This is a genomic window from Aromatoleum anaerobium, assembly GCF_012910705.2.
Taxonomy (GTDB): Bacteria; Pseudomonadota; Gammaproteobacteria; order Burkholderiales; family Rhodocyclaceae; genus Aromatoleum; species Aromatoleum anaerobium.
The window spans coordinates 803,947-860,775 of sequence record NZ_WTVG02000040.1; the positions used below are offsets into that span (position 1 = coordinate 803,947).

Sequence of the window (56,829 nt, forward strand, 5' to 3'; positions counted from 1 at the left end):
GTGAAGTAGAACAGGCGGTCGCCTTCGCGCACGTCAGTGTGCAGCTTGTGTTCCTTCAGGTGCTGCAGCAAGGTCCCGCCGGTGCCGTGCACGATGCATTTGGGCACGCCGGTCGTGCCCGACGAATACATCACGTACAGCGGATGGTTGAACGGCAGGCGGACGTATTCGGGTTCGGTCGCCGCGAGGTGCGGGGCGACGAAGTCGTCATACGACACCGCGCCGGGCACGCCCGAAAGATCGAGCGCGACGCCGGCCGCAAGGTAGGGCACGACGACGAGCCGCGCGACGCTCGGCAGCTGCGGGGCCAGCTCGGCGAGCTTCGGGCGCACGTCGATCGCCTTGCTGCCGTACCAGTAGCCGTCGCACGCAAGCAGCAGCTTCGGCTCGGTCTGGCCGAAGCGGTCGAGCACGCCCTGCACGCCGAAGTCGGGCGACGCGCTCGTGAACACCGCGCCGATCGACGAGGCCGCGAGCATCGCGACGAGCGTCTCGGGCATGTTCGGCATGAACGCGGCAACGCGGTCGCCCTCCTTGATGCCGAGCGCGCGCAACGCGGCCGCGAAGCGCGCGACCTCGATGCGCAGTTCGGCGCGCGTCATGCGCCGCTCGAGCCGGTCCTCGCCGCGGAACACGAGCGCCTGCGGATTCGTGCTGTCGCGCAGCAGGTTCTCGGCGAAGTTCAGTCGCGCATCGGGGAACCAGGTCGCGCCGGGCATCCGTTCCGCGTCGATCAGGCCGCGCTCGCCCTGCTCGCCGATGACGCCGCCGAAATCCCACACTTCGCGCCAGAACGCGGCCGGCGAATGGACCGACCACGCATGCAGCGCCGCGTAGTCGGCGAGCGGCAGGCCGGTCGCGGCGCGGGCGCATTCCGTGAAGGCGGCGATGCCGGTCGCCGCGATCTGTTCGGGCCGCGGCGTCCACAGCGGCCGAGCGCCGGATTCGTTGTTTGTCATCTCTTTTCTGTCTCCTCGTTCAGAACGGGCCGCTCGACTGGGCGACCGGTTGCGGCGCCACGCCCTGCTCGAGCGCCGCGCGCTGCTGCGCCGCGAGCGCCCGTCGGAATCCGTCGCGCGCCTGCAGGCGCTGCCAATACGCGAGCGTCGCCGGCTTGAAGCGGTCCCGAAGCCCGATGTCGTCGGCGAGCAGCAGCGCGTAGCCGACCGACACGTCGGCCGCAGTGAAGCGGCCGGCGCACAGATATTCCTGATGCTCGAGCAGCGGCTCGAGCGTGCGCAGCCGCGACAGGAACCACCGCGTATAGTCTTCGGCCGCCTGCGGCAGCCGGCGTTCCGGCGGCTCGAAGCGGCTGTAGCGCAGGATCAGCGCCAGCGGGAACGTCAGCGTTGCCTCGCCGAAATGCAGGAAGTTCAGATACGCGCCGAACGCCGGCTCGTCGGTCCCGACGTCGACTTGCCGCGGCGAATGGCGCGCCGCGAGGTACTGGCAGATCGCCACCGATTCGGTCAGGCGCGTGTCGCCGTCGAAGAACGCCGGGATCGTACCGAGGGGATTGACTTCGAGATACGGCTCGGCCTCTTGTCGTGGCGGAAACGGCAGCACCTTCAGCTCGTACGGCAGCCCGAGCTCTTCGAGCATCCACAGCGGGCGGAACGAACGTGCGCTGAGGCAATGGTAGAGGGTCATCGTCATCGGTATTCGGCTCCTGAAGTCGTGTAGGGGCGGCAGGACTGCGGCGGGCGCGTCGCCCGGCCACCGCACTGTTCTGTTACCCCGCCGCCGCGCAGCCTGCGCGCAATGCGCGTGACACGCGCGAGGCCGGCTCGCGCCCGAGCACGCCGCTGATCCATGCGCCGGTGTCGACGAGCCGGTCGAGATTAACACCGCTCTCGATGCCGAGTCCGTTCAGCAGCCAGACGACGTCCTCGGTCGCGACGTTGCCGGAGGCGCCTTTCGCGTACGGGCAGCCACCCAGGCCCGCGACCGACGCGTCGAACACCGCCAGCCCGAGTTCGAGCGACGCGTAGATGTTCGCGATCGCCATGCCGTAGGTGTCGTGGTAGTGGCCGGCGAGCCGCGCGACCGGCACGCGGCGCATCACCGCTTCGAGCATGCGCTGCGTCTTGACCGGCGTGCCGGTGCCGATCGTGTCGCCGAGGCTCACTTCATGGCAGCCCATCTCGAACAGCGTGCCGGCGACGAGCGCGACCGCTTCCGGCCGGATTTCCCCTTCGTACGGGCAGCCGAGCACGCACGACACGTAGCCGCGCACCTTCACGCCGGCCGCCTTCGCTGCGTCCATGACCGGCTCGAAGCGCGCGAGCGATTCGGCGATCGAGCAGTTGATGTTCTTCTGGCTGAAGGACTCGGAGGCCGCGCCGAACACCGCGACCTCGTCGGCGCCGGCGGCGAGCGCCGCTTCGAAGCCTTTGAGATTCGGCGTCAGCACCGGGTAGGCAACGCCCGGCCGGCGCGCGATCCGCGCCATGACTGCCGCGTTGTCCGCCATCTGCGGCACCCATTTCGGCGACACGAACGACGTCGCCTCGATCGCCTTCAGGCCGGCGTCGGCGAGCCGCGCGATCAGTTCGACTTTGGTGTCCGTCGCGACGACCTGCTTCTCGTTCTGCAGGCCGTCACGCGGACCGACTTCGACGATCTTCACCGCTTTCGGCAGCTTCATGACTTGTCCCTCGTCGTGGTCGTCACGCGGTGCGCGCCTCGTCGAGCCCGAGCTCGCGCTTCATCTGCTCGCGGATCTGGAACTTCTGGATCTTGCCGGTCACCGTCATCGGGAAGGCGTCGACGAACTTGATGTAGCGCGGCACCTTGTAGTGCGCGATCTGGCCCTGGCAGAACGCTCTGACCTCGTCGGCGCTGAGCTCTTCGCCGTCGCGCACGATGATCCACGCGCACAGCTCCTCGCCGTACTTCGCGTCCGGCACGCCGACGACCTGCACGTCGAGGATCTTCGGGTGGCGATAGAGGAACTCCTCGATCTCGCGCGGATACAGGTTCTCGCCGCCGCGGATCACCATGTCCTTGATGCGGCCGACGATGTTGCAGTAGCCCTCGTCGTCGATCGTCGCGAGGTCTCCGGTGTGCATCCAGCCGGCGGCGTCGATCGCGTCGCGCGTCCGGTCGACGTCGTTCCAGTAGCCGAGCATCACCGAGTAGCCGCGCGTGCACAGCTCGCCGGCGACGCCGCGCGGCACGATGCGTCCGTCGTTGTCGACGATCTTGACTTCGAGATGCGGCTGGACGCGGCCGACCGTCGACACGCGCCGCTCGACGGGATCGCCGGTGCCGCTCTGGAAGCTCACCGGCGACGTCTCGGTCATGCCGTACGCGATCGTCACTTCGCGCATGTTCATTCGGTCGATGACACGCTTCATGACTTCAATCGGGCACGGGCTGCCGGCCATGATGCCGGTCCTGAGGCGCGTGAGGTCGAAGTCGCCGAACCGGGGGTGATCGAGCATCGCGATGAACATCGTCGGCACGCCGTACGCGGCGGTGCAGCGCTCCTCGGCGAGCGTCTCGAGCACCGCAAGCGGTTCGAACGCTTCGCACGGATAGACCATCGTCGCGCCGTGCGTCACGCAGCCGAGGTTGCCCATGACCATGCCGAAGCAGTGGTACAGCGGCACGGGGATGCACAGCCGGTCGCCTTCGACGAGGCGGATCGCTTCGGCGACGAAGAAGCCGTTGTTGAGGATGTTGTGATGCGACAGCGTCGCGCCTTTCGGCTGGCCGGTGGTGCCGGACGTGAACTGGATGTTGATCGGGTCGTCGAACTGCAGCGTTTCACCGCGCACCGCGAGCTCGACGAGCTCGTCGCGCGACGGCGGCGCGAGCAGGTCGTCGAAGTTCAGCATCCCGGCGCTCTTCTCCGCGCCCATGCGGATGACCCAGTTCAGCGACGGCAGCCGCGCGGCTTCGAGGGCGCCCGGCTCGCAGTCGGCAAGCTCCGGCGCGAGGTCGGCGAGCATCGCGAGGTAGTCGCTGCCCTTGAATGACGGCGACAGCACCAGCGCGCGGCAGCCGACCTTGTTCACCGCGTATTCGAGTTCGCTGCGGCGATACGCAGGGTTGATGTTGACGAGCACGAGGCCCGCTTTCGCGGTCGCGAACTGCGTCAGCGCCCATTCGAGATTGTTCTGCGACCAGATGCCGACGCGATCCCCGGCGGCGAGCCCGAGGCGCATCAGTGCGCACGCGAGCGCATCGGCTTTCAGCTTTAGCTCGGCATAGGTCAGCCGCACGTTCTGGTGGCGCACGACGAGCGCCTCGCGCTGCGCGTGGCGCTCGCACGCCTCGTCGAAAAAGCGGCCGATCGTCTGGCCGATCAGCGTTTTTGCGGATGCGCCGTGGACGTAGCTCAACTGCGTCATGTGTCTCTCTCCTCCAAATTACCGGTTTTCTTGCCGCGGCGACCCGAGCCGCTGGGCTCACAGGTAGGGCGGATGAGCCGAAGGCGTTATCCGCCACGCTTGTGCCGTTACCCGCCGCCATCTGGCGGAAGGCGCTGCGCTTTTCCGCCCTACGCGACGTTGCTCCGGCCGCGCCGCGTCAGCCCTTCTCGGGCTCGAACTCGACGAGCTCCTCGCCGTCGCCGACCTGGTCACCGACGGCGTAACGGTAAGCCTTGACGGTGCCCGCCGCCGGCGCGTTGATCGTGTGCTCCATCTTCATCGCTTCGAGGATCAGGAGCGGCGCACCTTTCGCGACCTTCGCGCCGGCTTCCGCGAGCAGCGCGATGACCTTGCCCGGCATCGGCGCGAGCAGCCCGCCTTCGGCGCCACCGCCTTCACCGGCGTAATGCAGCGGATCGACGTTCGCGAGCTGCCAGCTGCGCCCATGCAGGAACACGTGGCGCATCCGCCCCGCGGTGATGACTGTCGCGTCCATGCGCGTGCCGTCGAGCTCGACGCGCAGCCGGCCGCGTTCATTGACCCGCCCGCGCGCCTCGGCCGACCTGCCGTCGACCGTCAGCGTGTAGCGGTCGCCGCGATACGCGACCTGGACCGTCTTCTGCACGTCGCCGAGGCGGAAGATCAGTCCGCGATTCGCCGTCGCGTTGAGCCGCCAGCCGTCGCGGGCGTGCCATGGCGAAACGGGATCGCAGCCGCGGCGCGCAGCGTCTTCGGCCCACGTCGCCTCGCGCAGCAGTTCGCCGAGCGCGGCGACGAGCCAGACCGCGTCCGGCGTCGTCTCGCTCTCGGGGAACAGGTAGGCCTTCTCGCGCTCGATGAGCCCGGTATCGAGATCGGCGCCGGCGAACGCCGGGCACGCGGTCAGCCGCGACAGGAATTCGATGTTGTTCGCGACGCCGACGACGCGATAGTCGGCGAGCGCCTGCAGCATGCGCGCCAACGCCTGCTCGCGGCTCTCGTCCCAGACGATCAGCTTCGCGATCATCGGATCGTAGAACGGGCTGATCTCGTCGCCTTCCTCGACGCCGGTGTCGACGCGCACGTGCAGGCCTTCGGCCGGCGGCGCGAGATGCAGCAGCTTGCCGGTCGAGGGCAGGAAGCCTTTCGCCGGATCCTCGGCGTAGATGCGCGCCTCCAAGGCGTGCCCGCGGATTTCGAGTTGCTCCTGCGCGAGCGGCAGCGGCTCGCCCGAAGCGACCCTGAGCTGCCATTCGACGAGATCGAGGCCGGTGATCATCTCGGTGACCGGGTGCTCGACCTGCAGCCGCGTGTTCATCTCCATGAAATAGAACGTGCCGTCCTGGTTCGCGATGAATTCGACCGTGCCGGCGCCCACATACCCGACCGCTTTCGCCGCCTCGACCGCGGCCTGCCCCATCGCCGCGCGGCGCTCGGGCGTCATGCCGGGGGCGGGCGCTTCCTCGAGCACTTTCTGATGGCGGCGCTGCACCGAGCAGTCGCGCTCGAAGAGGTAGACGCAGTTGCCGTGCGTGTCGCCGAACACCTGGATCTCGATGTGACGCGGGCGCGTCACGTATTTCTCGACGAGCACGTGCTCGTCGCCGAAGCTGGATGCCGCCTCGCGCTTGCACGACGCCAGCGCCGCTTCGAAGTCGTCGGAGCGCTCGACGAGCCGCATGCCTTTGCCGCCGCCGCCGGCCGCGGCCTTGATCAGCACCGGGTAGCCGATGCGGTCGGCCTGCTCGTGCAGGAAGGCGGGCTCCTGGTTGTCGCCGTGGTAGCCGGGGGTCAGCGGCACACCCGCCTGCTCCATCAGCTTCTTCGCTTCGGACTTCGAGCCCATCGCGCGGATTGCCGTCACCGGCGGGCCGATGAAGACGATGCCTTCCCGGTCGCACGCGTCGCAGAACTCCTCGTTCTCGGACAGGAAACCGTAGCCGGGATGGATCGCCTGCGCGCCGGTCTGCTTCGCCGCGGCGATGATGCGCTCGATGACGAGGTAGCTCTCCTTCGCCGCCGCCGGGCCGATCAGCACCGCCTCGTCGGCGAGGCGCACGTGGCGCGCGTTCGCGTCGGCTTCGGAGTAGACCGCGACGGTGCGGATGCCCATGCGGCGCGCAGTCTTGATGACTCTGCAGGCTATCTCGCCGCGATTGGCGATGAGGATCTTTTCGAACATTGTTGTCTCCCCTTACATCCGGAACAGGCCGAACTTCGTCTGCGGGATCGGCGCGTTCAGCGTTGCCGACAGCGAAAGTCCGAGCACGCGGCGGCTCTGCGCCGGGTCGATGACGCCGTCGTCCCACAGGCGCGCGGTCGCGTAGTAGGGGTGGCCCTGCACTTCGTACTGCTCGCGGATCGGCGCGCGGAAAGCTTCTTCGTCTTCCTTGCTCCACGTGCCGCCTTTCGCCTCGATGCCGTCGCGGCGCACCGTCGCCAGCACGCTCGCCGCCTGCTCGCCGCCCATCACGGATATTCGCGAGTTCGGCCACATCCACAGAAAGCGCGGCGAGTATGCGCGGCCGCACATGCCGTAGTTGCCGGCGCCGAAGCTGCCGCCGATGATCATCGTCAGCTTGGGCACCTGCGCGGTCGCGACCGCGGTGACCATTTTCGCGCCGTCCTTCGCGATGCCGGCGTTCTCGTACTTGCGCCCGACCATGAAGCCGGTGATGTTCTGCAGGAAGATCAGCGGGATGCGGCGCTGCGCGCACAGCTCGACGAAATGCGCGCCTTTTTGCGCCGATTCGCCGAACAGGATGCCGTTGTTCGCGACGATGCCGACCGGGTAACCGTAGAGCTGCGCGAAGCCGGTCACGAGCGTCGTGCCGTAGCGCGGCTTGAATTCGTCGAAGCGCGAGCCGTCGACGACGCGCGCGATGACTTCGCGCACGTCGTAGGGTTTGCGCGTGTCGCTCGGGATGATGCCGTAGATCTCTTCCGGGTCGTACAGCGGCTCGTCGCCGCCGCCGAGCTTCATGCCGACCTCTTTGACGCGGTTCAGGTTCGCGACGATGCGTCGCGCGATGTACAGCGCGTGCGCGTCGTTCTCGGCGAGGTGGTCGGCGACGCCGGAGATGCGCGTATGCACGTCGCCGCCGCCAAGATCCTCAGCGGTGACGACTTCGCCGGTCGCCGCCTTCACCAGCGGCGGGCCGCCGAGGAAGATCGTGCCCTGGTTCTTGACGATCACCGTCTCGTCGCTCATCGCCGGCATGTACGCGCCGCCGGCGGTGCACGAGCCCATCACCACCGCGATCTGCGGGATGCCGAGCGCCGACATGTTCGCCTGATTGTAGAAGATGCGGCCGAAATGCTCGCGGTCCGGGAACACTTCGTCCTGCGTCGGCAGGTTCGCACCGCCCGAGTCGACGAGGTAGATGCACGGCAGGTTGTTCATCTGCGCGATCTCCTGCGCGCGCAGGTGCTTCTTCACCGTCATCGGGAAGTAGCTGCCGCCTTTCACCGTCGCGTCGTTCGCGACGATCATGCATTCGAGCCCTTTGACGCGCCCGATGCCGGCGATCACGCCGGCCGACGGGGCGTCGCCGTCGTACATGCCCCAGGCCGCGAGCTGGCCGATCTCGAGGAACGGCGTACCCGGGTCGAGCAGATGGTTGACGCGGTCGCGCGGCAGGAGCTTGCCGCGCGCGGTGTGCTTGTCACACGCTGCCGGGCCGCCGCCGCGGCTCACTTCGGCGGCCTTGTCGCGCAGGTCCGCGACGAGGCCGCGCAGAGCCGCGGCGTTCGCCCGGAACTCGTCGCTGCGGGGGTTGATGCTGGACTTGAGCACCGACATCACGCGGTCTCCGCGAACAGCTCGCGCCCGATCAGCATGCGGCGGATCTCGCTCGTGCCGGCGCCAATCTCGTACAGCTTCGCGTCGCGCCACAGCCGGCCCACCGGGTATTCGTTCGTGTAGCCGACGCCGCCGAGCGCCTGGATCGCCTCGCCGGCCATCCACGTCGCCTTCTCGGCCGAATACAGGATCGCACCGGCGGCGTCCTTCCTCAGAGTGCGCGAGTGGTCCGTGCGGTCGCAGGCCTGGCCGACCGCATAGACGTAGGCGCGCGTCGCCATCCACGTCGAATACATGTCGGCGAGCTTGCCCTGCATCAGCTGGAATTCGCCGATCGGTTGATTGAACTGCTTGCGCTCGTGGATGAAGGGAACGACGGCGTCCATGCACGCGGCCATGATGCCGAGCGGCCCGCCGCACAGCACGGCGCGCTCGTAGTCGAGGCCGCTCATCAGCACTTTGACGCCGCCGCCGACTTGTCCGAGCACGTTTTCTTCCGGCACCTCGACGTCGTCGAAGAACAGCGGGAAAGTGTTCGAGCCGCGCATGCCGAGCTTGTCGAGGTGCGTGCCATGCGTGAAGCCTTTCATGCCTTTCTCGACGATGAACGCGGTGACCCCCTTCGGCCCCGCGTCGAGGTCGGTCTTCGCATAGACGACCAGTGTATCGGCGTCGCCGCCGTTGGTGATCCACATCTTCGCGCCGTTCAACACGTAGCGATCGCCGCGCTTGTCCGCGCGCAGCTTCATCGACACGACATCCGACCCGGCGTTGGGCTCGCTCATCGCCAGGGCGCCGACGTGCTCGCCGGAAATGAGCTTCGGCAGGTATTTCCTCTTCTGCGCGGCGTTGCCGTTGCGGCGGATCTGGTTCACGCACAGGTTCGAGTGTGCGCCATACGACAGGCCGACCGACGCCGACGCGCGTGAAACTTCCTCGAGCGCGATGATGTGCGCGAGGTAGCCCATGTTCGTGCCGCCGTATTCTTCCTCGACGGTCATGCCGTGCAGGCCGAGCTCGCCGAGCTTTTTCCACAGGTCGGCCGGGAACTCGTTCACCCGGTCGATCTCGGCCGCGCGCGGCGCGATCTGGTCGGCGGCGAAAGCCTGGACGGTGTCGCGCAGCATCTCGATTGTTTCGCCGAGGTTGAAGTTGAGGCTCGGAATGTGCATGGGGTCTCCTCGTTCCTGTCGTGGTGGCTTCGTGTTCGGGACGTCCGCAGGAGAAGCTTAGACCGCCCCCGGCAGATCGTCGTGATCGCACTAGAGTAGGCTGCCGCGCGGCGCGTCACGCGCCAACATGGTTGCAAATCGTGCCAACGCTTCTATCATCGCCCGATGCCTTCGCCGCTTCCTTCGCCTGCCGACCCGACGCGCGGCTTTGCTGCGACACCGATCGCTTTCATCCGCGCGATCGTCGCCGCGTACCGTCGCTACGGCATCAATCCTGCCAACGCGCTGCGACAGGCGCACATTCCACCCGCGATGCTGGAGAACCCGGACGGACGCGTCACCGCGGCGCAGATGGAGATCATGTCCGGCGTCGCGATGCAGGAACTCGACGACGAGGCGCTCGGCTGGTTCTCGCGCCGGTTGCCGTGGGGCAGCTACGGCATGCTGTGCCGGGCGTCGCTGAGTTCGCCCGACCTCGGCGTCGCGCTCAAGCGCTGGTGCCGCCACCACCGCCTGCTGACCGACGACATCGTGCTGCGGCTCGACGCGACGCAAGCGGTCGTGGACCTGACGATCGAGGTGCGCCGCTACCTCGGCGAGATGCATGAATTCTGCCTCCTGACGAGCCTGCGCTACCTGCTCGGCTACGCGTGCTGGGCGATCGATTCGCGCATTCCGTTGCTGTCGGCGCGCTTTCCATTTCCGCCACCGCCCCATCGTGGCGTCTATCCGCTGCTGTTCCAGGGACCGATCACGTTCGATGCCGACCGTGCAGGCATCAGCTTCGACGCGCAATACCTGTCGCTGCCGCTGCGGCGCGACGAACAGGCGTTGCGCCAGATGCTGCAGCGCGCGCTGCCGCTGACGGTGCTGCAGTACCGCCGCGACCGGCTGCTGGTGCAGCGCGTGCGCCAGCTGCTGTGCAGCGACCTGGCGCCCGGCACGACGGCCGACAGCCTGGCGGAACGATTGCACGTATCGCCCCGCACACTCCATCGCCAGCTGCAGGAGGAAGGGGCGTCGCTGCAGCGGCTCAAAGATGAGGCACGGCGCGAGCACGCCGCGGATCTGCTGCACCGCAGCACGCGGCCGATCAAGCAGATCGCACTGGCCGTGGGCTTCCGCAACGAAAAGAGCTTTTCGCGCGCCTTCCGGCAATGGACCGGCGAATCGCCAAGCGCTTTCCGGGAGCGGAGCGTCGCGCTCGGCGAGGATCGGCCCAAGCGCTGAAAGCCGCACGCCTGGCAGCAGCGTGCGCTCGCGGCGCCGCCCACGGACCGCTCGCCCTTGTTTTTTTGCTCCGCCCGCATACGCTGAACAACATCACCGTCGTGCCGCGGCCGCAGCGGACAGGCGCCTGATCGGGCAGGCGCACGCGCCATCCGCCGCCTGCCCGGGTTGCACCTCACGGCAAGCCTGGAAGGAGGAAATCATGCTATTTGCCGACCGTATCGACGCCGCGCAGCGCCTCGCCGACGCACTCGACGCCTGGCGCGGAAAGCACGCGCTGGTCCTGGCGATTCCCCGCGGCGCCGTGCCGATGGGCGCCGCCCTGGCCGAAGCCCTGCAGGCCGACCTCGACGTCGTGCTGGTGCGCAAACTCGGCGCGCCGTGGCAGCCGGAATACGCCGTCGGGGCGATCGACGAGAGCGGCTGGTCGTTCGTCTCCGATCCCGATGCCGCCAGCGGGGAGTACCTGGAGGGCGAGCGCGCGCGGCAGCTCGAGCGCCTGAAGGAACGGCGCCGCTCGTATTCGCCGCGACATCCGCCGGTCGATCCCGCGGGGCGCATCGTCATCGTCGTCGACGACGGGCTCGCCACCGGGGCGACGATGATCGCCGCACTGCACGCGGTCCGCAGCAAGGGGCCGCAGCGGCTGATCTGCGCGGTGCCGGTCGGAGCACCCGCGAGCGTGGAAAAAGTGAAGCCTTACGCCGACGAGGTCGTGTGCCTGTACACGCCGCCGAATTTCCACGCCGTCGGGCAGTTCTATCGCAACTTCGATCAGGTCGAGGATGACGAGGTCGTGGCCTGCCTCGAGCGGTTTCGTGCCAAACCGGGGGCGCCGGCAGCCGACTGAGAGGCGGCGCCCGCAGGGAGGAGCGCGCCGCGGGGGCGCGCCAGGAGCATCGTTTGCGCTAAGCTCCCGCCTTCGCTCGCCGCCGCCCTCTGCCGGAGCCCAAACTGACTTCACCGCAACCCGCGATCGCGACCCTCGCAGCCGGTCCCGGTCCGCGCTCGCCGCTCGATCTGTTCCTCGCATTCACCGTGCTCGCGCTGCAGGGCTTCGGCGGCGTGCTGGCGGTCGCCCAGCGCGAACTCGTCGATCGCCGCGGCTGGCTGACGCGAGAGGAATTCATCGCCGCGTATTCGCTCGCGCAGCTGCTGCCAGGCCCCAACGTCGTCAATCTGTCGCTGATGCTCGGCGACCGCTTCTTCGGCTGGCGCGGCGCATTCGCGGCGATCAGCGGCATGCTGCTCGCGCCGCTGGTGCTGGTACTGGTGCTCGCCGCGAGCTACAACCGGCTTTCCGATTACCCGCTCGTCGCCGGCGCGCTGCGCGGCATGGGCGCCGTCGCCGCGGGGCTGATGCTGGCGATGGGCTTCAAGATGCTCGGCACGTTGCGGCGCAACCCGATGGGTCTCGTGCTGTGCGCGCTGCTCGGCCTGGCGACGCTCGTCGCCGTCGCGGTGTTGCGCGTACCGCTGGCGTGGGTCGTGATCGGGTTCGGCGTCTTCGCCTGGGGGCTCGCCCGCTGGTGCCTCGCGCAGCAGGAGCGGCAGCCATGACGGCGGCCTTCATGCTGTCCGACCTGCCGGAGTTCTTCCTGCACTTTCTGACGCTGTCGCTGCTGTCGATCGGCGGCGCGATGTCGACGGCGCCGGAGATGCATCGCCTGCTCGTGCACGATCGCGGCTGGCTCACCGACGCGGACTTCACGACCGCGATTGCGCTCGCGCAGGCGGCGCCCGGGCCGAACGTGCTGTTCGTGCCGGTGCTCGGCTTTCAGGTGGCGGGTCTGCCCGGAGCCGCCGCTGCGTTCGTCGGCATCCTGCTGCCGTCGACGCTGCTGTCGCTCGGCGTCAGCCGCTGGGGCAGCCGGCGCCGCGACACGCCGGCGGTGCGCGCGTTCACCGCCGGACTCGCGCCGGTCACCGTCGGGCTGATGTTCTCGTCCGGCTGGGTGCTCGCGCTGCCTTTCGTGCGCGAACCGGCCCACCGCGTCGGCGGCATCGTGCTGATCGCAGCAACGGTGGTCGCGATGCTGCGCACGCGCCTCGCGCCGATCTGGCTGATCGCCCTCGGCGCCGTCGCCGGCGCGCTCGGCTGGGCGTAGGCCCGGGTTTAGCCGCCTCCCGCCCCTTATCTGCAGGGCGCGCCCCTCCGGGCCGAAGCGGTTGGGGCCGGTGAGTCTCCGATTTGTCGTCTAAATATAAGGAACGATCCGGACCCACGACACGAAGGAGAACAAGTGATGAAGGATTTCACCGTTCTGGCCGGGCGTCTCCTGCTGGCGCTGATTTTCATCCTCAGCGGCTGGGGGAAGATCAAAGGCTACGCCGGCAGCCAGCAGTACATGGAATCGATGGGCGTGAGCGGCGCGCTGTTGCCGCTGGTGATTTTCGCCGAACTCGGCGGCGGCCTCGCGATCGCGTTCGGCCTGCTGACGCGGCTCGCCGCGGTCGGGCTGGCCGTGTTCTGCCTGCTCGCCGCGGCGTTCTTCCACACTGATTTCGCGGACCAGATGCAGGTCATCCAGTTCATGAAGAACCTCGCGATCGCCGGCGGCTTCCTCGTCCTGAGCGTCCACGGGCCCGGCGCATTCAGCCTCGACGCGTGGCGGCAGCGACGGACCTAGAACGCGAACCCGGTCCTGTCCTCGTTGCGACCGACGACAAGCTGAAGGGGCTCGACCATGTGGGACATCGACGCGCTGCTTCTCGCCCGGATCCAGTTCGGCTTCACGATCTCGTTTCATATCGTGTTTCCGGCGATCACGATCGGGCTCGCCAGCTACCTGGTCGTGCTCGAAGGCCAGTGGCTGCGCACCGGGCGGGAGGTGTTCCGCGACCTGTACCATTTCTGGTCGAAGATCTTCGCCGTCAACTTCGGCATGGGCGTCGTCTCCGGCGTCGTCATGGCGTACCAGTTCGGCACCAACTGGAGTTATTTTTCCGATTTCGCCGGCGGCGTGACCGGGCCGCTGCTGGCCTATGAGGTCCTGACGGCGTTCTTCCTCGAGGCCGGCTTTCTCGGCGTCATGCTGTTCGGCTGGACGCGGGTCGGGCCCGGCCTGCATTTTTTGTCGACAGTGATGGTCGCGGCCGGCACGCTGCTGTCGGCGACATGGATCCTCGCGTCGAACAGCTGGATGCAGACGCCGGCGGGCTACGAGATCGTCGATGGGCGCGTCGTGCCGACGGACTGGATCGCGGTGATCCTGAACCCGTCGTTTCCGTATCGCCTCGTCCACATGGGCATCGCGGCTTTCCTCGCGACTGCGCTGATCGTCGGCGCGTCCGGCGCATGGCATCTGCTGCGCGGCCGCGACACGCCCGCGATCCGCAAGATGCTGTCAATGGCGATGTGGATGCTGCTCTTCGTCGCGCCGCTGCAGGCGGTCGTCGGCGATTTCCACGGGCTCAACACCCTCCTGCACCAGCCGGCGAAGATCGCCGCGATGGAGGGGCACTGGGAGAACAAGCCCGGCGAAGGCGTGCCGCTGACCTTGTTCGGCTGGCCGGACATGGAGCGCGAGGAGACGCGCTTCGCGGTCGATATCCCGCGTCTTGGCAGTCTGATCCTCACGCATTCGTGGGATGGCCAATTCCCCGGGCTGAAGGAGTTCCCGCGCGAGGACCGGCCGAATTCGACGATCGTGTTCTGGTCGTTCCGCATCATGGTGGGGCTGGGATTCCTGATGATCGCGCTCGGCCTGTGGGCGCTGTGGGCGCGCTGGCGGGGCGAGCTGTTCCGCTCGCGCGCGCTGCTGCGATTCACGCTATGGATGGGACCGACCGGCCTCGTCGCGATGCTCGCCGGGTGGTTTACGACCGAAATCGGCCGGCAGCCGTGGCTCGTGTACAACGTGATGCGCACCGCCGACGGCGTGTCGTCGCACGGCGCCGGGCAGCTCGCGACGACGCTCGCGCTCTTCGTTGTCGTCTATTTCGCCGTCTTCGGCGCGGGCACCGTCTATCTGCTGCGCCTCATCGGGCACGGACCGGTGACGCACGAAGGGAAGGAGCCGGTGCCGGGCGGGCCGGGCCGGCCGCGCACTCCGGCACGACCGCTGTCGGCAGCCCCGGATGCGGCCGACGACATCGCCACCACGCGCAGCGGAGGCTGAACGACATGGGCATCGATCTTCCGCTGGTGTGGGCCGTGATCATCCTGTTCGGCGTGATGATGTACGTCGTGATGGACGGTTTCGACCTCGGCATCGGCCTGCTGTACCCGTTCTTCACCGACCGCACGGATCGCGACGTGATGATGAACACCGTCGCGCCGGTATGGGACGGCAACGAGACCTGGCTCGTGCTCGGCGGCGCCGGGCTGCTCGCCGCGTTCCCGCTCGCGTACGCAGTGGTGCTGAGCGCGTTCTACCTGCCGCTGATCCTGATGCTGCTCGGCCTGATCTTTCGCGGCGTCGCGTTCGAGTTCCGCTTCAAGGCGGACGACGCGCACCGCCACCTGTGGGACAAGGCGTTCATCGGCGGCTCGCTCGCGGCGACTTTCTTTCAGGGCGTCACGCTCGGCGGCTACATCCAGGGCATCGAGGTCGTCGATCGCGCCTACGCGGGCGGTGCATTCGACTGGCTCGCGCCCTTCCCGCTCTTCGTCGGCGCCGGCCTCGTCGTGACCTACGCGCTGCTCGGCAGCACGTGGCTGATCGTCAAGACGCAGGGGCCGCTGCAGGCGCGGATGATCGCGATTGCGCGGCCGCTGACGTGGATGCTGCTGGCCGTGATCGTCGCGATCAGCGTGTGGACGCCGCTCGCCCGCGAGGACATCGCGCAGCGCTGGTTCACGTGGCCGAACCTGCTGTGGTTCGCTCCGGTGCCGCTCCTCGTCGCGCTGACAGCATGGCAGCTGCTGCAGCGGCTGCGCCGCGCGCCCGACGTCGCGCCTTTCGTGCTGACGCTGTTTCTCGTGTTCCTCGGCTACAGCGGGCTCGGCATCAGCCTGTGGCCGAACATCGTCCCGCCCGGGATCACGATCTGGGAGGCGGCCGCCCCGCCGCAGAGCATGGGGTTCACGCTCGTCGGCGCGCTGCTGATCATCCCGCTGATCCTGATGTACACCGCGTGGGGATATTACGTGTTCCGCGGCAAGGTGGACGAAACGCAGGGCTACCATTGATGCGCGAGCCGGGGGAGGCGCGGCGGACGGCGACGCCGGCGCACGGATGGCTCAGGCGCATCGGGTGGCTCGTGCTGATCTGGGCCGCCAGCGTTGCCGCGGTCGCGGCCGTCGCGGCGGTACTGCGCGTCGTGATGCGCTCGGTGGGGTTGGCGCCGTAGCCGAACTGCCCATGCCTGGCGCGCATGAGCGGGCCCGGACAGCCGACCAGCCGAGACGGAAGACCGGCGCGAGCCGGCCCCCGTGACAACCCCGGCATGGTTGCGGATCTCGTCGCCGCGCCATTTTCCGGAACGGCTCCTCTCTAACGATCCCTTTTAAGCTTTCTGATTGCGCCCCATCTGCTTGGCGCGGTACATCGCCGCATCGGCCCGGCCGAGCAGGCTTTCCACGTCCCGGCCGTCGTCGGGATACAGGCTGCAGCCGACGCTGCCGGAGATCGTCGCGGACCCGGCCCCGAGTTGGAAAGGCTCGCGCAAAGTACGCAGAATCTTGTTGGCGACGGCTTCAACGTGCCTGCGGTGCGTCGGGCCATCGAGCAGGACCACGAATTCGTCCCCGCCCAGCCTCGCGACCATGTCTTCTTCGCGCACGCAGTCGGTCAGACGTTTTGCCACATCGACCAAAAGCGCGTCGCCGCAGGCGTGTCCCATCGTGTCGTTGACCGCCTTGAACTGGTCCAGGTCCACGAAGAGCAGCGCAAAGCTTTCATGTTTGCGGTGCGCCCGCGCGATCGCCTGCTTGGTTCTGTCCGTTAACAAGTTGCGGTTTGGCAGCCCGGTAAGCACGTCGTGATCGGCGGCGTGTATCAGCTGTTCGGTAAATTTCTGCACCTCCGTCACGTCACGAAACACCGAGACGGCGCCCACCAGTTTGCCAAGGCGGTCAAGTAGCGGCGTGGCCAGCTCCTCAACGATGTACTTCGCTGTGTCCTTTCCATACAGGGCATATTGCCTCCTTTGTGGCGTGGCCGAATGCAGGCTGTCTTCCAGCGCGGTGGCAATGCGCTCGCCTTGATCGTCGAAGCATTCGAACACTTCATTCGGCGGGCGGTGCAGGACATGCTCGCAACGCTGGCCGAAAAGTTGTTCCGCGGCAGGATTGATGTATTCGATGCGACCGTCGGCGTCGATCAAGGCGACGCCTTCGCCGATGGAACTCACGGTGGTCTGCAGCCTGTCCTTTTCCTGGAAAAGCTGTTCTTCGGCGCGCTGGCGTCGCGTGACTTCTGCTTCCAGTTCCTGTTTGTCGAACCGGAGATGCAACGAGGTGCGAATCACGCGGTGGAAATTCCAGGCAGAAAGCGACATGACTACGAGGAAAATCAGCGTCATGACGCCCATCGCCGTCTGCAATGGCATGCGCAGTGTCAGATATTGAACGGCAAGCGGCAAAAGCGCAGGCAACAGGAACGCCAGGCAGGCTTCCATTCGTGGCGCCAGTACGGTGACGCCGCCCGCGACCATGCCGGCCAGGACAAACGCAACGAACACCTGATGCGCGATCGAATCGGGTGGAAACAGCACCCAGCCCGCCGCCCCCCAGACAATGCCGGCGAGAGCCGCGCCGATCGAATAGGCGATGTTCCAGAAACGAGCTTCATCCGCGCCCCGTTTGACTTTGCCATAGCGCCAGGTAACCAGGACCCGGAGCGCTGTGACGGACAACAGGCAGCCATACCAGGCCAGCACAACGCCAAGGGGAATGAACGCGAGCTGGACGTACCCGAGGATCGCGCCGTTGATCAGGGTTGCGAGATAGGCGAGAGGCGCATTCTCATAGAGCAGCCTCACCTGCTCCGCATACAACGGATCGGGATGGCGCTTTTCGGTGCTCCCGGGTCTGATTTTGTGGAGGAAATCCGGGATCATGATCCGCCTGGCGCAGCCGGCACGAAGCTGAAAGGGTCGTACATTATCGGCTTGCCAAGCAGATGCGACGGCGTCGCGACAACTGATTATCGCCCGCGAACAGGCGCCGCTCAATGCTCCTTGCCGTCGCGTGGCGGATGAGACCGGCGCGATGCTCCGCGCTGCGCCAAGGCAGGCGCCGCGAACATGCCCCTCCCTGCCGGTCAGGCGCTCGCGAGCGCGGTCGGGCGACCGAAGAAGAAGCCCTGGTAGAGATCGAAGCCGAGCGCGAGGCACCGCCGTGCCCGCTCGAGCGTATCGACCTTCTCGGCGAGCAGGCGCGGCGGGTAGAGCCTCAGTCGCTGAACCAGCAGTTCGAGCGCGCGCGGGTCGAGCTGCAGCACGTCGATCTTGACGATGTCGACGAGCGCGAGAAGCGGCTCGTAAGCGGGCGCAATCGCGCAAAAATCGTCGAGCGCAAGCCGGTAACCCAAGTGCTTCAGTTCGGCGCAGCGATGCACGACGGCGTCGTCGACTTCGATCGTCTCGAGCAGTTCGAGGACGACCCCTTGCTTGGGCAGGCGCTCGAAGTCGCGGCTCAACAGGGTTTCGGTGTCGAGGTTGACGAAGCCGCTACAGCCTCCGGCAACGCTGCGCAGGCCGAGCTGCCCGAAAACACGCGTGATCACCTGGGCGGTTGCCCGCGCCCCGTCGCCGATCCTCGCTTCGCCGGAGCCGTCGTCGCGAAACAGCAGCTCGTACGCGACCACATTGCGTTGCCGATCCAGAATCGGCTGGCGTGCGACGAACACATCGTTATCGTTGCTCATGATAGCCTCCGTCGGGGTCGCGGAACGTTCCGCCCGCTCAGCCTTCAACATGCAATTTCCGGGCCGGGCTTTTGGATCGATCGGAGGCCGCGAGGCGCATGAAAACATGCAGGATCGGCCTGCAGGGCCCCCCCTGGCGGCCGTTCCAGCCGTCTGGATGGCTTACAACGAGAAGCCCGCCGCTGTCGGAATATTTGACACCTGCCCGCGTCGGTCGCCGCCCGCGGCGAGCATCAGGCGCCGCCATGCAGTCTGCGCGACTCGCCCCCTGCGCACGCGCCCGCTCCTGCGGCGGCGCTGCGACGATCCGCTCAGCGCGCGGGCCGCAGCTGGATCGCCTTGTATTCGAGGAATTCCTCGAGCCCGTACACGCCGTTCTCGCGCCCGAGTCCCGACTGGCGGTAGCCGCCGAACGGCGCGAGCGGATTCCACGGCGCGCCATTGACATCGACCTGGCCGGTGCGCAGGCGGCGCGCGACCGCGAGCGCATGTTCGTCGCTGCCGGCCCACACGCTGCCGGCGAGCCCGTAGATCGAATCGTTCGCCAGCGCGATCGCATCCTCGTCGCCGTCGTGCGGCACGATCACGAGCACCGGGCCGAAGATCTCCTCCTGCGCAACCGTCGCCTTCGGGTCCTCGACGACGAGCACCGTCGGCGCGACGAAGAAGCCGTCGCTTCCGGGCGCCGCATCGACGCCCCCGCACGCGAGGCGCGCGCCTTCGTCGAGGCCGCGACGGATATAGCCGACGACGCGGTCGCGCTGCACCTGCGACACCAGCGGCCCCAAGCGGCTGCCTTCGGCGAGCGCCGGGCCGACCTTGAACGACGCCGCCGTGGCCGCGGCGAGCGTCGCCGCCTCGTCGAGCTTCGCGCGCGGCACGATCATCCGCGTATGCGCCGAGCAGGTCTGCCCCGAATTCAGCAGGCAGTTCGACACCGTGCCCTTGACCGCCGCGGCGAGATCCGCGTCGTCGAGGACGATCGCCGCCGACTTGCCGCCGAGTTCGAGCGCGACCTTCTTCACCGTTGCCGCGGCAAGCTCGGCGACGCGCCGTCCGGCCTGCGTCGAGCCGGTGAAGGACACCATGTCGACGCGCGGGTCAGACGCGAGCACTTCGCCGACGACCGGGCCGTAACCGGTGACGAGGTTGAAGACGCCGGCCGGCAACCCGGCCGCGTCGATGATCTCGGCGAGGATGAACGCGTTGATCGGCGCGACTTCGGACGGCTTCAGCACGACCGTGCAGCCGGCGGCGAGGGCCGGTGCGACTTTCAGCGTGATCTGGTTGAGCGGGAAGTTCCACGGCGTGATCGCGCCGACGACGCCGACCGGCTCGCGCACGACCAGCGAATTGCCGACGCGCGCTTCCCATTCGAACTCGCGCGCGAGCTTCGCGTAGTGCTGCCAACTCCACAGCGGCCCGCCGACCTGGATGCGCGACGCCATTTTCAGCGGCATGCCGACTTCGTGCGCGATCGCCAGCGCAAGCTCCTCGCTGCGCGCCTGGACGCCGGCGGCAATGCGCTCGAGGTATTGCGCGCGTTCCGCCGGGGGCGTGCGCGACCACGAGTCGAACGCGCCCCGAGCCGCGGCGATCGCCGCTTCGGCGTCCGCCGGCACGCCTTCGGGAATGCGGGCGTAGACCGACGCATCGCTCGGGTCGATGACGTCGATGAAGCCGCGGCCTTGTGCAGCGGCCCAGCGGCCATCGATGAAAAACTTGTCGCGTAAGAGAGTCATGGAGCTGTCCTCGGCTGGAAGGAAAACCCGTCGACTATAACGGGCCGCTAACGTTGCACGCCGGCGCCGCAACAGTCGTTTACCGGCCGCGTGCAGGCGCCGCTCAGTGTTCCTTGCCGTCGATCCGCGCCTGCAGCAGGAAAGGCGTGTAGCGCCACGCGAGAAGGCCGAAGCAGGCCGCCCAGCACAGCGCCGAGAGGTCGATCCACAGCACGTAGCGGCCGGGGTCGAGCTGCGTCAGCACGATGCGCAGCACGAAGCCCGCGAGCATGATCCACAACGCGAGCCTGTCGGCCGGCTCGAACACCACCTTGCGTCCGGTGTGGCCTTTCGAGATACGCACCAGCATCGCCGGGATCACCAGCCCCATCGTACCGAACGTGAACACATGCAGCGCCAGCGCCCCGGTCCAGGCCGGCGGAGCCCAGGTGTCGAGTGCGGCGAGCAGCAGCTGCGCGATGATCGCGAGATAGCCGAGATACATGACTGCGAGGTCGAGCCGCCGCAGCCCGAGTTGCGGCTTCCAGAACACGAAACGGATCGCCAGCAGCAGCGCCAGCACGCACGAGATCGTCGCCGCCAGCGACGGCGGCATCAGGCCGGCGAGCGCGAGCGACACCGCGAGCAGCTTGATCGCGCTGTCGAGCAGCGGATGGCGCAGCAGCTCGACCTGGAAGATGCCTTTCATGAACTGCGTCAGCGTGCGCTCCATCATCACGAGGAACGCGACGCGGAACAGCCCCAGCGCCATCAGCCAGCCGGCGCGGAAGTGTTCCGGACTCAGGATCAGGTACTTCGCGAGCAGGAAAGCGGGCAGGATCAGCAGGAAGAAGTAGTTGTCGCGAAAACTGTCCGTCGCGCGGTGCCGGACGAGCGTCCACATCAGCATCGCGACGATCGCGGCGAGGAACGCGACATTGGACAGCGCGAACAGCGCGGGCGGCCAGGCTCCGCCGAAGAGCATGCCGATCCGCTCGACCAGCCACAACGCCACCAGCAGCATCAGCGCCGGTCCGTGGTGGCCGCGGATCTGGACCCAGTTCTTCGAGGCCGTGAGCAGGAAGCCGCCGATGACCGCCCAGCCGAAGCCGAAGAACATCTCGTGCGCGTGCCATTGCACACCGGAAAAGCGCTGCGACGGCAGCGCCGCGTGGCCGACGAAGATCGCCGCCCATGCCAGCGGAAACAAGATGCCGGACAGGCAGGCGAGGATGAAGAAAGGCCGGAAGCCGACCAGCCATACGGGGTGCGTGGAGAATTTCATGCTCAGCGTCTGGGTGCGTGGCGCTTGTGCGGACGGGAATGGACGGAAACTGCGAAACCGCGCGGATCATAACCCGTGATCGCGGACCGGCGCGCGGGGGAATAGACTTTATCGCCGGCACGCCGCCGCCCGCAGCCGGACTGAAACGACAAGGAGAAACCTGAATGCTCCGCTTCGCCGCGAACCTGACGATGCTGTTCAACGAGCTCGATTTCCTCGAGCGCTTCGACGCCGCCGCGCAGGCCGGCTTCAGGGGCGTCGAGTTCCAGTTCCCGTATGCGCTGCCGAAAGAGGCGATCGCCGAGCGGCTCGACCGCGCCGGTCTCGTGCAGGTGCTGCACAACCTGCCTGCGGGCGACTGGGAGCACGGCGAGCGCGGCATCGCGTGCCACCCCGACCGCATCGGCGAGTTCCAGGACGGTGTCGGACGCGCGATCGAGTACGCGCAGGCGCTCGGCTGCGCGCAGCTCAACTGCCTCGCCGGGATCGCGCCGCCGGGGGTCGATCCGGACACGCTGCGCGAGACTTTCGTCGCCAACCTGCGCTTCGCCGCGGGCAAGCTCGGCGAGGCCGGCATCCGCCTGCTGATCGAGCCGATCAACACCTGGGACATCCCGGGCTTCTATCTGAACCGCAGCGCGCAGGCGGCCGCCCTCATCGACGCGGCCGGCTCGGACAACCTCTTCATCCAGTACGACATCTACCACGCGCAGCGCATGGAAGGCGAACTCGGCAACACGATCGCGCGCCACCTGCCGAAGATCGCGCACATGCAGCTCGCCGATACCCCGGGGCGCAACGAGCCCGGCACCGGCGAGATCAACTTCGCCTGGCTGTTGGCCCACATCGACCGCCTCGGCTACGACGGCTGGATCGGTTGCGAGTACCGCCCCGCCGCGGGCACCCTGGACGGACTCGGCTGGATCGACGCGCTGGTGCGGGCGCGCTGAACGCCTGAAACCGATGAGGGCGACAACCGGCTTTACGCGCAAGGAAGCCGCGATGACCCGCACTGCGCGTGAAGTCCTGCGTCGTCGAAGCCGCGCACTGCTCAGGTCCGGCGCGACGATCGCGGAGATGAACTGCGTGCGCCGCCACGGCCAGCCGGTCGCGCCGCCGTGCGTGCTGCTGTCGGGCGGCGAGACGTCGGTGACGGTGCGCGGCAACGGTCGCGGCGGACGCAATGTCGAATTCCTGCTGGCGCTCGCGCTCGCGCTCGATGGCGAACCCGGCGTGCATGCGCTCGCCGGCGACACGGACGGCGTCGACGGGCAGGAGGAGATCGCCGGCGCGTTCGTGACCGGCCCGACGCTGACCAACGTCAACGATTTCCGCGCAATCCTGGTGTTCTGACCCGGACACCCGAAACGAAGGAGATGGCAATGAAGGACATCAAGGCACTGACGCTCGACGACGTCAAACGCATCGCCGCGGCAGCCGAAGCCGAGGCCGTCGCGAACGGCTGGGCGGTGAGCATCGCGGTGTGCGACGCCGGCGGCCACCCGCTGTGGCTGCAGCGCATGGACGGCGCGCCGCTGATGAGCGCCGTCGTCGCCCCTGAAAAAGCCCGCACCTGCGTGATGACCGGCAAGCCGAGCAAGGTTTTCGAAGACATGGTCAACAGCGGCCGCTACGCCGCACTGGCGATGCCGGTCGTGCCACTCGAAGGCGGCGAGCCGATCGTCATCGACGGCAACGTGATCGGCGCGGTCGGCGTGTCCGGCGTCAAGGCCGGCGAGGACGCGCAGGTCGCCCGCGCGGGGCTCGCGGCGATCACCGCGGATCTCGGCGAGCCGGCACGCGGCGCAGTGCGGGGGCAAAACGCGTGACGCTCGCCTGGACCCTGTGTTACACCGCTGGCAATCCGCCCAACCTGTTCCCGCACCCGGAGATTCGCCGATGAAAACGCTCACCCGCCTGCTCTGCCTTGCCGCGCTCTGCGCCGCTGCGGCCGCCTGCAGCAAAGTCACCGTCGAAAACTACGACAAGATCAAGGTCGGTATGACGTACGAGGAGGTCAAGCAGCTGCTCGGCGCGCCGAACCAGTGCAGCGACGTGATGACGGTGAAAAGCTGCACCTGGGGCGACGAGAAGCGGCACGTGCAGGTGAGCTTCGTCGCCGACCAGGTGGTGCTGTTCAACTCCGAGAACCTGCGCTAGCGGCGCGGGCCTGCAGCTGCCTGCCGCGCAGCGCGATGGCGCTGGTCAGGCCGAGCGCGACGGCGATGCACAGCATGCCGAAGGATTCGGGTCCGCTCGGTCGCTCGCCGAGTTCGACCCAGCCGCTCAGCACGCCGACGGCCGGGATCGCGAGCGACGACAGGCCGGCAAGGCCGGCGGGCATGCGGTCGAGGATGAACAGCCACATCAGCCACGCGAGCCCCGTCGCCAGCAGGCCGTTGTAGATCAGCGCGGCGATGAAATATGGCGTCAGGCGCGGCGGCTCGGACGGCAGCCACCACGCGATGACGCACAGCACCAGCGAGCCCAGCAGCATCTGCCACGCGGTCAGCGACAGCAGGTCGACGCTCACGCGGGCACGCAGCCGCTTGAGCACGATCGCGCTCGCCGCCCAGGCGACGCTGCCGAGCAGCGCCAGCGTCGTGCTGAAGAGATCGCCCTGCGGTTTGGACGGGTCGAGGATGAAGACGAGCCCGACCAGCGCCAGCGCGACGGCGACCCATTGCAGGCCGCGCACCCGTTCGCCGAGAAACACCCACGCCATCGGCAGCAGCCAGAACGGCATCGCATAGACGAGCACCGCCGTCTTGCCGGCACCGCCGCTGACGAGCGCCCACTGGATCAGCGCCGTGAAGGCGGTGGTCTGCAGCAGGCCGAGCAGCAGCGTCGGGCCGAGGGCGACCGGCCGCAGCGGCTGACGCCGCAGCGCGAGCACCGCGAACAGCGCGAGCGCACCGAACAGCGTGCGGATCGCCGAAAAATCGAACGGATCGGCATAACGCATGACGTTTTTCATGACGACCCAGTTGTAGCCCCAGATCAGTGACAGCAGCACGAGGATTCCGGCCGCCAGTTTGAGTTCGAGATTCTTTTTCATTGTCTGCCCTGTTGGAACATGCGCCGCCGGCCCGCCCGCCGTGTTTTCGAGGCACTGCGACGAGGCGTGCCGCACCGTGATTGTGCATCCGGCTTGCCGACATGCACCACGACCGGGATTCCGGTGGTGCGCCGCAGCGCAGGATCTTCCCAGGATATTGAAACAAAACGTTTAATTTTTTCGGTTCGGTTTTTGCTTAGTTGATCGGATTTGCCACTGGAGTCCGTTCATGGAGCAGTTCAAGACCTCGGCCGACGTCCTCTTTGTATTGCTTGGCGCCATCATGGTGCTCGCGATGCACGCGGGATTCGCCTTCCTCGAAGTCGGCACGGTACGCAAGAAGAACCAGGTGAACGCGCTGGTGAAGATCATCAGCGATTTCGCGATGTCCTCGATCGCGTATTTTCTCATTGGCTACTCGATCGCCTACGGCACCGATTTTTTCGTCGGTGCCGACCGCCTCGTCGCCAGCTCGGGCTATGAACTGGTCAAGTTCTTCTTCCTGCTCACTTTCGCCGCGGCCATTCCCGCGATCATCTCCGGCGGCATCGCGGAGCGCGCGCGCTTCGGGCCACAGCTGATCGCGACATTCGTGATCGTCGGCTTTCTCTACCCGTTCTTCGAAGGCGTCATCTGGAACGGCAACCTCGGTTTTCAGAGCTGGCTCGAAGCCGCGTTCGGCGCGAAGTTCCACGACTTCGCCGGCAGCGTCGTCGTGCATGCCTTCGGTGGCTGGATCGCGCTGCCCGCCGTGCTGCTGCTCGGCGCGCGCCGCGGGCGCTACCACAAGAACGGCGCGATCTCGGCGCATCCGCCGTCGAGCATCCCGTTCCTCGCGCTCGGCGCGTGGATCCTGACCGTCGGCTGGTTCGGCTTCAACGTGATGAGCGCGCAGCGGCTCGACGCCGTCAACGGGCTCGTCGCGATCAATTCGTTGATGGCGATGGTCGGCGGCACGCTCGCGGCGCTCGCCGCCGGGCGCAACGACCCGGGCTTCGTGCATAACGGCCCGCTCGCGGGACTGGTCGCGGTGTGCGCCGGCTCTGACCTGATGCACCCCGGCGGTGCGCTGGTGGTCGGCGCGGTCGCCGGCGGCCTGTTCGTGTTCCTGTTCACGGTCGCGCAGAACCGCTGGAAGATCGACGACGTGCTCGGCGTGTGGCCGCTGCACGGCCTGTGCGGCGCGTGGGGCGGCATCGCGGCCGGAATCTTCGGCTCGACCGCGCTCGGCGGCCTCGGCGGCGTCAGCTTAGCGGCGCAGACGATCGGAACGCTCGCCGGCATCGTCGTCGCGCTCGCCGGCGGCACGGTGGTCTACGGCGCGATCAAGGCGACGATGGGCCTGCGGCTCGACCCCGAACAGGAATTCGCCGGCGCCGACCTGTCGCTGCACAGGATCTCGGCGACTGCGGAACGCGAAACGTCGTGGTGAGCGGCCGTGATCGCAGGAAGCAGGTTATGCCGATTCGTTCCGCCACGAGTCCCCCGGCATGATCCGCTTCATGAACTCATCAAAGAGCGGGACGGTGAAGGCCGTATCTCCATGCGATGGGCTCCAGACCATACCCTTGCTGATGATCTTCCCTCGTGTGGGGGCAAGGGCCGAAACCTCCCGGCCAAGAACGGCAGCAATATCGCCGGAGCGGTGCGGCCCCGGCCCCAGTTCGGCCATCGCTCTGAGGTAACGGCGCTCCAGAGGGGTCATGCGGTCGAATCGCACCCGGAAGAAGCTCTCATCAAGGGCAGCGATCGCCACACTGCTGGCTCGCTCTACATGGGACAGCGTAATCGGGCTGGCATCGGCCAAATCCCAGGCGTGCTTCCCCCATTCCTGAAGAAAGTAGGGATAGCCCCGCGTATGAGCAATGATCGCCTTGACCGCGTCGTCGTCGAACTTGACGCCCAGCGCCTCGGCTGGCGCTTCCAGGGCTTTGCGTGCATCAGCGCTGGCAAGGGGGCCGACCTCCGGGTAATCGAAGAGCCGCTCGGCATAGGATTTGGCACTGCCGGCCCGTTCCCGTAACTGAGGGAGACCCGCGCCGACGAGCATGACCGGCAAGCGCAGCTGGGCACACCGATGCAGCGCAGAAATCAATGCCGCAAATTGCGCTTCGTTGATGTACTGCAGTTCATCGATGAACATCACTACTGCCGTGCCGGCCTCTTTCGCAGCGCTCCCGACCTGTTCCAGAAGGGTAGCCAGATCGGTTTCCAGATCGCCGTTATCGGCAAGTCCGGGTTCGGGTTCGTAATCGATGCCGACTTCGATGTCGTGGTATGTGATCCGCAAAGCCTTGGCAAAACCCGCCAGGGCGCGAAGCCCTCGCTTCGCCACGTCCTTTGCTGCTTCTACCCGGCTCAGACGCAACAGCGCGACGCGTAACTGAGGGGCCAGGAGCGCCGGCAATGATCGCCCCTCAGGGGCTTCCATGCGGACGGTCTGCATTCCGTCGGCTTCGGTATCGATACGCATCCGTTCGAGGAGTACGGTTTTACCGACTCCCCGAAGCCCCACCAAGAGGACACTCTTGGCCGGATTGCCGATCCGGATCCGCTGCAGCGCGATTCGCACGATGCGGCGCAACTCGTCCCGGCCAGCCAGCTCTGGCGGCGGAGAGCCGGCTCCTGGGGCGTATGGGTTACGTACGGGATCCACGGCTATACCAACCTTACCAATGTTATCGTCGCAAGATAATATTAGTAAGCTTAGTTGATATCAAGCGCCATTGAAGCCGATGAAACCCCTGTGTTCGATGCGGTGTCCCTACAGCAACTCGCAATCCACCGCTCGCGAACGCCGCCGCCCCCGGAGAACCCCCCGATGCTTCGTACCCTCAACGACCTGTTTCGCTCGCTGTTCGATGTCCCTCCCCCCGCCGACGAACCGGCCGGCCAGCACACGCTACAGCTGGCGACCGCGGTGCTGCTCGTCGAGGTGATGCGCAGCGACGCGAAGATCGGCGCGCAGGAACGGCGTGCCGTGCTCGCAGCCCTGCACGACAAGTTCGCCCTCGCCGACGACGAACTCGAGCGCCTGTTCGAACTGGCCGAAACGCACGCCCGCGAAGCGACCGATTTCCATCATTTCACGTCGAAGATCAACAAGGGTTTCAGCGCCGAACAGAAATTGCGCATCGTCGAATTGCTGTGGCAGGTCGCGCTCGCCGACGGCCACATCAGTCATCATGAAAACCACCTGATGCGCAAGCTCGGCGACCTGCTCCACATTCCTCACGCCGCCTACGTCGCCGCGAAGCAGCGCGCCCGCCAGCACATGAACGTGCCCGACGCGCCAGCCGGTCCGTGATCGCACGGTGATCGCGCATCACGGCACCGCGACGAGGCATTGCGCACCGCAATCGTCCGGCTTGCCGGCCGGTCTGCACCACAGCCGGGATTGCGCCGAATCGGGCGACGATCAGGGAGATTGGAAATCGGCGCCAACGCGTGTGTGCGATCGGTTTCCGCGAACGATTGTTCCCGACCCAATGGCGATGTTCATGCCTGCACGGAATGCAATGGCAGGTAACCGAGCAGACACGTCACCGAAATTAGCTCCTCACAGTGAACGTCGAGTGGTCCTACATAGGATCAGCGATGGACGGCCCCACGAACCAGCGGTAGAACAGGTGGTAGTCGAGGCACTCGACCAGCAGCCGTCTCGAGCGGATCGAGAGCAGGATCTGACGCAGCAGTGCCTTGAGCAGGCCTTCTTTTCCCCTCGATGTTATGATGCGCAATTCCACGGACTTCCGATAATCCATGATGAGACGCTACTCACGCGCGCGCATTTACTCCGGGAAGTCCCTGAGGCCCGAGGATCCTAAGGGCAATTTGTACTATGTAAGACTCAAAACACCGGTCGGGATCTTTTACAAGATCGGGTTCACTAAGCTTGAGTCGGTGCATAAGCGATTTGCGTATTCTGGCGACGGGCACGAAGGGCTCATTGACCGTGTCCTTGTCTTCATGCCTCTTGACGATGCTTTCGATGTTGAAAACCGACTTCATGCGCACTTCAGCGACAAGCGAGCTTTTGGTCGGTTCGGCGACGACCCCGTGATGCCTCTATTCAAGAATGGGCAGTCCGAACTCTATATTGAAGACTTACTTGGTGTCGACCCAGACTATTCAAAGGAGCAGGCGAATCAAACGCGCGACAAAATTCGTCTTTCACGTGCGTACGGCACGCATCTGAGCGAATCAGAAGCCAAAAAAGCGCTCCGGAAAATGAAAAACATCGATCGTCTTCAAAACGGATTTCTTAACCTGCTTATTCTTCCATTTGCCCCTATATTCTTTCTTTTTGGCTTTGCCGTGGAATTTATAAACGGGATCTTCTCGCGGTCTATCGAAAAGACAACGAAGGACTCATTCAGCCCATCGGCCATTCCGATGGATCAAAAAGAGCCCGCTCCCGACGCAATCACCCCAGTCATTGAGATGATCAGAAGAAACGTCGCCAGACAAAACGATACAGATATCGCAAGAATAGAACTCCAAAAGAAGCTTAATGAGCTTCAACGGCAGTGCAACGTCACGCTGGTCTAACGCAGAACCCAGATAGGCCTTTCACCCACATATGTGTACCATAGCTTTTGGATCAGGTCGCGCATTGCAGCAGGCGTGAGCCGCAGTACCACCTCGAGGGTGCGTTCCTCGGCACGGACTGAACTTGTAAGGCCAGTAGAAACGGGTCGAGCCCAAGCAAGCCCGCTCCACGCAATCACCCGATGTCATCACTTGAAATACTTGTGTGATCGCTTGGAGCGGGCATTCGTGCGGCTGCGACTTCAGGGAAATGACCGGCCGCCGTTGGCTGGTTTCTGCCGGTGCGCTGGGATTGGCGGAAGATACCGGTGCGAACTGTACCTCACTACTTTCCATAATCGAGGGCTTTGCATAACGACCCTACCCAGTCATTCGTCTCCGGTCGAAGCGGACGTTCAACGAATAGGGCTTTCGCGATAACGAATAGGTTTCGGATTGAATCGCGAGATGGAACTCAGTCCGCGCTGGGCTTCATGTTCGTCAGCACATCGTTGATGCTGTCGGGCTGCAAGGCCCACCTATAAGCAGGGTGCACTTCCCAGTCGAAGCCAAAATCGGCGAACTTCTGAGACAAATATCTGCTCTCCTCAAAATAGCGCCTGATGATGTAGTTCCCGTCTTCCTTTCTCGCGGTGAGGAAGTTGATCTTATACATGAAGGCAGCCAGGGATTGGCGGTCTGCCACTTTTCCATTGGCGAACTTGAATGCACCAGATTGCTGGATATTCACTATCTTCTTTAGCAGGGCATCAGTTGTGTAGATGTAGCCACTTGCCGTTCTCTTTTCTTGCTTCGACGGTTTCATCCCGAAAAGCAATCGCTCAATGTCAGGAAGCTCTGACCTATATTCGTTAATTGTGTCCTGAAGACGTCCTTGTGAGTACTCCTCAAAGATCTCATTGAAGTGCTCAGTCGAGATGATTTCAGACGACTGTTCGCGTGCTTCTCTTGCTGCGAGCGTGCAGAGTTTGACGAGGTCACGGGGGCGCTTCCTGATTAAAGACATTAACATCCGGTAAGTTGGGATGTTCGACCAGTGCCCTTTGCCGTGGAAGGTTGAAGCCATCACAGGATCGAGCTTACCACCGAGCAACGGTTGAGAGAGCGCGATCAACTCTTTCGTATCTCGACTTCTCCCAAAGAACTGCTCCACTCTCTTTACCAGTAGTGCAAGAATTTCATGGTTGGACCAAGAGTGCCAGATGACAGAACCTTCGATCTTGTCGGTGGACTCGTCAGACGTTCGAACCAGATAGTAAACATCTGACCGAAGGCTAATTCGAAACGAAATACCCTTGATGTCTGAAGCTATGTCCCTAACAGCATTTAGCAAAGCTGAAATCCTGCGGATATCGTTCTTTTGCCCCTGCCATCCGCGGTCCAAGTCGTCCAAATATACATATATACGCCCACTGGAAAGGAAGTCTCTTAATACTGCCTGCTGGGACTGCTTCAGATCAGCATACTTCTTTGCGCTTAGTGTTTCCTGGAGAAAGTCAATAATTTTACCACCATACTCGTTTAATTTTCCTCTCCAGCCTTCATAAAGCAGACCGAATGAAATCAGCGCCTTTCGAGCGATTATCTCAGAGATACCTTGCTTCCATTCCCTAATAAGCTTAAGAAAATCCTCTTCTCGATCACCGATCTCAGCGATATCGTCCGGCTTAATGAGGATTGCTAGTTTTCCTTTGGTGCGTTCTTCTTCCATCGATATATGAAAGAGGGCTGATTTTCCAATGCCTTTGTGTCCGACGAGTATTCTTAAGGGAAGTTCGTTGGATACCTGATCAAAGGTGCTGCCCTTTAGATAATACGTCTTGAGACGCTCAATATCCTCATCTTCTGCGGCCTCATGACCAAACAGCGTCGCAATATTCTCTTCGGTGAATTGCATGCGGCTCCCGTTGATTCTATGACTTCGATAATTCGCCGCTACGAGCTGCCAAGCGCTAGCGTCGCACATGGCTCGCCTACAGAAGAACCAGTATCAAGAATCTAAGTTAGTGCTAACGAAAAAGGCCAAGGTCAGCGTAAGCTGGTTACTCGCCAGCGGTAGCCGAAATTGGGACATAAGCATACACCGTGATCGTAGGCGGCAGATATGGGGCAGGCGCCTCGTGCGGCAGTTTCTGGCCGTAACAGTCGGCCCGCCCCGATCGCCCTCGCGTTCTTTCCTGCGTCACCTTACCGATCAAAAATCCTTCCGCACGCGGTGGAAAACTCTGCTGCTACTGGCTCCAAAAACCAAGGAAACCAATAGCATCCGCAAAATCAACACCGTCCGACAGACTCGCACCTCCGCCCGGCGACGCCAGCCTCGCCCAGGCGAAAGTGAAGAACGCCCGATTCACGCCCGAGTGAACGCCTGGCTGAAATCGGCCTTGAGGTCTTCCAGGTGCTCGAGGCCGATCGACAGGCGGACGAAGTTCGGGGCGATGCCGGCGGCTTTCATCTGCTCCTCGTTCATCGTGCCGGACCACATCGCGGCGGTGTGCACGGCCAGCGACTCGACGCCGCCGAGGCTCACGCCGTGTGTTGCGAGTTCGAGCGCGGCAACGAATCGCCGGGTCGCATCGAATCCGCCCTTGACGGCGAACGCAATCACCGCGCCGTAGCCTTTCATCTGCTTTTTTGCCAGCGCGTGCTGCGGATGGCTCTCGAGGCCGGGGTAGAACACCTGCTCGACCTGCGGCTGCGCTTCCAGCCAGCCGGCAAACGCGAGCGCGGTCGCGTTGATCCGCTCCATGCGCACCGGCAAGGTCCGCAGGCCGCGCAACAGCAGCCACGCGTCCATCGGCGACAGCACCGCGCCGAGCGTGACGTGCATGCGCCAGATCCGCTCGGCGAGCACCTCCGAGCAGCACACGACGCCGGCCATCAGGTCGTGGTGCCCGCCGAGATACTTGGTCGCGCTGTGCACGACGATGTCGATGCCCAGTTCGTGCGGCTTCTGGTTCAGCGGCGAAGCGAAGGTGTTGTCGGCGACGGTGAGGATGCCGCGGCTGCGTCCGAGGGCGGCGACGGCTTCGAGGTCCGTCAGCACCAGCGTCGGGTTCGCCGGGGTTTCGAACATCATCAGGCGGGTGTTCGGCCGGATCGCGGCTTCGATTGCCGCAAGATCGCTCTGCTCGACGAACGTGACGCTGACGCCGAACTTCGGCAGCACTTCGTCGAACAGCTTCGCGGTGCTCATGTAGTGGCGCTGCTGCGCGATCACGTGGTCGCCGGCCGAGACCAGCGCCAGCACCGTCGTGCTGATCGCCCCCATGCCCGAGGCGGTCAGCAGCGCGGACTCGGTGCCTTCGAGCTCGGCCAGGATGGCCTCGACGCGCTGGTGCGTCGGGTTGCCGTAGCGCGTGTAGAAGCCGGGGTGGCGCGGCGTGTTCGCGCGCTCGGCGAAGTCGTGGGCGTCGGACGCCCTGAAGGTGGCGGTGTAGTAGATCGGCGCGACGATCGCGGCATCGTCGGAGAGATGCGCATCGCCGTGCAGCACGCGCGTCTCGTCGTGCCACGCGGGATTGGCGGAATCATTCGCTCTGGTCGGTGTGTTTGCCATGTCCATCCGGGGGTCTGTGGTTTCTCTGTGCGTTTTGTCGGTTGTTGGCCGGCCTCTACATCCGGCCCAGATCCTCGATCGCATCGACGACCATCCCGGTGCCGATCGCGATCAGCAGGATGTCGGCCGCGACCCGCACGTAGCGGTGGCCGGGCGGCGGCACGCCGAGTTCGACGACGATCGCCGGCGGGAGATCGTAAAAGATCACGTCTCGCGGCAGCGGCCTGCCCACCGACCATTTTTTCGCCTGTCCGGGCGGCACGCAGCCGTTGCCTTTCTTCGCCAGGCCGGGCGGGCAGGAGCCGGTGCGGACCCGCTCGGAATAATATTCACGGATGACGATGCGTTCCCGGTCGCCGAAATGGATGTTCACGCGCGGCCGGTCGCTGTCGCGATGGCGGGAAACCCGGTCGTCACCGCGCCGCTCACGGTAGTCATTGTCGCCGCGCCGCTCGTTCTGCTGGTGCTTGTCCGGCTTGCCGCCGCCTGCCCATTCCGGCTTGTCGGCGAGCGCCGAGCCGGCCGCAAACGTCGCGATCAATGCGACGCCCATCAGAAAACTGCTCCTGCGCCTGCTCCCGTGTTGCATGGCCGATCTCCCTAAAAGTTTGTCGCGTCCGGCGAAGAGCCTCGCCGCCGATTCAGTCCACGACCTGGAACCGCAGCGCACCGATCATCTGGCCAGCCTCCGTCAATACCCGCACCTGCCAGCGGCCAACCGCATTATCGGGAAAATTCCTTTTATGCGTCCAGGATCGGTAGCCTCGTTCCCGGCCGCCCGTGATGTCGAGCGCGATGCGATCGACCTCGATTCCATCGTGCTGCCACACATGGTAGACCCGCTCATCCAGCCCGCGCGGGGCGCGGATTGCGGTGTAGGCAAAGAGCCCCGTCGAGCGCAGCTGCGCGCCCGTCACCGTCCCCAGGCTCTCGGCCGGCGTGCGGTCGTCGTCGAGGCTCGCGGTAACCGCGACATCGGTGAGCCACAGCGTGGCCGGAGGTATCCACGAGCGCGCCAGCCAGCCGGTCGCGCCCAGCGCCAGCGACAACGCGCCGAGCGCGGCCCACCGCCCCCACCCGTCGAACGGCACGTTGCGCGAGAGGCTGGGCAATGACAGCACCACCGCGACGGCGATCGCCAGCTTGTAGCTTTCGGGAGTCGTCAGGTGAAAGAGGATCGGCAGCGCGGTGAGCAGCACGGCGAACAGCGTCAGCGTGTGGTACGCGAGGTAGGTCCAGCGCCGCGGCGCGAGCCATTTGTAATAGACGGGGTCGATGATCGCGACGAGCGCCGCGCCGAGCAGCAGCGTGGAAAAGAATGCCTGGCCGCTGTTCCACGCGGTCGTCACGAAAAAGAACGGCAGGACGAAGAACAGGCTCTCCTGGTGGATCATCTGCGTCGCGTAGCGCAGCACGCCCGCCGGCAGCTCATGCCCGAAGCGGCGCGACAAGCTGCGGCTCAGGACGTTCTCCAGCACCAGCCAGGCCCAGCTCAGCAGCATCAACAGCGGGATGACGCGAGCGAATTCCTCCTGCCGGTCGACGAGCACGAAGCTGGCGATGCCGGAGACGAATCCGAACAGAGCGAGGATTCTCGGGTGACGCTGAACCAGCCCGACGATGCGAAGAAGACGCTCTTTCCAGATTGACCCGGCAATCGGCGCCGCGGCCTTTGCCCCCGGGGCCGCGCGTTCCTTCAGCAGATCCGCTCCCACAGGCCGGTTTCTTCTTCGAGCCGGTCCAGTTCCAGGCCTTTGAAATCGCCGCGCGAGACGACGCCGACGATGGTGCCGTCATCGACGATCGGCAGGTGGCGATAGCCGCCATCGCTCATCATGCGCAGCGCCTCGATCGCGGTGCATTCGCCGGCGATCGTGTCCGGGTCGGGCGTCATCACCATCGCAAGCGGGGTGCCGGGATCCTGGCCTTCGGCGATCGCCCTGACCACGTCACGCCCGGTCAGAATACCGGCGAGCCGCCCTTCCTCCACGATGAGCACCGCACCGACGCTACGTTCCCGCATCGCCTCGCAAGCGCTCCGGATGGTATCGGCAGGCGCGAGCGTTACAGGGCTGTGATCCTTCACGATCAGGTCAAGGCAACGATTTGTCATGATTCTCTCCGCATGGTCAAGAGTTGCTCGAGGTTCACTCCAAATGTAGTCGACAGGGGCTGTGAAGACAGCCCGCCGGCAGCTTACGCTGATGCAGGTCAACCTTGGCCGCCGACCAGTCGGCTGCCGCTGGCACGCAATGGGAGACACGGCCGAAATCCGGCGCCGGCGAGGGTCGTCCCGGCTGGCGCCTGTACGAGCTCGTGGTCGGCGGCCGGCGCTGGATCGAGGTGGAATCAGCGTAGTGGCCGACGCCGCAGCACGCCCGGAAGCGCGCTACGGCCGGTGCTTACCTGAGCAGCGCGTTCAGCGCGTCGAGCGCGCGGCTGCCGGGGCACAGATACGCGTCGCCGAGCTGGTTCAGCGGCTTTTCGACCGTGTTGAGGTGGCTGTGCATGTCCTGCGCGCTGCTGTCGACGTACAGGAGGCCGGTGACGATCTCGCCCAGCGCCTGGCGCTCCTGCAGGTGGTTGATCGCGCCGATGCGGTCCGACGGGTCGTAGTCGACGTCGAGCTTTCTCAGGTGCAGGATCGAGCCGTCGTGCTGCACGATGCGCCGTAGCGACCCGGGCGGATACGACGTCTCGATCGGGTCGCGCGGCAGGATCACTTCGACGCGGTTGACCGCTTCGTTGTGCTGGCGCACGTAGTCGTAGCTGCGCGTCGAGCCGCCGTGGTTGTTGAACGTCACGCACGGGCTCAGCACGTCGATCAGCGCCGGGCCGTTGTGGCGCAGCGCCCCTTTGATCAGCGGCACGAGCTGCTCCTTGTCGCCGGAGAAGCTGCGCGCGACGTACGTGGCGCCCAGCTGCAGCGCGAGCGCCGCGAGATCGATCGGGCTGTCGCTGTTGAGAACACCTTTCTTGCTCTTCGAGCCCTTGTCGGCGGTCGCCGAGAACTGCCCCTTGGTCAGGCCATACACGCCGTTGTTCTCGACGATGTAGGTCATGTTCACGCCGCGGCGCATCGCGTGGGCGAACTGGCCGATGCCGATCGACGCCGAGTCGCCGTCGCCCGACACGCCGAGATACAGCAGGTTGCGGTTGGCGAGCGCCGCGCCCGTGAGCACCGACGGCATGCGCCCGTGCACCGAGTTGAAGCCGTGCGAGTTGCCGAGGAAGTAGTCGGGCGTCTTCGACGAGCAGCCGATGCCGGAGAGCTTGGCGACGCGGTGCGGCTCGATGTCGAGGTCGAAGCACGCCTGCACGATCGAGGCGCTGATCGAGTCGTGGCCGCAGCCGGCGCACAGCGTCGAGATCGCCCCTTCGTAGTCGCGGCGCGTGTAGCCGAGCGCGTTCTTCGGCGCGTCGGCGCTGAGGAGTTTCGGTTTGGCGAGATAGGTCATGAGGCCACCTTGCGGATCGGACTGATTTTGCGGTCGGACAGGGCATCGGCGATTCGGCCGCTGATGAAGCGCGCGGTGATCGGCGAGCCGTCGTAATGCAGCACGCGCACGAGCTTCTTCGGATCGATCTCGCCTTCGTTGATCAAGAGCGAACGCAGCTGCCCGCTCTCGTTCTGCTCGACGACGAACACCTGCTCGTGCTCGGCGATGAACTGCATGATCTCGTCGCAGAACGGGAAGCCGCACACGCGCAGCGTGTCGACGTGGATGCCGTCGGCTTCGAGCAGCGCGCTCGCCTCGGCCATCGCGGGATTCGTCGAGCCGAAGTGGATCGCGCCGAAGCGCGTCGGCTGCGAGGCCGCGTGCAGCACCGGTGCCGGCACGAGCTTTTTCGCGGTGTCGAATTTCCTCCTCAGCCGCTCCATGTTGTAGACGTAGTCGGCGCCCGACTCGCTGTATTTCGCGTACGCGTTGCGCGTCGTGCCGCGCGTGAAGTACGCGCCTTTGGTCGGATGGGTGCCGGGAATGGTGCGGTACGGGATGCCGTCGCCGTCGACGTCGAGATAGCGGCCGAAGTCCTTGCCCGCCTCGAGCTCGTCATAGGTCATCAGCTTGCCGCGGTCGTAGCGGCGGCTGTCGTCCCAGTCGAACGGCTTGCACAGCGATTCGTTCATGCCCATGTCGAGGTCCGACAGCACGAACACCGGCGTCTGCAGGCGGTCGGCGAGATCGAAGGCGAGCGCGCCGAACGTGAAGCATTCGTACGGGTTTTCCGGGAACAGCAGCACGTGGCGCGTGTCGCCATGCGACGCGTAGGCGCAGGCGAGGAGATCCGACTGCTGCGTCTTCGTCGGCATGCCGGTCGAGGGGCTGCCGCGCTGCACGTCGAAGATCACCGCCGGAATCTCGGCGAAATACGCCAGGCCGAAGAATTCCTGCATCAGCGAGATGCCGGGACCGGACGTCGCGGTGAAGGCGCGCGCGCCGTTCCACGCCGCGCCGATGACCATGCCGATCGAGGCGAGCTCGTCTTCGGCCTGCACCGCGGCGTAGCGCGCATGCCCGCTGTCGGGGTCGGTGCGGAATTTGCGGCAGTAGCTCGTGAAGGATTCGATGACCGACGTCGACGGCGTGATCGGGTACCAGCCCGCCACGGTCGCCCCGCCATACACCGCGCCCAGGCCGCAGGCGCTGTTGCCGTCGATGAAGATGCGGTCACCCACGGCGTCGGCGCGCCTGACGGTGAGGCCGATCGGACACGGCAGGTGCGCCCGCACATAGTCGTAGCCGAGGCGCAGCGCATGCACGTTGGCCTGGATCAGCGGATCCTTGCCGCGGTAGCGATCGACGATCAGCGCGATCAGGGCGCCGACGTACATGACGTTCTTGAACAGCTGGCGCTGGCGCGGATCGGTGTATTCGCGGTTGCACATCGCTGTCAGCGGCACGCCGAGCACGGTGATGTCGTCGCGGAACTTCGACGCCGGCATCGGCTTCGTCGAGTCGTAGAAAAGGTAACCGCCGGCATCGACGGCGGCGACGTCGCGATCCCAGGTCTGCGGGTTCATCGCGATCATCATGTCGCAGCCGCCGCGCGCGCCGAGCCAGCCGGCTTCGGACACGCGCACCTCGTACCAGGTCGGCAGGCCCTGGATGTTCGACGGGAAGATGTTGCGCGGCGCGACCGGCACGCCCATGCGCATCACCGCACGCGCGAAGAGCTCGTTCGCGGACGACGAGCCCGAACCGTTGACGTTCGCGAATTTGATGACGAAGTCGTTGCTGCTTTCGATCGATTGTGCGCTTGTCATGACCTGGGCGCCTCCGCTCCGGCTTGTGCTACGTCGATAGTGAATTTCTGCATGTCCCATGCGCCGGTCGGGCAGCGCTCGGCGCACATGCCGCAGTGCAGGCAGACGTTCTCGTCCTTGACCATCACCCGCCCGGTCTTGAGCCCTTCGGCCAGATACAGCGACTGCTCCGCGTTGCGCGACGGGGCTTTGAGCCGTCCGCGCAGCGCTTCCTCTTCGCCGTTGGCGGTGAAAGTGATGCATTCGGTCGGACAGATGTCGACACAGGCATCGCACTCGATGCACAGCTTCGGCGTGAAGATCGTCGCGACGTCGCAGTTCAGGCAGCGTTCGGTTTCGCCGCACGCGAGCTTGAGGTCGTAGCCGAGTTCGAATTCGAGCTTGATGTCCTTCAAGGCATCCTCGAGCGTCTTCACCGGCACCTTGCGCCGCGCTTCCTCGGACACCTTGTTGTCGTAGCTCCACTCGTGGATGCCCATCTTCTGGCTGACGAGATTGACGAGCGGCCCGGGCCGGTTCGTCAGCGGTTCATTGCGGCAGAACAGATCGATCGAGATCGCCGCATCGTGCCCCTGCGCGACCGCGGTGATGATGTTCTTCGGCCCGAGCGCCGCATCGCCGCCGAAGAACACGCGCGGCAGCGTCGACTGCAGCGTCGTGCGGTCGAGCACCGGCATGCCCCAGCGGTCGAACTCGACGCCGATGTCGCGCTCGATCCACGTAAAGGCGTTTTCCTGGCCGATCGCGAGCAGCACCTCGTCGCATTCCATGTGCACGTCGGGCTCGCCGGTCGGCACCAGCGAGCGCCGCCCGGCGGCGTCGTATTCGGCCTGCACTTTCTCGAACAGCACGCCGGTCAGGCGCCCGTTGTCGTGCGTGAATTCCTTCTGCACGAGGTAGTTGTGGATCGGGATGCCTTCGTGCAGCGCGTCCTCCTTCTCCCACTTTGATGCTTTCATCTCGTCGAAGCCGCTACGCACGACGACATGCACTTCCTCGCCGCCGAGGCGACGCGCCGAGCGGCAGCAGTCCATCGCGGTGTTGCCGCCGCCGAGCACAATGACGCGCCTGGCGATGCTCGTCACGTGGCCGAACGCGACGTTCGACAGCCAGTCGATGCCGACGTGGATGTTCGCCGCGGCCTCCTGGCGTCCGGGCAGCTCGGCGTCGCGCCCGCGCGGCGCGCCGGTGCCGACGAAAACGGCGTCCCAGTTGTCGGCGAGCAGGTCGCGCAGGCTGCCGATCCACTCGCCCTGGCGCAGCTCGACGTCGAGGCCGGCGATATAGCCGCACTCCTCGTCGATGACGCTGTCGGGCAGGCGGAATTTCGGGATCTGGCTGCGCATCATGCCGCCGGCCGACTGGCCGCTGTCGAACACGGTGACGCTGTAGCCCTGCACTGCCAGATCGCGCGCGACCGTCAGCGAAGCGGGACCGGCGCCGACACAGGCGATGCGCTTGCCGTTCTTCACCGTCGGCGCTTTGGGCAGCCGCTCGTGGATGTCTTCCTTGAAGTCCGCGGCGACGCGCTTCAGGCGGCAGATCGCGACCGGCTCCTTGTCGACGCGCCCGCGCCGGCACGCCGGCTCGCAGGGACGGTCGCAGACGCGGCCGAGAATGCCGGGGAACACGTTCGAGCGCCAGTTGAGCAGGTACGCGGCGGCGAAATCGCCCGCCGCGATCTGACGAATGTATTCGGGGACGGGGGTATGGGCCGGACAGGCCCACTGGCAGTCGACAACCTTGTGCAGGTAGTCGGGCGCGCTGATGTCGGTCGGTTTCAAGTCTGTCCTTCCTGTCCGAAAGATGGCGGACGCCCGCCGGGAGTGCGGGAGTTCTTTCTTCTCGCCGGTCGCCGCGGCCGTGGAGGCGCAGCGGGGCAGTCAGACCGCCCCTGCCAGTGATTGCTGAGCAGTATAATTCAGAAAACGCACTATGGTGCATTCTGACCGGAGGTTTCGAGGCCGATGCCGAGACTCGGTTGCGAGGACATTTCCGATATTTGCACCGGCGTGCTCCCCGCACTTGCGCCCTACTGCAGCGACAGCGTCGTCAGCCGCGCGAACCGGTCGCCGAGCCATGCCGCAAGGATCAAGGCGACCGGCACGCAGAGGATGAAAACCCGGACGACCACCGCGATGAAAGGATGGGCGAGGTGAGACTCAATGAAATACCTGGCGACGATCCAGCCCTTGAGCCAGACGATGGCGGCGACGGGAAGCTGCAGCCAGGCAGCGCTTCCCGACCGTTGCGCGAGCCACAGGCTGAGCAGCGTCAGCAGCACGAGACCAAGCCAGGAAAGGAACAGCGGGAACAGCGCCGCCGGCCGGGTCGTTTCGATCGTTTTCATGATTCAGGCCAGCACGTAGAAGAGCGGAAAGATGATCAGCCAGATGATGTCCGTGGCGTGCCAGTAGCTGGCCAGTGCTTCCAGACCGCCGTGATCCTCGGCGGTGTAGCCGCCGGCCAGGTGGCGCGCCAGGACCCACAGGATGCCGAGAATCCCCCAGAAGCCGTGCACCAGGTGGGTGAAGGTCAGGTAGTAATAAACGGTAAAGAAGATTCCGGATTCGCCGTTGATGCCGTGCGCGAGGTTCCACCGGATCTCGATGTATTTCGCCAGCGGATACCCGAGCGCGACGATCAGCGCGGCGATCAGCCAGCCGAGCGATTCGCGACGACGTCCTGCCCGTATCCTCGCAACGGAGCAGGCAATGAAGAAACTGCTCGTGACCATCAACAGGGTGATGACGGTGCCGGCGATAGTCGACAGGCGCCCGGCTCCTTCCTCGAACATCCCGGGGAAGTGGGCACGGGCCACGAAGTAGACCGTGAAAAGCACGAGGAACTCGACGAACTCGCAGGTGATGCCGACCCAGATTCCGTGGTTCCCCGGAATACGTGCGCGGGTTTCCTGCTTGCCGCCGATATCGAATGCGGGAATCGCCGCTGCGGTCATTTTTCGTCCTGCCGGTTGATGAGGTACGGCCCCCATTCTTTCAAGCCGCAGCCGGGAAGCATAGATACAGGAGCATGGGTTTCCGATCGGTACAGCCGGGGGCCGTTCAGGCCTCGACGATCATGCGGGTGCGCATTTCCATGTGCAGCGCATGGCAGAAGTGCGTGCAGTAGCACCAGTAGATTCCGGGTCTGTCGACCTTGAAGGTCACGGATTTGGTTTCCTGCGGATTCACGATGAAGTTGATGTTGTGCCGCTGAATCGCGAAGCCGTGCGTCAGATCTTCGATCTTGTCGAGGTTCGTGAGGATGATCGTGACTTCATCCCCTTTCTTCACCCTGAATTCGCGCAGGCTGAAGGCGGGAGCCTGGCTGACGAGCTTCACGGTGACCTTCCTGCCGTCCCGGAATACGCCGGACTCTTTGGCGTCCCGCACCGCGTTCGGAAAGGCATCGAGGTTATAGATCTGCAGCGGCTTGATGATGTCGCGCCGGATGATGATCGAGTCGTGCGGTTCGGAGGCCACCGGGTTGTCGTGCACGAGCTTCATCTTGTCGCCGCTGATGTCGATCAGCTGCGAGGTTTCAGGATGCAGCGGGCCGACCGGAAGGAAGCGGTCCTTCGAGAACTTGTTGTCCGACACCAGGAATTTGCCGTCGCACTCACGCGTTTCGCCCATCGACGTAAAGCCGTGGCCGGGCTGGTAATGTACGTCGAGGCGGTCGAGCACGACGGTAGCGTTCTTGTCGCCCTGGTACGACTTGATCGCGCCCTCGATGCTCCATTTCACCATCTGGCTATCGAGGAACAGCGTCGTGTAGGCATTGCCGCGGTTGTCGAACGCGGTATGCAGGGGGCCGAGGCCGATTTCCGGTTCGGCCACGACGGCCTCGCGCGGCTCCTTCAGCTCGCCGTCGAACCACTTCAACACGAGTTCGTGCGCGATCAGACTTGCCGACGGCGAGAGCTTGCCTGCGCAGGCGTAGTACTTGCCGTCCGGACTGATGTTGACGCCGTGCGGGTTTTTCGGGATCGGCACGTAGCAGGTCAGTGCCGTTTTCGGCTCCGCGTTGGCGGCCTTCGTGCCATCGACGACCGGAACCTTCGAGTCGCCGTAATAGCGCACCTTGCCGGCCTTCACTGCCTCTTCGATGCGGGCGACGTTGAAGAACAGGCAGGTGTCCCATTCGAGCGACATCATCTCCTCGTACTTCGTCGCCATCTCGGTGTTGTACTGGGTCGTGGCGGCCAGCTTTCCGTCGTACGAAGTCGCCACCAGTTCGCAGTTCCCGTCGATCAGCACTTGCCAGCGCACTTGCATCGATTCCGCATCGACGCAGGTAAAGAGCGAGCGGTACGCGGCTTCGTCATCGAGCCCTTTGCCGAGATTGGGTAGCGGAATCGAGAATTCCGAGCCGCAGAACACGCGCGTGGTGTGGTTGATCGAACTGTCGACCGGATCGCGCTTGTCCGGGAAGGTGCCGTGGAAGCCCTGAATGTTCGGCAGCTGGGTGATCCGATCGCATTCCATCGTGTCCAGGCGGACACGCGCAAGGCGGCAGTTGATCTTGTCGTTTACGAACAGGTATTTGCCGTCGTAGGTGCCGTCGGTGTAGGACGGGTGCAGGTGGTGGGTGTCGCCGGTGTCGTACTTCACCGAACCATCCGGGTTCGTGCCGATGATCGCCTTCGACTCGTTCGTTATTCCCCAGCCGACCATACAGTCGGTGTTGAACACCGGGATGCGCTTGAACTCGCGGCCAGACGGCAGGCCGAAGACACGCACGTCGCCGGCATGGCCGGCGCTGGAGAACATGTAATAGGTGTCGAGTTGTCCAGGGGCGACGGTGTACTCCCCGCCGTGGGCGGCAGGGATCGCGGCTGCCGGTGTCGCGACCGCAGGCGCCGCCGTGGCCACCCCATCCTGCTTGCACGCCGCCAGGCCGACCGACAGGCCTGCGCCCGCCAGACCGGCAAAGGCGGCCCTGTTCAGAAATCGCCGACGACCGGCATGGGGCTGATCGTCGAGCGGTATTGTGTAGTCCTGACTCATGTTGCGTGGCTCCGTTCTGAAGAGTGATCGGTGTGTGTCGACCGGCTGCGCGGGCGAAATTGCGGGAGGCGGTGCTGCATGGCTCGGCTGTGAAGGTGAGCGGCCGATCGGCCCTTTCAGCGAAAGGAAAGTTGCAGCGACCGAAGGCCGGCGGCCGTGATTTTCCTTTCCACCCTGCCTGGGTGGCGGTTACAGAAGGGAACATATTCGTGCGGTACAGCGTGATCGCGGCTTTCCCCGACACAGCGCGCCGGGGAAAGCCGATCGACGCCAGCCGGCGCACGATCTTCCGACCAGATGAACACGAGCCAGGTCAAGGCGCGCGCGATCCTGGACCGGTAGCTTGCAATGCCGACGGACCGGTGCGGAATCGGACACAGGAGCGGGCACGGAGAAGACGATGGATCGCGATGAATCTTTATGACCGCCTGACGCTGGACATCGAACAGCGTATCCGCGACGGCGTGCTGCGCGTCGGGGAGCGGCTGCCGTCGGTGCGCCAGGCGTGCCGGTCGCAACACCTGAGCCCCTCGACGGTGCTGAAGGCCTATTACCAGCTCGAGAGCCGCGGGCTGATCGAGGCGCGGCCGAAGTCCGGCTATTTCGTGCGTCCGCGCCTGCGCCAGCCGCTGCCCGAGCCGCAGCTCACGCACCCCGTCGGCCACGCGACCGAGCTGAACGTCAGCGACTTCATTTTCGAGATCCTCGAATCAGTCAAGGACCCGGCGATCATCCCGTTCGGATCGAGCTTCGCGAGCCCCCACCTGTATCCGCTGGCGAAGCTGGGGCGTTATCTCGCCGCCGCCGCGCGTCACATGGACCCGTTGTCGACGCTCACCGACCTGCCGCCGGGCAACGAGGAATTGCTGCGCCAGATCACGCTGCGCTACCTGACCAGCGGCGTTCCGGTGCAACCGGGCGAGATTGTCATCACCTCGGGCGCGATGGAGGCGCTGAACCTGTGCCTGCAGGCGGTCACGCGCCCGGGCGACCTCGTCGCGGTCGAATCGCCGACCTTCTACGCCGGGCTGCAGGCGATCGAGCGGCTCGGGCTGCGCGTCATCGAGATCCCGACGCATCCGCGCGAAGGCGTCAGCCTCGCCGCGCTCACCGACGCGCTGCGCCACCACCCGGTCAAAGCCTGCCTGCTGATGCTGAACTTCCAGAATCCGCTGGGCGCGCTGGCGCCGGACGACACCCGTCGCGCACTGGTCGAACTGTTGCGCCGGCACGAGGTACCGCTGATCGAGGACGACACCTACGCGGAACTGTACTTCGGCAAGCAGGCGCCGCTCGCGGCGAAATCGCTCGACACCAGCGGGCTCGTGCTGCACGTGTCGAGTTTCTCGAAGAGCCTTGCGCCCGGCTACCGTGTCGGCTGGGTCGCCGCCGGGCGATTCGCGCAGAAGATCCAGCGGCTGAAGATTTCGACCAGCCTCGCAACGACGATTCCGGTACAGATCGCGCTCGCGGATTTCCTGCGGCACGGCGCCTTCGACACGCATCTGCGCCGGCTGCGCTCGACGCTCGAAGTGCAGGAGACGAAGATGGCTGCGGCGATCGAACGCCACTTCCCGGCCGGCACGCGGCTCGCCCGGCCACGCGGCGGCTATTTCGTGTGGGTCGAACTGCCGCCGCAAGCCGACTCGCTCGCGCTGCACCGGATGGCGCAGGAGCACGGAATCAGCATCGCTCCAGGGCCGATCTTCTCGGCCAAGCGCGAGTACCGCAACTGCATCCGGCTGAACTTCGGCCACCCGTGGTCCGACGAGTACGAGAACGCGATGGCGACGCTCGGCGGGATGATCACCGGGCTGGCCTGAACCGACCCTGCTGCGCGCCTCGAAACCGGGCCTGGTGCGTAGCGGACGGGGACAGCCCGTTTCACGCCCGGGAACAGCGGGCGCGCCAGTTTCATTCGAGGCAGCACGCCTTCTCGGTGAGGTCAGCGCATCCGCAGCCGACCTGGTCGGCGATCTGCCGCTGGATCCCCCTGAACCGTTCCTGCACGGCATCGCCAAAGAGCGGATCGGCGCTGAAATGGATCGCCGAATCGACGAGGAACCAGTCTTTCTTTTGCAGGGAAGCGGCGAGCCGCGGGAAAATCTCGCGCTCCTCCTTGTCCATGTGGCTGCGCAGGAATGCGACGTAGCGGCACACGTCGCCGACGAGCGTTGCGCGCGACATCATCGCTCCGGCAACCGCAGCAGCCAGATCCGCAGCCAGCGTCGCACCGCTTGCCTCGATTTGCCGGTGCTGGCCGGCCAGTTCGTCAACGACGGCCCGCGCGGATGGATCGTGGGCAAGGAGCATCCCGAACGCGACGTCCTCGCGCGGATGATGAAAGCGGTCGGGGTACTGCGTGATGTAGTAGACGACGTCCGACATGAGCTCGTAATCCGGCTGCTCGCCGCGGGCGAACAGTTCGGTCCGGGTTTCAAGCAGGTCGAGCAGCTTGCGGTAATTCGCGTGCTCGGCTTTCCACTTCGTGATATGTCCGGGCATGACAGCCTCCGATGTTGGGTTCGTTCTCGACATCCCGCCTGCGCTCACTGCCGGAGACGGGACTTCACTGCACGATTTCATGCTAAGCACGCATCCGCGCCGCCGAAATGACTTTTGTCATTCAGCCGGGTGCCGCCCTGCCCTAATCTGCGCTTGCGCCGAACCCCCGGCATCTTTCGGCCACTGTCTGCGTTGCGACGGGCCGTCCCCAGCGAGAGGAGAAAAATCATGACTTACGTGGTCACCGAAGCCTGCATCAAGTGCAAACACACCGATTGCGTCGACGTCTGCCCGACCGACGCTTTCCGCGAAGGCCCCAATTTCCTCGTCATCGACCCGGAGGAATGCATCGACTGCACGCTGTGCGTGGCCGAATGCCCGGTGGACGCGATCTATGCGGACGACGACGTGCCGGACGACCAGCGGCAGTTCATCGCGCTGAACGAAGAGCTGGCGAAGGAGTGGAAGCCGATCGTCGAAGTCAAGCCTGCTGCCTCGGACGCGGGGATGTGGGCGACGGTGAAGGACAAGCTGAAGTTCCTGGAACGCTGACCGGCTCCGGCTGCACAGTGGGTTGCCGCTACGTGTCGAGGATCCGCCGCAGCATGTCTGCGCGCGTGATCTCCATCCCGCCGGGCCGGCTCGTCAGCCAGCCGGCTTTCTGCCACCGGCTGAGGATGCGGATGACGGTCTCGACCCGCGCGCTCACCAGCTGGCTGATTTCCTCGCGGGTCAGATTCACCTCGACCGCGACCGAGCCCGAGCCCGACCCTGCTGGCCGGCCGAAGCGCTCGATCAGGTAGATCATCAATGCCGCCAGGCGCCGCGGCACCGAGCCCGCGCTGACGATGTCGATCTTCGCGCGCAGCGCAGCCGTATGCTGAAGCAGCGCCCGGTTGACGGCGAGGCCGACGGCGACCGAAGTCTCGAGGGCTTCCTGCAGCACGTCCGCGCGGATCGACAGGAGATCCACCGCGCCGCCGATCGCGATCGCATCGGCGGGAAACAGGCCGTGTTCGAGCGCCGCGGCGAGCCCGACCGCTTCGCCGGTGCGGAACAGGCCGACGACGACGCCGTCCCCGGTCGGCGTCGTCTGCCGGATCTGGACGATCCCCGCCTCGATGACCGCGAAGTGTGCGGCGCGCTCGCCGGTGAGCCACAGCGGCTCGCCGGACGCGAGGCGACGATGGCGCGCGCCCCGGGCGAGACGCGCGAGATCGCCGGGCTCCAGGGTCGAGAACAGCTCCAGCGCAGCCATCCGGTCGGCCGGAGCGCGGGCGTCTCCCGGTCTCGGCTGCGGCGTGGTCAGTGGTGGTGCGTGACCCATCATGCTCCTGCGAACAGCAACGAACGGGCGTCCGTTCAGGACGATTCGCGCACCAGCGCGAGCCGGATGCGCTCGATCGCGTGCGACGGGCTGAGGCTTTTCGGGCAGACCTCGGTGCAATTCATGATCGTGCGGCAGCGGTACAGGCGGTACACGTCATCCAGATAGGCCAGCCGCTCGGCGGTCGCCGTGTCGCGGCTGTCGGAGATGAAGCGGTAAGCCTGCAGCAGCCCTGCGGGGCCGATGAATTTGTCCGGGTTCCACCAGTACGACGGACAGAACGCGCTGCAGCAGGCGCACAGGATGCATTCGTAGAGCCCGTTCAGACGGTCGCGCTCTTCGGGCGTCTGCAGGCGCTCGCGCTCGGGCGCCAGCTCGTCGTTGATCAGGTAGGGCTTGATCGCGTGGTAGTGCGCGAAGAACTGCGTCATGTCGACGATCAGGTCGCGAATCACCGGGAAACCGGGCAGCGGGCGCAGCACCACCGGTTCCTTCAGCCCGGCCAGCGACGTCAGGCATGCCAGGCCGTTGCGCCCGTTGATGTTCATCGCGTCCGAACCGCACACGCCTTCACGGCACGAACGGCGGAACGACAGGCTGTCGTCGACCGTCTTGAGCCGCATCAGCGCATCGAGCAGCTTCTTGTCGCCCGCCTCGGGCATGACGTCGTAGTCCTGCATGCGCGGCTTCGCGTCGGTTTCGGGATTGAAGCGGTAGATGCTGATTCGCACGTCTTCCTCCTCGCCGCCGGCGCTCATCCGGCAGTCATGAAATGCGCGGCCATCGTCAGCGCGACGCGGATCACGATCGCGATCAGGACCAGTGCGATCAGCCCCAGCAGCGGCAGGCGCACGGCGGGCGAGTGAAGGTAGTCGAGCACGATGTCGCGGATACCGATCCAGCCGTGCAGCGCCAGCGCCGCGAAAAGCACGACGATCAGCACCGCGCCGTGCGGACTTGTCGCGAGCGCGTGCCAGCGTTCATAGCTGAGCGGCGGGCCGGCCAGCAGCATCGCCGCGGCCGCCGCGAGAAAGATCAGCAGCACGACCGCCGTCGCGCGCTGCAGCATCCACGCCCTTTGCCCAAGGAACAGCCTCATGACAACCACCTCACGGCAGCGGCGAGCGCGATCACTCCCGCCGCGACGATCGCGGCCCACGCGCTTGTCCGCGCTTGGTCGAGCCGGCTGCCGATGCCGACATCCATCAGCAGGTGGCGCAGCCCCGCGAGCACGTGGTGCGACGCGGCCCACACGACAACGACGAGGAGCAGCGCCCGGCCTGGAGCCGACACCAGTTCGCGCAGCGCTTCGAATTCGGCTTCGCTGCGCAACGACCGGTCGAGCGCAAGCGCGAGAAGCGGCAGCGTGACGAGCAGCAGCACGCCCGAGATGCGATGCCCGATCGACGCGATTGCGCCAATCGGAAAGCGGATCTGCGACAGGTTCAGGAACTTCGGGGCGCTTCCAGGCGGTGCTCGCATGTTCGCCTCCGCAGGTGGCTAAGTGGACTCGTCCCCGCAACCGCAGTTCGGCTCAGCGGCGATAACCCGGTGGAGCTGGACGTGTGCGCGGTTACAGAGAATAGTAGGTTCGCGTTTTAAAGAATCAACGTACAGGCATCTTCAGCGGCTCATCCCTGCCATGAAGGGGGCGAGCAACGGCGGGCAGTCACAGTCGGCGTCGTCTCGCTGCCCGCTCTCGTCCGTCAGTGGTGCAGGATCTTCGCGAGGAAATTCTGCGCGCGCTCGGAGCGTGGCTGGCCGAAGAAGTCATCCTTGGCCGCGTCCTCGACGATCGCGCCGCGATCCATGAAGATCACGCGGTGCGCGACCTTGCGCGCAAAGCCCATCTCGTGCGTGACGCACATCATCGTCATGCCTTCGTGCGCGAGCTGGACCATCACGTCGAGCACCTCGTTGATCATTTCCGGGTCGAGTGCGGACGTCGGCTCGTCGAACAGCATGCAGATCGGATCCATCGCGAGCGCGCGCGCGATCGCGACGCGCTGCTGCTGGCCGCCCGAGAGCTGGCCGGGATACTTCGCCGCCTGCGCCTTCAGGCCGACACGGTCGAGCAGCTTCAGCCCCTTGTCGACGGCCTCTTCGCGACTGCGGCCGAGCACCTTGATCTGCGCGATCGTCAGGTTGTCGGTGATCGTCATGTGCGGGAACAGCTCGAAGTTCTGGAACACCATGCCGACCTGCGCGCGCAGCTTCGGCAGGTTGGTCTTCGGGTCCTCGACGGCGACGCCGTTGACGACGATGCTGCCTTTCTGGAACGGCTCGAGCGCGTTCACACACTTGATCAGCGTCGATTTGCCCGAGCCCGACGGGCCGCACACGACGACCACTTCGCTCTTCTTCACGTTCGTCGTGCAGTCCGTCAGCACCTGGAAGCTGCCGTACCATTTTGAGACGTTCTTGATCTCGATCACGTTCGAAACTCCGGAGGGTCAACGAATGATGGCGATGCGCGACTGCAGCAGCTTCACGAGGCGCGAAAGGGTGAAGCAGATGACGAAATAGACCACCGCGACGGTGGTGTACATCTCCACCGGGCGCAGGTCGCGCTGCGTGATCTTGTCGGCCGCGCCGAAGAAATCGGTCGCGCCGATCGCATACACGAGCGATACGTCCTGGAACAGGATGATCGTCTGCGTCAGCAGCACCGGCAGCATGTTGCGGAAAGCCTGCGGCAGCACCACCAGCCGCATCGTCTGGCCGTACGTGAAGCCCATCGCATAGCCCGCCGCGACCTGCCCGCGCGGCACCGACTGAATGCCCGAACGCATGATCTCGGAGTAATACGCGGCCTCGAACACGGTGAAGGTGAAATAGGCCGAATTCGCCGCCCCGATCGGCATCTGTTTTCCAGTGATCATCTGCAGCACCATCGGCAGGATCAGGTAGAACGCGAGGATCACCTGCACCAGCGGCACGCTGCGGAAGATGTTCACGTAGCCGGCGGCGAACCACTGCAACGGCGGGAGCGACGACAGGCGCATCAGCGCCAGCACCGTGCCGATCAGGATGCCGCCGAGCATCGCCGTGATAGTGACCTGCACGGTATAGCGCAGCCCCTGGGCGAGAAAACCCCAGTTCTCGAGGATGACCGAAAAGTCGAAATCGCTCATCTCAGTTGCTCCCCTTGCCGCCGACGATCAGCCCCGGTACCCGGGTACGCCGCTCGATGAACGCGAGGAGGCGGTTCATCAGGAACGCGAGCGCGAAATACGCCAGCGTCACGACGATCGTGATCTCGAGCACCTGCGAGGTCTTCTCGATGATCTGCTTGTACTGGAAGTACAGCTCCAGGATGCCGACGGCGTAGGTCACGGCGGAATTCTTGAAGATGTTCATCGCCTCCGAGGTCATCGCCGGCAACACGATGCGGTAGGCCATCGGCAGGCGCACATGGCGGTAGGTCTGCCATTCGGTCAGGCCGAGCGCGAGCCCGGCATTACGCTGCCCGCGGGACAGCGAGTTGATGCCCGCCTTGACCTGCTCGGCGATGCGCGCGGCGGTGTACAAACCGAGGCCGACGACCGCGATCACGACATACGGCAGGTCCTGCTTCATCCACATCCCGAGCCTGTCCGGCACCAGCTCGGGGACGACGAAGAACCACATGAAAAGCTGGACGATCAGCGGAATGTTGCGGAATACATCGACGTACGCGTCGCCGATCGCGACGAGCCAGCGCTTCGGCGTCGTGCGCATGACCCCGAGGGCCGAGCCGAGCGCCAGCGCGAGCGCGAGCGAGGCCAGCGAAACCAGCGTCGTCCAGCCCAGCCCGGACAGTATCCAGTCGTAGTACTTGAGACCGTCGTCGGTCTCGCGGAAGAAGAACAGCCAGTCCCAGTGATAGTCCATCGCAATTCCCCCGATTTGCCGCAACGGCAGGCGGCGAAGCCCGACGAAAAGGGAAGCAGCCGGGCGCGACGCCGCCCGGCTGCCCTGCGGCTTATTCGACGCCCTTGTCCGTCGGCGTCTCGAACGCGGCCTTGAGCACCGGGCTCATCGGGAAGTTCAAGTTCACGTTGCGCGGCGGAATCGGGTTCATGAACCACTTGCTGTAAAGCTTTTCCGCATCGCCGGACTTCATCAGCCCGACGAGGGTCTTGTCGACGATCGCCTTGAATGGCGCGTCGTCCTTGCGCACCATCACGCCGTACGGCTCATCACGCAGCGAAGGTCCGACGATCTCGAACGCGGACGGATTCTTCGAGCTCGCGATCAGGCCGGCGAGCAGGATGTCGTCCATGACGAACGCCGAGGCGCGCCCGCTCTCGACCATCAGGAACGAGTCGGCGTGGTCCTTGCCGTAGATGTTGCGCACGTTGATCGTCCTGCCTTTCTCGTTCTGCTTGATCAGCTGGTCGGACGTCGTGCCCGTCGTCGTCACGACCGGCTTGCCGTCGAGGTCGCCGATGTCCTTGACGCCTGAATCCTTGCGCACCCCCATGCGCACGCTGGTGATGAAATACGCGACGCTGAAGCCCACCTGCTGCTGGCGCGCGACGCTGTTCGTCGTCGAGCCGCACTCGATGTCGATCGTGCCGTTCTGCATCAGCGGAATGCGGTTCTGCGAGGTCACCGCCTGGTAATTGACCTGCAGGTTCGGCATCTTCAGTTCGGTCTTGACGGCGTCGACGACCTTTGCACACAGGTCCATCGCATAACCGATCGGCTTCTGGTTGGCATCGAGATAGGAAAACGGCACCGACGACTCGCGGTTCCCGACGGTGATGGCGCCCGTATCCTTGATCTTCTGCAGCGTGCCGCTTGACTGTGCGTGAGCGGGCGCGACCATGCCGGCCGCGGACAGACATAGCGCAATGACGGTGAGGGACTTGTGCATGAATACCTCCAGTCTTGGTTCGGGATCGACGAATTCTCGCCGCATGAGGCAACGGAAGCGCACGGACGTGACATTTCCTGTTGCCATCCTAGACCAACGGTCCCGCGCGAGATATCCCGGTGTACTCGACCCACTCGTTCGCGAGTATGCATGCGGGCCCGGCCGGCCAGCAGGACTGCGCCGCAGGCCGACGCCAACAAGGTCTCGTGCGACGCGGCGCGGACTCCCGAAAGGACGGCGTGCCCCCTGCGGGACAGCGGCGTGGCACACAGAAAGCGGGGCTTCCGGGCGCATCGCTTTCTGCTACAATGCGCGCCTTCCACGGAGAGGTGGATGAGTGGTTTAAGTCGCACGCCTGGAAAGCGTGTTTGGGATAATATCCCAACGCGGGTTCGAATCCCGCCCTCTCCGCCAGAATTCAAGGAAAAGCCCATGATTTCATGGGCTTTTCCTTTATTACCTGATGCGTTCTGCATCAAAATATACATGCCGCCGCTGGAAACCGGCCTCGTGACCGCTTCGGCGGGCCGGCTTCCCGAAGGTAGCGGCGTCATCGCGCGCCGGTCCGCGCAGCAGATACGCCGACGCATCGGGCAAAGCTGAACACGCGCTGCCAAGTGGATGAAACTCGCGGGCTGAAAGTTACGTTCGACGCCTGAACAGCCGGCTCCCGGCAGGAGCATGTCCTGCCGGGACCGGGCAGCGGGCCCGCGATTTGACTATCTTGGTATAGACGCCGAAGCCGGAAACGGCTCGCGACATGCGCAGCGGGCACGTGCTCGGCGACCTCGATGGGGGTCACGAATGACGAAAGGTGCGATCGTAGCGCGCTCCGGCAGCCGGCCCGCGCCTATGCCCCCGACCCGCTCTGCGATCGACTGCACGGCCCTTTCATCAGCACGGCACACGTCGACATGAGACGCACCAGCGGCGAAATCGGCGACCCTAACCCGGTGTTCGTGGAGCAGGTCGCGCTGCTTTATCAGAATGCTCCGCTCGCCTATACGACCACGCTGATCAACGGCGCGATTCTCGCGTACGTGCAGAGCGAACACATTCCGCTTGTCGTCCTGCTCGCCTGGTATGGATCGCTGATCGTCGTAACGGCGGGCCGTGCCGTCGTCGCGTGGCGCCATGCGTCCGCAAGCCACAACCCCACCCGCGCCCCTTTTTGGAACCTCCTTTATCTCCTTGGCGCGGGGGCCGCCGGCTGCGTGTGGGGTGCTGCAGGGCTGGTGCTGTTTCCGCTTGATTCGATCGCGCATCAGGTCTTTGTTGCCTTCGTTCTGGCCGGCATGGCCGCGGGCGGAATCACCGTGCTCGCATCGCGAATCGAAGCCTGTATGGCGTTCCTGCTGCCTGCGCTGTTGCCGCTGGCCATCCAGTACCTGACGCTGCACACGGCATTGCAGAGGGCGATGGGGGTCATGACGCTGATTTTCCTCGCAGCGCTGACGATTTCCGCGTGGAACTTCCATCGCGCCATCCGCACGTCCCTGCGACTGCGGTTCGACAAGCAGGAACTCGAGGCCGAAATCGCGCGGCGCCTGCGCGCTGAAGAACGGCTTTTCCACGAGAAGGACCGATTGCAGACAACCGTGCGGTCCATCGGCGAAGGCGTCGTCCTGATTGACGCCGACGGTCGAATCGAGGATCTCAATCCCGCCGCCGAACGGCTTTTCGACCGCTGCCGCCAGGACGCCGCGGGCCGCCCGCCCCACGAGGTCTTCGCATGTTTCGACGATCAGGGCTGGCGCAGTCCGACCGCGCTGGAAGACGCGCTGAAGTCGGCCACGCCTCAGAAAAAGCGTTCCGTCTTGTATGGCAAGGACAAAGTGAAGTACGTCATCGAGGAACTCGCCACGCCGCTCCTCGACCGCCACGACCGGCTGGTGGGCGCCGTGTCGGTGTTTCGGGACATGACGGAACAGCACCGGCTGACCGAGCAATTGATCCATGCCGCCGATCACGACGTGCTGACCGGGTTGCCGAACCGGAATCGGTTGAAGGAGAGAACCAGGCAGGCGATTGCGCGAGCGCAGCGCAAACAGGAAACCTTCGGGCTGCTGTTTGTCGACCTCGACGACTTCAAGATCGTCAATGACACCCTGGGTCATGCGAGCGGCGACGCGTTGCTCGTCGATGTCGCAAAACGCCTTACCGACTGCGTCCGAGCAGAAGATACGATCGCGCGGTTGGGCGGCGACGAATTCGTCGTGCTGCTGGATGGACCGACGCAAAAGACCGAGATCGAAGCCATCGCGCGCAAGATCCTCATCAGACTGCGCGAGCCTTTCCAGCTCGAAACGCAGTCGGCCACCATCAGCGCGAGCATCGGTACCAGTCTGTACCCGGACGACGGCCACGACGCGGAGAGCCTGCTCGGGTCCGCCGACGCCGCGATGTACCGCGCCAAGCACGGGCGAAACAAAAAATAGGGGACACGACAGCGTCGCTTTCTCCCCCTTTCTCCCCTTCTCCCCGTATGGATTTAGCTGCACGAACGGGATAGGGGCTGCGGGCAGCGGATAGTCCCTCGCATGCCCCGGCCCTAGGGTTGCAGCCATGGAAAACCCTGCACTTTGCCCGCTGACGAGGAACCCGGAGAGCGACACGCCCATGGACAGACTTCCCGACAACATCGCTGGACGCGCGCACGCACATGCACACGCACACGCGCTCGCCGCGACGCCTCCCGCTCCGGAAAGGCCCCTTCGGCACCGATCGCTCGCCCGCGCCCCGGTCGCGGTGCTGCCGTGGGCGATCATCGCAGGCCTGCTGTGGGCGGGCCTCTTCGTCAAGCCGCAGCCGGTCGGCAGCACGGTGCAGCCGCCGGTGCTCGAACAGCGCGACCATTTCTACGGAATCGCGCTCGCCGCTCCGGGGGAGGTCTGGGTCGTCGGCTCGAACGGCAAGATTCTCACGCTCGGGGCTGATGGCCGCGCCGAGCGCTTCGCGACGCCGACCGAGCGCACGCTGCAGGACATCGCGCTGTGGGACGCATCGCACGCGGTTGCGGTCGGCAACGGCGGCGTGATCCTTTTCACTGCCGACGCCGGCCGCACGTGGACCGCAGCGGCCGACGTGCCGCGTTCCGAAGTCGCGAACAAGCTGAACCGGGTGCGCGTTGACGAAGGGGGCGTCGCGGTCGCGACCGGCGAGATGGGGGCGCTGCTGATGAGCCGCGACTACGGGCGCACATGGACGCGGCTGCGCGAGGAGGAGGACGTCGCGTGGAACGACGTCGCGCTGCTTGGCGGGGGACGCATCCGCGTCGTCGGCGAGTTCGGCCGCATCCTCGCGAGCGATGACGACGGCGCGAGTTGGCAGGAGGCCGAGCCGCCGGTGCCGAGTTCGCTGATGGCGGTCGCGTTCCGCGGCACGGACGTCGGCGTCGCGGTGGGGCTCGAAGGCGTCGTCCTCGTGACCCGTGACGGCGGCCGCGAGTGGCGGAAGGTCGACATCAGCACGCACGACCACCTCTTCGACATCGCGTGGGATGCAACCGGCGGGCGCTGGATCGGGACTGGCGCGCTCGGCCGCTGGGTGCGCGCCGAGGCGGACGCCACAAACTGGACTACTGCCCGGCTCGACGACCGTGACCTGTCGTGGCATACGCGGGTCGTCCCGGCAGGCGAGTTCGCGTGGTTCGCCGGGGCAAACGTCGGCCGCTGGGACGGCACGCGCTGGATGCCGCTTGGCAACTGAGTCTCCTGCCGCCACGCCAATCTCCTGTTCGCAACTTCCGCCTTCCGCCATTGATTCCCCGCTTACCGAGACCACCATGATCGAACGCATTGCCGAATTCTGCATTCGCCGGCGCAGCTGGGTCGTTGGCAGCCTCGCGGCGCTGACCCTCGTGCTGAGCTGGTTCGCGCTGCATATCGAGGTACGCACCGTCTTCGAGGACATGCTGCCGTCGCGCCACGAGTACGTGAAGACGCACGAAAAGTTCAAGGACACGTTCGGCGGCTCGAACATGGTCACGATCATGTTCGAAGTCCCCGACGGCGAAATCTTCCAACCGGCCGTGCTCGAAAAGGTCCGCACCGTGACCCTCGGCCTGCGCGAAGTGTCGGCGGTCAATCCCTACCAGATCACCTCGCTCGCCTCGAAGAAGCTGAAGGAGGTGCGCGCATCGACCGCCGGCATCGAGACGCGGCCGCTGATGTGGCCGGAGCTGCCGGCAAACGCCGACGAGCTCGCGACGCTCCGGGAGTCGGTGCTGCGCAATCCCCTCGTCTATGGGCCGTTCGTGTCGAAGGACTTGCAGGCGACATTGATCACCGTCGACTTCATCGATCGCGAGGTTGATTACGCGAAAGTATTCAGTGAGATCCGCGCACTCGTCGCCAAGGTCGATGACGACAGCGTGAAGATCCGTGTCGTCGGCGACCCGATCCTGTACGGCTGGGTCAATCATTACGTGCCCGAGACGATCAACCTTGTCGCGGCCGCGCTCGGCCTGACCCTCGTGATGCTGTTCGTACTGCTGCGCACATGGCGCGGCGTGCTGCTGCCGCTGCTGGCCGGCGTCGTCAGCGCGATCTGGGCGCTCGGCATCTGCCGCCTGCTCGGCATCCACTTTGAACCGCTTGTGATCGTCGTTGCAATGCTGATCACGTCGCGCGCGGTGTCACACTCGGTGCAGATCGTCAATCGCTTCGACGACGAGCTCGCGCTCGTGCCGCCGGGGGAAGGTGTCGCACGGCATGCGGCGCGAGTCGCGCTCGCTGACCTGTTCCGGCCGGGGATGCTCGGTGTCATTGCGGACGCGGCGTGCATGGCGGTCGTCGCCCTGAGTCCGATCCCGATGCTGCAGAAGCTCACGGTGCTGTCCGTCGTCTGGGTGTCGACGCTGACGATCAGCGCGGTGATCCTGACTCCAGTGCTGCTGTCATACATCCGCCGCCCGCACGGCACGGTGCACCCGATCGACCTCGCCCCGCCCCTGCGCCGCATCCTCGACTTCGGCGTATGGATGGCAACGTCGCGTTTCCGCTACGCGGTGATCGGCTGCAGCACGATCGTCGTGACGGTCTCCGGCCTGTACGCGCTGAACCTGAAAATCGGCGACGCGAACCCAGGCTCGCCGATCCTGTGGCCGGAGTCGACGTATAACCGGGATTCGGCGGCGATCAACGCGCGCTTCCAGGGCGTCGACCGGATGTTCATCGTGCTCGGCGAAGATGGCAAAGAGGGGCTCGTGAAGAGCAACGACGTGCTGCTCGCGATGAACCGCTTCCAACGCTTCATCGAGGCACAGCCCGAAGTCGGCGGCACCGTGTCGATCGCCGACGTGCTG

Annotated in this window: 53 protein-coding genes, 1 tRNA gene and 2 pseudogenes (2 of these 56 cut by a window edge); 22 read left to right on the top strand and 34 right to left on the bottom strand. The window is 65.3% G+C overall.

Annotated elements, in window-relative coordinates; translation table 11 throughout:
- From GO606_RS19275 to GO606_RS19305, 7 genes are all read right to left on the bottom strand, one after another.
- Positions 1-959, bottom strand: the start of a protein-coding gene (locus GO606_RS19275; protein ID WP_169116795.1) for an acetoacetate--CoA ligase. The gene continues 1,042 nt to the left of window position 1, outside the view; the window shows 959 of its 2,001 coding nt (coding positions 1-959); it begins with the start codon at positions 957-959; its stop codon lies off the left edge, out of view.
- 19 nt (positions 960-978) lie between these two features.
- A complete protein-coding gene (locus GO606_RS19280) occupies positions 979-1,656 on the bottom strand; it encodes a glutathione S-transferase family protein (protein ID WP_169116794.1) in 678 nt (225 codons plus the stop codon).
- A gap of 76 nt (positions 1,657-1,732) precedes the next feature.
- A complete protein-coding gene (locus GO606_RS19285) occupies positions 1,733-2,647 on the bottom strand; it encodes a hydroxymethylglutaryl-CoA lyase (protein ID WP_169116793.1) in 915 nt (304 codons plus the stop codon).
- 22 nt (positions 2,648-2,669) lie between these two features.
- Positions 2,670-4,358 carry an AMP-binding protein gene (locus GO606_RS19290; RefSeq protein ID WP_169116792.1) on the bottom strand — a complete coding sequence of 563 codons (1,689 nt, stop codon included), beginning with the start codon at positions 4,356-4,358 and terminating at the stop codon, positions 2,670-2,672.
- A 178-nt stretch (positions 4,359-4,536) separates the two neighbouring features.
- Complete coding sequence (locus GO606_RS19295) at positions 4,537-6,540, bottom strand: acetyl/propionyl/methylcrotonyl-CoA carboxylase subunit alpha (RefSeq protein ID WP_169116791.1); 2,004 nt, start codon at positions 6,538-6,540, stop codon at positions 4,537-4,539.
- A 12-nt stretch (positions 6,541-6,552) separates the two neighbouring features.
- Positions 6,553-8,160, bottom strand: coding sequence for a carboxyl transferase domain-containing protein (locus GO606_RS19300; RefSeq protein WP_169116790.1), 1,608 nt, complete (start codon positions 8,158-8,160; stop codon positions 6,553-6,555).
- Entirely contained in the window at positions 8,160-9,332 is a 1,173-nt protein-coding gene (locus GO606_RS19305) for an isovaleryl-CoA dehydrogenase (RefSeq protein ID WP_169116789.1), read from the bottom strand. The genes GO606_RS19300 and GO606_RS19305 overlap by 1 nt, the downstream gene beginning before the upstream one ends.
- Before the next feature lie 165 nt (positions 9,333-9,497).
- Between GO606_RS19305 and GO606_RS19310 the strand changes: the two genes are divergently transcribed.
- The 8 genes from GO606_RS19310 (at position 9,498) to GO606_RS19345 (ending at position 15,857) form a co-directional block, all read left to right on the top strand.
- Entirely contained in the window at positions 9,498-10,562 is a 1,065-nt protein-coding gene (locus GO606_RS19310) for an AraC family transcriptional regulator (RefSeq protein WP_169116788.1), read from the top strand.
- A gap of 202 nt (positions 10,563-10,764) precedes the next feature.
- Positions 10,765-11,412: a phosphoribosyltransferase gene (locus GO606_RS19315; protein WP_169116787.1), complete on the top strand. Its 648-nt coding sequence runs from the start codon at positions 10,765-10,767 to the stop codon at positions 11,410-11,412.
- A 170-nt stretch (positions 11,413-11,582) separates the two neighbouring features.
- Entirely contained in the window at positions 11,583-12,122 is a 540-nt protein-coding gene (locus tag GO606_RS19320; protein ID WP_425532227.1) for a chromate transporter, read from the top strand.
- Positions 12,119-12,670: a chromate transporter gene (locus GO606_RS19325; protein WP_211166440.1), complete on the top strand. Its 552-nt coding sequence runs from the start codon at positions 12,119-12,121 to the stop codon at positions 12,668-12,670. The genes GO606_RS19320 and GO606_RS19325 overlap by 4 nt, the downstream gene beginning before the upstream one ends.
- A 138-nt stretch (positions 12,671-12,808) precedes the next feature.
- Positions 12,809-13,192: a DoxX family protein gene (locus GO606_RS19330; RefSeq protein WP_211166439.1), complete on the top strand. Its 384-nt coding sequence runs from the start codon at positions 12,809-12,811 to the stop codon at positions 13,190-13,192.
- Between the two features lie 57 nt (positions 13,193-13,249).
- Positions 13,250-14,683 carry a cytochrome ubiquinol oxidase subunit I gene (locus GO606_RS19335; protein ID WP_169116785.1) on the top strand — a complete coding sequence of 478 codons (1,434 nt, stop codon included), beginning with the start codon at positions 13,250-13,252 and terminating at the stop codon, positions 14,681-14,683.
- A gap of 5 nt (positions 14,684-14,688) precedes the next feature.
- A complete protein-coding gene (cydB, locus tag GO606_RS19340; protein ID WP_169116784.1) occupies positions 14,689-15,696 on the top strand; it encodes a cytochrome d ubiquinol oxidase subunit II in 1,008 nt (335 codons plus the stop codon).
- Positions 15,696-15,857: a DUF2474 family protein gene (locus tag GO606_RS19345; RefSeq protein ID WP_169116783.1), complete on the top strand. Its 162-nt coding sequence runs from the start codon at positions 15,696-15,698 to the stop codon at positions 15,855-15,857. Before cydB ends, GO606_RS19345 begins: the two co-directional genes overlap by 1 nt.
- A gap of 156 nt (positions 15,858-16,013) precedes the next feature.
- Here the strand turns inward: GO606_RS19345 and GO606_RS19350 are convergent, their stop codons facing one another.
- The 4 genes from GO606_RS19350 to GO606_RS19365 all read right to left on the bottom strand — a co-directional run bounded on the left by GO606_RS19350 (position 16,014) and on the right by GO606_RS19365 (position 21,382).
- Entirely contained in the window at positions 16,014-17,567 is a 1,554-nt protein-coding gene (locus GO606_RS19350) for a diguanylate cyclase domain-containing protein (protein ID WP_169116782.1), read from the bottom strand.
- Between the two features lie 203 nt (positions 17,568-17,770).
- Positions 17,771-18,376: an EAL and HDOD domain-containing protein gene (locus tag GO606_RS19355; protein WP_169116781.1), complete on the bottom strand. Its 606-nt coding sequence runs from the start codon at positions 18,374-18,376 to the stop codon at positions 17,771-17,773.
- Positions 18,377-18,687: 311 nt separating this feature from the next.
- Positions 18,688-20,118, bottom strand: a complete 1,431-nt coding sequence (locus tag GO606_RS19360) for an aldehyde dehydrogenase family protein (protein WP_169116780.1) — start codon at positions 20,116-20,118, stop codon at positions 18,688-18,690.
- A gap of 103 nt (positions 20,119-20,221) precedes the next feature.
- A complete protein-coding gene (locus GO606_RS19365) occupies positions 20,222-21,382 on the bottom strand; it encodes an NnrS family protein (protein ID WP_169116779.1) in 1,161 nt (386 codons plus the stop codon).
- Between the two features lie 164 nt (positions 21,383-21,546).
- Between GO606_RS19365 and hyi the strand changes: the two genes are divergently transcribed.
- The 4 genes and pseudogenes from hyi (at position 21,547) to GO606_RS19385 (ending at position 23,542) form a co-directional block, all read left to right on the top strand.
- Complete coding sequence (gene hyi / locus GO606_RS19370) at positions 21,547-22,332, top strand: hydroxypyruvate isomerase (RefSeq protein ID WP_169116778.1); 786 nt, start codon at positions 21,547-21,549, stop codon at positions 22,330-22,332.
- 139 nt (positions 22,333-22,471) lie between these two features.
- A pseudogene (locus GO606_RS19375) lies at positions 22,472-22,735 on the top strand (MOFRL family protein); the annotation flags it as partial.
- Between the two features lie 29 nt (positions 22,736-22,764).
- Positions 22,765-23,211 (top strand): GlcG/HbpS family heme-binding protein, encoded by a 447-nt coding sequence (locus tag GO606_RS19380; protein ID WP_169116777.1) that lies wholly within the window; start codon positions 22,765-22,767, stop codon positions 23,209-23,211.
- A 70-nt stretch (positions 23,212-23,281) separates the two neighbouring features.
- Positions 23,282-23,542: an outer membrane protein assembly factor BamE gene (locus GO606_RS19385; RefSeq protein WP_169116776.1), complete on the top strand. Its 261-nt coding sequence runs from the start codon at positions 23,282-23,284 to the stop codon at positions 23,540-23,542.
- On the opposite strand, the gene GO606_RS19390 is transcribed toward GO606_RS19385, so the two are convergent.
- Positions 23,520-24,440: a DMT family transporter gene (locus GO606_RS19390; protein WP_169116775.1), complete on the bottom strand. Its 921-nt coding sequence runs from the start codon at positions 24,438-24,440 to the stop codon at positions 23,520-23,522. The two genes, GO606_RS19385 and GO606_RS19390, sit on opposite strands and share 23 nt — an antisense overlap.
- 229 nt (positions 24,441-24,669) lie before the next feature.
- Between GO606_RS19390 and GO606_RS19395 the strand changes: the two genes are divergently transcribed.
- Positions 24,670-25,872 (top strand): ammonium transporter, encoded by a 1,203-nt coding sequence (locus GO606_RS19395; protein WP_169116774.1) that lies wholly within the window; start codon positions 24,670-24,672, stop codon positions 25,870-25,872.
- A 24-nt stretch (positions 25,873-25,896) separates the two neighbouring features.
- On the opposite strand, the gene GO606_RS19400 is transcribed toward GO606_RS19395, so the two are convergent.
- Positions 25,897-27,096 carry an AAA family ATPase gene (locus GO606_RS19400; RefSeq protein WP_169116773.1) on the bottom strand — a complete coding sequence of 400 codons (1,200 nt, stop codon included), beginning with the start codon at positions 27,094-27,096 and terminating at the stop codon, positions 25,897-25,899.
- Between the two features lie 165 nt (positions 27,097-27,261).
- On the opposite strand from GO606_RS19400, the gene GO606_RS19405 reads away from it, so the two are divergent.
- The gene (locus tag GO606_RS19405; protein WP_169116772.1) at positions 27,262-27,747 is read left to right on the top strand and encodes a tellurite resistance TerB family protein; all 486 of its coding nucleotides are present in this window, start codon (positions 27,262-27,264) and stop codon (positions 27,745-27,747) included.
- 277 nt (positions 27,748-28,024) lie between these two features.
- On the opposite strand, the pseudogene GO606_RS19410 reads toward GO606_RS19405, so the two are convergent.
- Positions 28,025-28,153, bottom strand: a pseudogene (locus GO606_RS19410) (transposase); the annotation flags it as partial.
- Positions 28,154-28,202: 49 nt separating this feature from the next.
- Here GO606_RS19410 and GO606_RS19415 point away from each other — a divergent pair.
- Complete coding sequence (locus GO606_RS19415) at positions 28,203-28,991, top strand: GIY-YIG nuclease family protein (protein ID WP_169116770.1); 789 nt, start codon at positions 28,203-28,205, stop codon at positions 28,989-28,991.
- Between the two features lie 454 nt (positions 28,992-29,445).
- Here the strand turns inward: GO606_RS19415 and GO606_RS19420 are convergent, their stop codons facing one another.
- The 11 genes from GO606_RS19420 to nosZ all read right to left on the bottom strand — a co-directional run bounded on the left by GO606_RS19420 (position 29,446) and on the right by nosZ (position 42,831).
- Positions 29,446-30,888: a P-loop ATPase, Sll1717 family gene (locus tag GO606_RS19420; RefSeq protein WP_169116769.1), complete on the bottom strand. Its 1,443-nt coding sequence runs from the start codon at positions 30,886-30,888 to the stop codon at positions 29,446-29,448.
- Positions 30,889-31,341: 453 nt separating this feature from the next.
- Positions 31,342-32,550, bottom strand: a complete 1,209-nt coding sequence (locus GO606_RS19425) for a trans-sulfuration enzyme family protein (protein ID WP_169116768.1) — start codon at positions 32,548-32,550, stop codon at positions 31,342-31,344.
- A gap of 55 nt (positions 32,551-32,605) precedes the next feature.
- Positions 32,606-33,103, bottom strand: coding sequence for an RcnB family protein (locus GO606_RS19430; RefSeq protein ID WP_169116767.1), 498 nt, complete (start codon positions 33,101-33,103; stop codon positions 32,606-32,608).
- 88 nt (positions 33,104-33,191) lie between these two features.
- Positions 33,192-34,265 (bottom strand): DUF5924 family protein, encoded by a 1,074-nt coding sequence (locus GO606_RS19435; RefSeq protein ID WP_246979758.1) that lies wholly within the window; start codon positions 34,263-34,265, stop codon positions 33,192-33,194.
- The gene (locus GO606_RS19440; RefSeq protein WP_169116766.1) at positions 34,247-34,663 is read right to left on the bottom strand and encodes a CBS domain-containing protein; all 417 of its coding nucleotides are present in this window, start codon (positions 34,661-34,663) and stop codon (positions 34,247-34,249) included. The genes GO606_RS19435 and GO606_RS19440 overlap by 19 nt, the downstream gene beginning before the upstream one ends.
- Before the next feature lie 289 nt (positions 34,664-34,952).
- The gene (locus GO606_RS19445; RefSeq protein WP_169116765.1) at positions 34,953-36,008 is read right to left on the bottom strand and encodes a 2-oxoacid:ferredoxin oxidoreductase subunit beta; all 1,056 of its coding nucleotides are present in this window, start codon (positions 36,006-36,008) and stop codon (positions 34,953-34,955) included.
- On the bottom strand, positions 36,005-37,819 hold the full coding sequence (locus GO606_RS19450) for a 2-oxoacid:acceptor oxidoreductase subunit alpha (RefSeq protein WP_169116764.1): 1,815 nt from the start codon (positions 37,817-37,819) through the stop codon (positions 36,005-36,007). The genes GO606_RS19445 and GO606_RS19450 overlap by 4 nt, the downstream gene beginning before the upstream one ends.
- Positions 37,816-39,603 (bottom strand): FAD-dependent oxidoreductase, encoded by a 1,788-nt coding sequence (locus tag GO606_RS19455; protein WP_169116763.1) that lies wholly within the window; start codon positions 39,601-39,603, stop codon positions 37,816-37,818. The genes GO606_RS19450 and GO606_RS19455 overlap by 4 nt, the downstream gene beginning before the upstream one ends.
- 248 nt (positions 39,604-39,851) lie before the next feature.
- Positions 39,852-40,169 (bottom strand): hypothetical protein, encoded by a 318-nt coding sequence (locus tag GO606_RS19460; protein ID WP_169116762.1) that lies wholly within the window; start codon positions 40,167-40,169, stop codon positions 39,852-39,854.
- Positions 40,170-40,172: 3 nt separating this feature from the next.
- A complete protein-coding gene (locus tag GO606_RS19465; RefSeq protein WP_169116761.1) occupies positions 40,173-40,778 on the bottom strand; it encodes a cytochrome c oxidase subunit 3 family protein in 606 nt (201 codons plus the stop codon).
- Positions 40,779-40,884: 106 nt separating this feature from the next.
- Positions 40,885-42,831 (bottom strand): TAT-dependent nitrous-oxide reductase, encoded by a 1,947-nt coding sequence (gene nosZ / locus GO606_RS19470; RefSeq protein ID WP_169116760.1) that lies wholly within the window; start codon positions 42,829-42,831, stop codon positions 40,885-40,887.
- Between the two features lie 410 nt (positions 42,832-43,241).
- On the opposite strand from nosZ, the gene GO606_RS19475 reads away from it, so the two are divergent.
- On the top strand, positions 43,242-44,654 hold the full coding sequence (locus tag GO606_RS19475; RefSeq protein ID WP_169116759.1) for an aminotransferase-like domain-containing protein: 1,413 nt from the start codon (positions 43,242-43,244) through the stop codon (positions 44,652-44,654).
- A 91-nt stretch (positions 44,655-44,745) separates the two neighbouring features.
- On the opposite strand, the gene GO606_RS19480 is transcribed toward GO606_RS19475, so the two are convergent.
- Positions 44,746-45,336, bottom strand: a complete 591-nt coding sequence (locus GO606_RS19480; RefSeq protein ID WP_169116758.1) for a hemerythrin domain-containing protein — start codon at positions 45,334-45,336, stop codon at positions 44,746-44,748.
- A 228-nt stretch (positions 45,337-45,564) separates the two neighbouring features.
- Between GO606_RS19480 and fdxA the strand changes: the two genes are divergently transcribed.
- The gene (gene fdxA / locus GO606_RS19485) at positions 45,565-45,888 is read left to right on the top strand and encodes a ferredoxin FdxA (RefSeq protein WP_169116757.1); all 324 of its coding nucleotides are present in this window, start codon (positions 45,565-45,567) and stop codon (positions 45,886-45,888) included.
- Between the two features lie 28 nt (positions 45,889-45,916).
- Here the strand turns inward: fdxA and GO606_RS19490 are convergent, their stop codons facing one another.
- From GO606_RS19490 to GO606_RS19525, 8 genes are all read right to left on the bottom strand, one after another.
- Entirely contained in the window at positions 45,917-46,594 is a 678-nt protein-coding gene (locus GO606_RS19490; protein WP_169116756.1) for a Crp/Fnr family transcriptional regulator, read from the bottom strand.
- Between the two features lie 104 nt (positions 46,595-46,698).
- Positions 46,699-47,394 carry a succinate dehydrogenase iron-sulfur subunit gene (locus GO606_RS19495; protein WP_281503931.1) on the bottom strand — a complete coding sequence of 232 codons (696 nt, stop codon included), beginning with the start codon at positions 47,392-47,394 and terminating at the stop codon, positions 46,699-46,701.
- Between the two features lie 23 nt (positions 47,395-47,417).
- Positions 47,418-47,762: a succinate dehydrogenase, hydrophobic membrane anchor protein gene (gene sdhD / locus GO606_RS19500; protein ID WP_169116754.1), complete on the bottom strand. Its 345-nt coding sequence runs from the start codon at positions 47,760-47,762 to the stop codon at positions 47,418-47,420.
- Entirely contained in the window at positions 47,759-48,145 is a 387-nt protein-coding gene (gene sdhC, locus GO606_RS19505) for a succinate dehydrogenase, cytochrome b556 subunit (RefSeq protein WP_169116753.1), read from the bottom strand. The genes sdhD and sdhC overlap by 4 nt, the downstream gene beginning before the upstream one ends.
- 224 nt (positions 48,146-48,369) lie before the next feature.
- Positions 48,370-49,098, bottom strand: a complete 729-nt coding sequence (locus GO606_RS19510; RefSeq protein ID WP_169116752.1) for an amino acid ABC transporter ATP-binding protein — start codon at positions 49,096-49,098, stop codon at positions 48,370-48,372.
- A gap of 18 nt (positions 49,099-49,116) precedes the next feature.
- Positions 49,117-49,797 carry an amino acid ABC transporter permease gene (locus GO606_RS19515; protein WP_169116751.1) on the bottom strand — a complete coding sequence of 227 codons (681 nt, stop codon included), beginning with the start codon at positions 49,795-49,797 and terminating at the stop codon, positions 49,117-49,119.
- A gap of 1 nt (position 49,798) precedes the next feature.
- Positions 49,799-50,536: an amino acid ABC transporter permease gene (locus GO606_RS19520; RefSeq protein WP_169116750.1), complete on the bottom strand. Its 738-nt coding sequence runs from the start codon at positions 50,534-50,536 to the stop codon at positions 49,799-49,801.
- A gap of 91 nt (positions 50,537-50,627) precedes the next feature.
- A complete protein-coding gene (locus tag GO606_RS19525; RefSeq protein WP_169116749.1) occupies positions 50,628-51,524 on the bottom strand; it encodes a transporter substrate-binding domain-containing protein in 897 nt (298 codons plus the stop codon).
- 323 nt (positions 51,525-51,847) lie between these two features.
- On the opposite strand from GO606_RS19525, the gene GO606_RS19530 reads away from it, so the two are divergent.
- From GO606_RS19530 to GO606_RS19550, 5 genes are all read left to right on the top strand, one after another.
- Positions 51,848-51,938, top strand: a tRNA-Ser gene (locus GO606_RS19530).
- Between the two features lie 18 nt (positions 51,939-51,956).
- A complete protein-coding gene (locus GO606_RS19535) occupies positions 51,957-52,127 on the top strand; it encodes a hypothetical protein (protein WP_169116748.1) in 171 nt (56 codons plus the stop codon).
- A 188-nt stretch (positions 52,128-52,315) separates the two neighbouring features.
- A complete protein-coding gene (locus tag GO606_RS19540; protein ID WP_246979762.1) occupies positions 52,316-53,962 on the top strand; it encodes a diguanylate cyclase in 1,647 nt (548 codons plus the stop codon).
- 181 nt (positions 53,963-54,143) lie between these two features.
- The gene (locus GO606_RS19545) at positions 54,144-55,232 is read left to right on the top strand and encodes a WD40/YVTN/BNR-like repeat-containing protein (RefSeq protein ID WP_169116747.1); all 1,089 of its coding nucleotides are present in this window, start codon (positions 54,144-54,146) and stop codon (positions 55,230-55,232) included.
- Positions 55,233-55,308: 76 nt separating this feature from the next.
- On the top strand, positions 55,309-56,829 hold the 5' portion of the coding sequence (locus GO606_RS19550) for an efflux RND transporter permease subunit (protein WP_169116746.1). The gene runs 852 nt beyond the window's last position; the window shows 1,521 of its 2,373 coding nt (coding positions 1-1,521); the start codon lies at positions 55,309-55,311; the stop codon falls past the right edge of the window.

Bases quoted from the DNA above. Each gene is read 5' to 3' on its own strand.
- GO606_RS19280 (WP_169116794.1), bottom strand. From the start codon at position 1,656: ATGACGATGACCCTCTACCATTGCCTCAGCGCACGTTCGTTCCGCCCG.
- GO606_RS19285 (WP_169116793.1), bottom strand. From the start codon at position 2,647: ATGAAGCTGCCGAAAGCGGTGAAGATCGTCGAAGTCGGTCCGCGTGAC.
- GO606_RS19290 (WP_169116792.1), bottom strand. From the start codon at position 4,358: ATGACGCAGTTGAGCTACGTCCACGGCGCATCCGCAAAAACGCTGATC.
- GO606_RS19295 (WP_169116791.1), bottom strand. From the start codon at position 6,540: ATGTTCGAAAAGATCCTCATCGCCAATCGCGGCGAGATAGCCTGCAGA.
- GO606_RS19300 (WP_169116790.1), bottom strand. From the start codon at position 8,160: ATGTCGGTGCTCAAGTCCAGCATCAACCCCCGCAGCGACGAGTTCCGG.
- GO606_RS19305 (WP_169116789.1), bottom strand. From the start codon at position 9,332: ATGCACATTCCGAGCCTCAACTTCAACCTCGGCGAAACAATCGAGATG.
- GO606_RS19310 (WP_169116788.1), top strand. From the start codon at position 9,498: ATGCCTTCGCCGCTTCCTTCGCCTGCCGACCCGACGCGCGGCTTTGCT.
- GO606_RS19315 (WP_169116787.1), top strand. From the start codon at position 10,765: ATGCTATTTGCCGACCGTATCGACGCCGCGCAGCGCCTCGCCGACGCA.
- GO606_RS19325 (WP_211166440.1), top strand. From the start codon at position 12,119: ATGACGGCGGCCTTCATGCTGTCCGACCTGCCGGAGTTCTTCCTGCAC.
- GO606_RS19330 (WP_211166439.1), top strand. From the start codon at position 12,809: ATGAAGGATTTCACCGTTCTGGCCGGGCGTCTCCTGCTGGCGCTGATT.
- GO606_RS19335 (WP_169116785.1), top strand. From the start codon at position 13,250: ATGTGGGACATCGACGCGCTGCTTCTCGCCCGGATCCAGTTCGGCTTC.
- cydB (WP_169116784.1), top strand. From the start codon at position 14,689: ATGGGCATCGATCTTCCGCTGGTGTGGGCCGTGATCATCCTGTTCGGC.
- GO606_RS19345 (WP_169116783.1), top strand. From the start codon at position 15,696: ATGCGCGAGCCGGGGGAGGCGCGGCGGACGGCGACGCCGGCGCACGGA.
- GO606_RS19350 (WP_169116782.1), bottom strand. From the start codon at position 17,567: ATGATCCCGGATTTCCTCCACAAAATCAGACCCGGGAGCACCGAAAAG.
- GO606_RS19355 (WP_169116781.1), bottom strand. From the start codon at position 18,376: ATGAGCAACGATAACGATGTGTTCGTCGCACGCCAGCCGATTCTGGAT.
- GO606_RS19360 (WP_169116780.1), bottom strand. From the start codon at position 20,118: ATGACTCTCTTACGCGACAAGTTTTTCATCGATGGCCGCTGGGCCGCT.
- GO606_RS19365 (WP_169116779.1), bottom strand. From the start codon at position 21,382: ATGAAATTCTCCACGCACCCCGTATGGCTGGTCGGCTTCCGGCCTTTC.
- hyi (WP_169116778.1), top strand. From the start codon at position 21,547: ATGCTCCGCTTCGCCGCGAACCTGACGATGCTGTTCAACGAGCTCGAT.
- GO606_RS19380 (WP_169116777.1), top strand. From the start codon at position 22,765: ATGAAGGACATCAAGGCACTGACGCTCGACGACGTCAAACGCATCGCC.
- GO606_RS19385 (WP_169116776.1), top strand. From the start codon at position 23,282: ATGAAAACGCTCACCCGCCTGCTCTGCCTTGCCGCGCTCTGCGCCGCT.
- GO606_RS19390 (WP_169116775.1), bottom strand. From the start codon at position 24,440: ATGAAAAAGAATCTCGAACTCAAACTGGCGGCCGGAATCCTCGTGCTG.
- GO606_RS19395 (WP_169116774.1), top strand. From the start codon at position 24,670: ATGGAGCAGTTCAAGACCTCGGCCGACGTCCTCTTTGTATTGCTTGGC.
- GO606_RS19405 (WP_169116772.1), top strand. From the start codon at position 27,262: ATGCTTCGTACCCTCAACGACCTGTTTCGCTCGCTGTTCGATGTCCCT.
- GO606_RS19415 (WP_169116770.1), top strand. From the start codon at position 28,203: ATGATGAGACGCTACTCACGCGCGCGCATTTACTCCGGGAAGTCCCTG.
- GO606_RS19420 (WP_169116769.1), bottom strand. From the start codon at position 30,888: ATGCAATTCACCGAAGAGAATATTGCGACGCTGTTTGGTCATGAGGCC.
- GO606_RS19425 (WP_169116768.1), bottom strand. From the start codon at position 32,550: ATGGCAAACACACCGACCAGAGCGAATGATTCCGCCAATCCCGCGTGG.
- GO606_RS19430 (WP_169116767.1), bottom strand. From the start codon at position 33,103: ATGGGCGTCGCATTGATCGCGACGTTTGCGGCCGGCTCGGCGCTCGCC.
- GO606_RS19440 (WP_169116766.1), bottom strand. From the start codon at position 34,663: ATGACAAATCGTTGCCTTGACCTGATCGTGAAGGATCACAGCCCTGTA.
- GO606_RS19445 (WP_169116765.1), bottom strand. From the start codon at position 36,008: ATGACCTATCTCGCCAAACCGAAACTCCTCAGCGCCGACGCGCCGAAG.
- GO606_RS19450 (WP_169116764.1), bottom strand. From the start codon at position 37,819: ATGACAAGCGCACAATCGATCGAAAGCAGCAACGACTTCGTCATCAAA.
- GO606_RS19460 (WP_169116762.1), bottom strand. From the start codon at position 40,169: ATGAAAACGATCGAAACGACCCGGCCGGCGGCGCTGTTCCCGCTGTTC.
- GO606_RS19465 (WP_169116761.1), bottom strand. From the start codon at position 40,778: ATGACCGCAGCGGCGATTCCCGCATTCGATATCGGCGGCAAGCAGGAA.
- nosZ (WP_169116760.1), bottom strand. From the start codon at position 42,831: ATGAGTCAGGACTACACAATACCGCTCGACGATCAGCCCCATGCCGGT.
- GO606_RS19475 (WP_169116759.1), top strand. From the start codon at position 43,242: ATGAATCTTTATGACCGCCTGACGCTGGACATCGAACAGCGTATCCGC.
- GO606_RS19480 (WP_169116758.1), bottom strand. From the start codon at position 45,336: ATGCCCGGACATATCACGAAGTGGAAAGCCGAGCACGCGAATTACCGC.
- fdxA (WP_169116757.1), top strand. From the start codon at position 45,565: ATGACTTACGTGGTCACCGAAGCCTGCATCAAGTGCAAACACACCGAT.
- GO606_RS19490 (WP_169116756.1), bottom strand. From the start codon at position 46,594: ATGGCTGCGCTGGAGCTGTTCTCGACCCTGGAGCCCGGCGATCTCGCG.
- sdhD (WP_169116754.1), bottom strand. From the start codon at position 47,762: ATGAGGCTGTTCCTTGGGCAAAGGGCGTGGATGCTGCAGCGCGCGACG.
- sdhC (WP_169116753.1), bottom strand. From the start codon at position 48,145: ATGCGAGCACCGCCTGGAAGCGCCCCGAAGTTCCTGAACCTGTCGCAG.
- GO606_RS19515 (WP_169116751.1), bottom strand. From the start codon at position 49,797: ATGAGCGATTTCGACTTTTCGGTCATCCTCGAGAACTGGGGTTTTCTC.
- GO606_RS19520 (WP_169116750.1), bottom strand. From the start codon at position 50,536: ATGGACTATCACTGGGACTGGCTGTTCTTCTTCCGCGAGACCGACGAC.
- GO606_RS19525 (WP_169116749.1), bottom strand. From the start codon at position 51,524: ATGCACAAGTCCCTCACCGTCATTGCGCTATGTCTGTCCGCGGCCGGC.
- GO606_RS19535 (WP_169116748.1), top strand. From the start codon at position 51,957: ATGATTTCATGGGCTTTTCCTTTATTACCTGATGCGTTCTGCATCAAA.
- GO606_RS19540 (WP_246979762.1), top strand. From the start codon at position 52,316: ATGGGGGTCACGAATGACGAAAGGTGCGATCGTAGCGCGCTCCGGCAG.
- GO606_RS19545 (WP_169116747.1), top strand. From the start codon at position 54,144: ATGGACAGACTTCCCGACAACATCGCTGGACGCGCGCACGCACATGCA.